This is a genomic window from Aromatoleum diolicum (genome assembly GCF_012910955.1).
Lineage (GTDB): Bacteria > Pseudomonadota > Gammaproteobacteria > Burkholderiales > Rhodocyclaceae > Aromatoleum > Aromatoleum diolicum.
The window spans coordinates 57,672-110,329 of the sequence record NZ_WTVQ01000015.1; the positions used below are offsets into that span (position 1 = coordinate 57,672).

The 52,658-nt window shown below is 65.8% G+C and carries 51 protein-coding genes and 1 riboswitch; of the genes, 32 read left to right on the top strand and 19 right to left on the bottom strand.

Features of this window, described 5'->3' with window-relative positions:
- Positions 1–85: 85 nt before the first annotated feature.
- Complete coding sequence (locus GPA25_RS10710) at positions 86–664, bottom strand: SRPBCC family protein (RefSeq protein ID WP_246265603.1); 579 nt, start codon at positions 662–664, stop codon at positions 86–88.
- A gap of 121 nt (positions 665–785) precedes the next feature.
- Here GPA25_RS10710 and GPA25_RS10715 point away from each other — a divergent pair, with 121 nt between their 5' ends.
- The 4 genes from GPA25_RS10715 (at position 786) to GPA25_RS10730 (ending at position 4,845) form a co-directional block, all read left to right on the top strand.
- On the top strand, positions 786–1,448 hold the full coding sequence (locus GPA25_RS10715; protein ID WP_169260371.1) for a response regulator: 663 nt from the start codon (positions 786–788) through the stop codon (positions 1,446–1,448).
- The gene (locus GPA25_RS10720; RefSeq protein WP_169260372.1) at positions 1,445–2,788 is read left to right on the top strand and encodes an ATP-binding protein; all 1,344 of its coding nucleotides are present in this window, start codon (positions 1,445–1,447) and stop codon (positions 2,786–2,788) included. The genes GPA25_RS10715 and GPA25_RS10720 overlap by 4 nt, the downstream gene beginning before the upstream one ends.
- 77 nt (positions 2,789–2,865) lie before the next feature.
- On the top strand, positions 2,866–4,347 hold the full coding sequence (locus tag GPA25_RS10725) for a DegQ family serine endoprotease (RefSeq protein WP_169260373.1): 1,482 nt from the start codon (positions 2,866–2,868) through the stop codon (positions 4,345–4,347).
- 57 nt (positions 4,348–4,404) lie between these two features.
- Entirely contained in the window at positions 4,405–4,845 is a 441-nt protein-coding gene (locus tag GPA25_RS10730) for a hypothetical protein (RefSeq protein WP_169260374.1), read from the top strand.
- 153 nt (positions 4,846–4,998) lie between these two features.
- Here the strand turns inward: GPA25_RS10730 and GPA25_RS10735 are convergent, their stop codons facing one another.
- Complete coding sequence (locus tag GPA25_RS10735; protein WP_246265604.1) at positions 4,999–5,907, bottom strand: S1 family peptidase; 909 nt, start codon at positions 5,905–5,907, stop codon at positions 4,999–5,001.
- Between the two features lie 98 nt (positions 5,908–6,005).
- Here GPA25_RS10735 and GPA25_RS10740 point away from each other — a divergent pair, with 98 nt between their 5' ends.
- A complete protein-coding gene (locus GPA25_RS10740) occupies positions 6,006–7,061 on the top strand; it encodes an RNA methyltransferase (protein WP_169260375.1) in 1,056 nt (351 codons plus the stop codon).
- A 27-nt stretch (positions 7,062–7,088) separates the two neighbouring features.
- On the opposite strand, the gene GPA25_RS10745 is transcribed toward GPA25_RS10740, so the two are convergent.
- On the bottom strand, positions 7,089–8,249 hold the full coding sequence (locus GPA25_RS10745; RefSeq protein WP_169260376.1) for an NnrS family protein: 1,161 nt from the start codon (positions 8,247–8,249) through the stop codon (positions 7,089–7,091).
- 197 nt (positions 8,250–8,446) lie between these two features.
- Here GPA25_RS10745 and GPA25_RS10750 point away from each other — a divergent pair, with 197 nt between their 5' ends.
- The 3 genes from GPA25_RS10750 (at position 8,447) to miaA (ending at position 13,220) form a co-directional block, all read left to right on the top strand.
- Positions 8,447–9,676, top strand: coding sequence for an MFS transporter (locus GPA25_RS10750; protein WP_169260377.1), 1,230 nt, complete (start codon positions 8,447–8,449; stop codon positions 9,674–9,676).
- A 149-nt stretch (positions 9,677–9,825) separates the two neighbouring features.
- Positions 9,826–9,912, top strand: a riboswitch (cyclic di-GMP riboswitch).
- Between the two features lie 56 nt (positions 9,913–9,968).
- The gene (locus GPA25_RS10755; RefSeq protein ID WP_169260378.1) at positions 9,969–12,146 is read left to right on the top strand and encodes a S8 family peptidase; all 2,178 of its coding nucleotides are present in this window, start codon (positions 9,969–9,971) and stop codon (positions 12,144–12,146) included.
- Between the two features lie 120 nt (positions 12,147–12,266).
- Entirely contained in the window at positions 12,267–13,220 is a 954-nt protein-coding gene (gene miaA, locus GPA25_RS10760) for a tRNA (adenosine(37)-N6)-dimethylallyltransferase MiaA (protein ID WP_169260379.1), read from the top strand.
- Here the strand turns inward: miaA and GPA25_RS10765 are convergent.
- The 5 genes from GPA25_RS10765 to purM all read right to left on the bottom strand — a co-directional run bounded on the left by GPA25_RS10765 (position 13,215) and on the right by purM (position 20,623).
- On the bottom strand, positions 13,215–14,543 hold the full coding sequence (locus GPA25_RS10765; protein WP_169260380.1) for a hypothetical protein: 1,329 nt from the start codon (positions 14,541–14,543) through the stop codon (positions 13,215–13,217). The two genes, miaA and GPA25_RS10765, sit on opposite strands and share 6 nt — an antisense overlap.
- 114 nt (positions 14,544–14,657) lie before the next feature.
- Positions 14,658–15,149, bottom strand: a complete 492-nt coding sequence (locus GPA25_RS10770) for a hypothetical protein (protein ID WP_169260381.1) — start codon at positions 15,147–15,149, stop codon at positions 14,658–14,660.
- A gap of 30 nt (positions 15,150–15,179) precedes the next feature.
- The gene (locus GPA25_RS10775) at positions 15,180–18,254 is read right to left on the bottom strand and encodes an efflux RND transporter permease subunit (protein WP_169260382.1); all 3,075 of its coding nucleotides are present in this window, start codon (positions 18,252–18,254) and stop codon (positions 15,180–15,182) included.
- Positions 18,255–18,267: 13 nt separating this feature from the next.
- Positions 18,268–19,410, bottom strand: a complete 1,143-nt coding sequence (locus GPA25_RS10780; protein ID WP_169260383.1) for an efflux RND transporter periplasmic adaptor subunit — start codon at positions 19,408–19,410, stop codon at positions 18,268–18,270.
- Positions 19,411–19,576: 166 nt separating this feature from the next.
- Positions 19,577–20,623 (bottom strand): phosphoribosylformylglycinamidine cyclo-ligase, encoded by a 1,047-nt coding sequence (gene purM, locus GPA25_RS10785; RefSeq protein WP_169260384.1) that lies wholly within the window; start codon positions 20,621–20,623, stop codon positions 19,577–19,579.
- 140 nt (positions 20,624–20,763) lie between these two features.
- On the opposite strand from purM, the gene GPA25_RS10790 reads away from it, so the two are divergent.
- The 10 genes from GPA25_RS10790 (at position 20,764) to GPA25_RS10835 (ending at position 28,552) form a co-directional block, all read left to right on the top strand.
- On the top strand, positions 20,764–21,855 hold the full coding sequence (locus GPA25_RS10790; protein ID WP_169260385.1) for an AI-2E family transporter: 1,092 nt from the start codon (positions 20,764–20,766) through the stop codon (positions 21,853–21,855).
- The gene (hda, locus tag GPA25_RS10795; protein WP_169260386.1) at positions 21,852–22,523 is read left to right on the top strand and encodes a DnaA regulatory inactivator Hda; all 672 of its coding nucleotides are present in this window, start codon (positions 21,852–21,854) and stop codon (positions 22,521–22,523) included. Before GPA25_RS10790 ends, hda begins: the two co-directional genes overlap by 4 nt.
- A gap of 40 nt (positions 22,524–22,563) precedes the next feature.
- Entirely contained in the window at positions 22,564–23,226 is a 663-nt protein-coding gene (locus GPA25_RS10800) for a histidinol-phosphatase (protein ID WP_169260387.1), read from the top strand.
- A 56-nt stretch (positions 23,227–23,282) separates the two neighbouring features.
- Positions 23,283–24,644 (top strand): polynucleotide adenylyltransferase PcnB, encoded by a 1,362-nt coding sequence (gene pcnB, locus GPA25_RS10805; protein WP_169260388.1) that lies wholly within the window; start codon positions 23,283–23,285, stop codon positions 24,642–24,644.
- Entirely contained in the window at positions 24,641–25,156 is a 516-nt protein-coding gene (gene folK, locus GPA25_RS10810; protein WP_169260389.1) for a 2-amino-4-hydroxy-6-hydroxymethyldihydropteridine diphosphokinase, read from the top strand. Before pcnB ends, folK begins: the two co-directional genes overlap by 4 nt.
- 18 nt (positions 25,157–25,174) lie before the next feature.
- Positions 25,175–25,537 carry a DMT family protein gene (locus GPA25_RS10815; protein WP_169260390.1) on the top strand — a complete coding sequence of 121 codons (363 nt, stop codon included), beginning with the start codon at positions 25,175–25,177 and terminating at the stop codon, positions 25,535–25,537.
- Positions 25,538–25,552: 15 nt separating this feature from the next.
- Positions 25,553–26,194 (top strand): deoxynucleoside kinase, encoded by a 642-nt coding sequence (locus tag GPA25_RS10820; RefSeq protein WP_169260391.1) that lies wholly within the window; start codon positions 25,553–25,555, stop codon positions 26,192–26,194.
- An 82-nt stretch (positions 26,195–26,276) separates the two neighbouring features.
- The gene (gene panB, locus GPA25_RS10825; RefSeq protein WP_169260392.1) at positions 26,277–27,092 is read left to right on the top strand and encodes a 3-methyl-2-oxobutanoate hydroxymethyltransferase; all 816 of its coding nucleotides are present in this window, start codon (positions 26,277–26,279) and stop codon (positions 27,090–27,092) included.
- A gap of 40 nt (positions 27,093–27,132) precedes the next feature.
- On the top strand, positions 27,133–27,960 hold the full coding sequence (gene panC / locus GPA25_RS10830) for a pantoate--beta-alanine ligase (RefSeq protein WP_169260393.1): 828 nt from the start codon (positions 27,133–27,135) through the stop codon (positions 27,958–27,960).
- 136 nt (positions 27,961–28,096) lie between these two features.
- Complete coding sequence (locus GPA25_RS10835) at positions 28,097–28,552, top strand: CBS domain-containing protein (protein ID WP_246265606.1); 456 nt, start codon at positions 28,097–28,099, stop codon at positions 28,550–28,552.
- A gap of 95 nt (positions 28,553–28,647) precedes the next feature.
- On the opposite strand, the gene pepN is transcribed toward GPA25_RS10835, so the two are convergent.
- The 5 genes from pepN to GPA25_RS10860 all read right to left on the bottom strand — a co-directional run bounded on the left by pepN (position 28,648) and on the right by GPA25_RS10860 (position 33,539).
- Positions 28,648–31,338 carry an aminopeptidase N gene (gene pepN, locus GPA25_RS10840; RefSeq protein ID WP_169260394.1) on the bottom strand — a complete coding sequence of 897 codons (2,691 nt, stop codon included), beginning with the start codon at positions 31,336–31,338 and terminating at the stop codon, positions 28,648–28,650.
- 107 nt (positions 31,339–31,445) lie between these two features.
- Complete coding sequence (locus tag GPA25_RS10845) at positions 31,446–31,928, bottom strand: RDD family protein (RefSeq protein ID WP_169260395.1); 483 nt, start codon at positions 31,926–31,928, stop codon at positions 31,446–31,448.
- Positions 31,925–32,377, bottom strand: coding sequence for a DUF3106 domain-containing protein (locus GPA25_RS10850; RefSeq protein ID WP_169260396.1), 453 nt, complete (start codon positions 32,375–32,377; stop codon positions 31,925–31,927). Before GPA25_RS10850 ends, GPA25_RS10845 begins: the two co-directional genes overlap by 4 nt.
- On the bottom strand, positions 32,350–32,721 hold the full coding sequence (locus GPA25_RS10855; RefSeq protein WP_169260397.1) for a DUF3619 family protein: 372 nt from the start codon (positions 32,719–32,721) through the stop codon (positions 32,350–32,352). The genes GPA25_RS10850 and GPA25_RS10855 overlap by 28 nt, the downstream gene beginning before the upstream one ends.
- Positions 32,718–33,539: an RNA polymerase sigma factor gene (locus tag GPA25_RS10860; protein ID WP_343034896.1), complete on the bottom strand. Its 822-nt coding sequence runs from the start codon at positions 33,537–33,539 to the stop codon at positions 32,718–32,720. Before GPA25_RS10860 ends, GPA25_RS10855 begins: the two co-directional genes overlap by 4 nt.
- On the opposite strand from GPA25_RS10860, the gene GPA25_RS10865 reads away from it, so the two are divergent.
- The 10 genes from GPA25_RS10865 to GPA25_RS10910 all read left to right on the top strand — a co-directional run bounded on the left by GPA25_RS10865 (position 33,444) and on the right by GPA25_RS10910 (position 43,902).
- Entirely contained in the window at positions 33,444–35,117 is a 1,674-nt protein-coding gene (locus GPA25_RS10865) for an acetolactate synthase 3 catalytic subunit (protein ID WP_343034900.1), read from the top strand. The two genes, GPA25_RS10860 and GPA25_RS10865, sit on opposite strands and share 96 nt — an antisense overlap.
- Before the next feature lie 20 nt (positions 35,118–35,137).
- The gene (gene ilvN, locus GPA25_RS10870) at positions 35,138–35,629 is read left to right on the top strand and encodes an acetolactate synthase small subunit (RefSeq protein WP_169260399.1); all 492 of its coding nucleotides are present in this window, start codon (positions 35,138–35,140) and stop codon (positions 35,627–35,629) included.
- A gap of 122 nt (positions 35,630–35,751) precedes the next feature.
- Positions 35,752–36,768 carry a ketol-acid reductoisomerase gene (gene ilvC / locus GPA25_RS10875; RefSeq protein ID WP_169260400.1) on the top strand — a complete coding sequence of 339 codons (1,017 nt, stop codon included), beginning with the start codon at positions 35,752–35,754 and terminating at the stop codon, positions 36,766–36,768.
- A gap of 69 nt (positions 36,769–36,837) precedes the next feature.
- Complete coding sequence (locus GPA25_RS10880) at positions 36,838–37,488, top strand: phosphatidylserine decarboxylase (protein WP_169260401.1); 651 nt, start codon at positions 36,838–36,840, stop codon at positions 37,486–37,488.
- A gap of 112 nt (positions 37,489–37,600) precedes the next feature.
- Entirely contained in the window at positions 37,601–38,377 is a 777-nt protein-coding gene (gene pssA, locus GPA25_RS10885; RefSeq protein WP_169260402.1) for a CDP-diacylglycerol--serine O-phosphatidyltransferase, read from the top strand.
- 215 nt (positions 38,378–38,592) lie between these two features.
- A complete protein-coding gene (locus GPA25_RS10890) occupies positions 38,593–40,473 on the top strand; it encodes a sulfatase-like hydrolase/transferase (RefSeq protein WP_169260403.1) in 1,881 nt (626 codons plus the stop codon).
- A 48-nt stretch (positions 40,474–40,521) separates the two neighbouring features.
- On the top strand, positions 40,522–41,193 hold the full coding sequence (locus GPA25_RS10895) for a response regulator transcription factor (protein WP_169260404.1): 672 nt from the start codon (positions 40,522–40,524) through the stop codon (positions 41,191–41,193).
- Positions 41,193–42,461: a sensor histidine kinase gene (locus GPA25_RS10900; protein ID WP_211163057.1), complete on the top strand. Its 1,269-nt coding sequence runs from the start codon at positions 41,193–41,195 to the stop codon at positions 42,459–42,461. The genes GPA25_RS10895 and GPA25_RS10900 overlap by 1 nt, the downstream gene beginning before the upstream one ends.
- Before the next feature lie 80 nt (positions 42,462–42,541).
- Positions 42,542–43,237, top strand: coding sequence for a class I SAM-dependent methyltransferase (locus tag GPA25_RS10905; RefSeq protein WP_169260406.1), 696 nt, complete (start codon positions 42,542–42,544; stop codon positions 43,235–43,237).
- Entirely contained in the window at positions 43,234–43,902 is a 669-nt protein-coding gene (locus GPA25_RS10910) for a lipopolysaccharide kinase InaA family protein (protein WP_169260407.1), read from the top strand. The genes GPA25_RS10905 and GPA25_RS10910 overlap by 4 nt, the downstream gene beginning before the upstream one ends.
- Positions 43,903–43,940: 38 nt before the next feature.
- Here GPA25_RS10910 and GPA25_RS10915 read toward each other — a convergent pair whose 3' ends face one another.
- The 4 genes from GPA25_RS10915 to GPA25_RS10930 are packed head-to-tail and all read right to left on the bottom strand — an operon-like array spanning position 43,941 to position 47,332.
- Positions 43,941–44,891, bottom strand: a complete 951-nt coding sequence (locus GPA25_RS10915; RefSeq protein ID WP_169260424.1) for a YcjF family protein — start codon at positions 44,889–44,891, stop codon at positions 43,941–43,943.
- Positions 44,892–44,946: 55 nt separating this feature from the next.
- Positions 44,947–46,338: an ATP-binding protein gene (locus GPA25_RS10920; RefSeq protein ID WP_246265608.1), complete on the bottom strand. Its 1,392-nt coding sequence runs from the start codon at positions 46,336–46,338 to the stop codon at positions 44,947–44,949.
- On the bottom strand, positions 46,326–46,988 hold the full coding sequence (locus tag GPA25_RS10925; RefSeq protein WP_169260408.1) for a response regulator transcription factor: 663 nt from the start codon (positions 46,986–46,988) through the stop codon (positions 46,326–46,328). Before GPA25_RS10925 ends, GPA25_RS10920 begins: the two co-directional genes overlap by 13 nt.
- The gene (locus GPA25_RS10930) at positions 46,988–47,332 is read right to left on the bottom strand and encodes a PepSY domain-containing protein (RefSeq protein WP_343034897.1); all 345 of its coding nucleotides are present in this window, start codon (positions 47,330–47,332) and stop codon (positions 46,988–46,990) included. The genes GPA25_RS10925 and GPA25_RS10930 overlap by 1 nt, the downstream gene beginning before the upstream one ends.
- 154 nt (positions 47,333–47,486) lie before the next feature.
- Between GPA25_RS10930 and GPA25_RS10935 the strand changes: the two genes are divergently transcribed.
- The 4 genes from GPA25_RS10935 (at position 47,487) to GPA25_RS10950 (ending at position 51,591) form a co-directional block, all read left to right on the top strand.
- The gene (locus GPA25_RS10935) at positions 47,487–47,903 is read left to right on the top strand and encodes a DUF1924 domain-containing protein (RefSeq protein WP_169260409.1); all 417 of its coding nucleotides are present in this window, start codon (positions 47,487–47,489) and stop codon (positions 47,901–47,903) included.
- Between the two features lie 50 nt (positions 47,904–47,953).
- A complete protein-coding gene (locus GPA25_RS10940) occupies positions 47,954–48,448 on the top strand; it encodes a diheme cytochrome c (protein ID WP_169260410.1) in 495 nt (164 codons plus the stop codon).
- A 22-nt stretch (positions 48,449–48,470) separates the two neighbouring features.
- Positions 48,471–49,778: a ferredoxin reductase family protein gene (locus tag GPA25_RS10945; RefSeq protein ID WP_169260411.1), complete on the top strand. Its 1,308-nt coding sequence runs from the start codon at positions 48,471–48,473 to the stop codon at positions 49,776–49,778.
- A gap of 277 nt (positions 49,779–50,055) precedes the next feature.
- The gene (locus GPA25_RS10950; protein WP_169260412.1) at positions 50,056–51,591 is read left to right on the top strand and encodes a 2-isopropylmalate synthase; all 1,536 of its coding nucleotides are present in this window, start codon (positions 50,056–50,058) and stop codon (positions 51,589–51,591) included.
- Between the two features lie 53 nt (positions 51,592–51,644).
- Here the strand turns inward: GPA25_RS10950 and GPA25_RS10955 are convergent, their stop codons facing one another.
- Both GPA25_RS10955 and wrbA read right to left on the bottom strand, forming a co-directional pair.
- A complete protein-coding gene (locus GPA25_RS10955; RefSeq protein WP_169260413.1) occupies positions 51,645–52,004 on the bottom strand; it encodes a DUF2069 domain-containing protein in 360 nt (119 codons plus the stop codon).
- A complete protein-coding gene (gene wrbA, locus GPA25_RS10960) occupies positions 52,001–52,600 on the bottom strand; it encodes an NAD(P)H:quinone oxidoreductase (protein WP_169260414.1) in 600 nt (199 codons plus the stop codon). The genes GPA25_RS10955 and wrbA overlap by 4 nt, the downstream gene beginning before the upstream one ends.
- Positions 52,601–52,658 lie beyond the last annotated feature (58 nt).

Consider the following 52,658-nt stretch of genomic DNA (forward strand, 5'->3'; position numbering starts at 1 on the left):
CTGCGCGCGGACCAATGAGCCCCCATAACGACGGGGTATCGATTCGACGGCCATCGAACGTGTCGCACGCGTCGAGACCCTCACCTCAGCGGCGCCGGACCATTTCCTGGATGATCGCGGCGAATTGCTCCGCTGTTTCATGCCGCACGAAGGAAGGCCCGAGCAGCGGCGGCAGCCAGAAATCCGGCTGCACTTCGGCGTGATACCGCAAAAGGGTTCCGCCCGTCTCGGGCTCCAGCCTCATCACGCTGTCCATGCGCCTGACGTTGCCGCCGACACCATGTGCGCGAATCTCATGCGGCGGAAACAACCGGACTTCGCGCACCGACTCGAAATCCGTCCAGAAAATGCCGTAGCGGGCGGTCCCGGACTGGCGCACGCGGACGAGCGTATCCGTGCGTTCAGTCACCACGCTGGTCCTGAGATTCGGCACGAAGTCCGCCATGTGCTCGAAATCCGTAAGCACCGCCCAGGCCTGCGCGGGACTCACCGGTGCATGCGCCAGCAGATCCACGGTGAAGCTACCCCCGGCGCGCTCGACCCGGACATCACCCTCCGACACCAGGGACGGGGCATCGACGGCGATCGTCGAATGCGACAGCGGCAGCAACGCGATCAACATGACGCACCAACGAATCGGGAAGTGGAACATGGCAGGGGTCATCCGGTCATTTACTCAATCGTATTCCAGAGCGATTAACGGCAGCGTATCCGAAGCCCGCGATGGGCGCTGGAGTGATGGATTAGAATCAGGTCCCCGGGTTCCTCGCCCCCCTTTCGCCACGATGAGACTCCTGCTAATCGAAGACGACCCGATGATCGGCGCCGGCGTGCAGCAGGCACTGCGCCAGGACGGCTACGCGGTGGACTGGGTGCGCGACGGCATCGCCGCCGAACTCGCCGTTCGCGACAATCCCTATGAGTTGCTGCTGCTCGACCTGGGCCTGCCGCGCCGCGACGGCATCGAATTGCTGCAACGCCTGCGCGCCGCTGGCAACACGCTGCCGGTGCTGGTGATGACCGCCCGCGACGCCGTCGCCGATCGCATCCGCGGGCTGGACGCCGGCGCGGACGACTATCTCGTCAAGCCTTTCGACCTCGACGAACTCGGCGCCCGCGTGCGTGCGCTGTTGCGCCGCCAGCGCGGCCAGGCCAGACCGGTGATCACGCTCGGCGCGCTGCAGCTCGACCCGGCAAGTCATGCAGTGACGCTGGACGGCGAACCGGTGCGCCTGTCGGTGCGCGAATTCGCGCTGCTGAGCGCCTTGCTCGAACAACCCGGCAAACCCCTGTCGCGCGCACAACTCGAAGAGCGCATCTACGGCTGGGGCGAAGAAGTGGAAAGCAACACGGTCGAGGTGCATATCCATTCGCTGCGCCGCAAACTGGGTGCCGACTGGATCCGCAACCTGCGCGGCGTCGGCTACTACGTGCCGGGCCAGACATGAGATCGCTGCGCCGCACACTGCTGCTATCGCTGCTGGGCGCGCTCGTCCTCGTGTTCGCGATCGGCGGGCTGGCGACCTACCGCACGGCGCGCAGCGAGATCGATGCGCTGATGGACTACCAGTTGCGCCAGTTCGCACTGTCGCTGCGCGACCAGCAGTTCGGCCAGCCGAGCACCCCGCCGCTTGCCCCGCCCGAGGAATCGCTGGATTTCGTCATCCAGATCTGGGACGACAGCGGCGTGCGGCTCTACCTGTCGCATCCGCACAGCGCGCTGCCCTCGCTCGCGCAGTTTGGCTACAACACGGTCAGGACCACCGAAGGCGAGTGGCGCGTATTCTCGATTCCACTGCTCGACCATGTGATCCAGATCGCGCAGCCGATGGCGGTGCGCAGCCGCATGGCGGCCAATGCCGCACTACATACGCTGATGCCGCTGCTGGTGCTGGTGCCGCTGCTCGGTGCGCTCGTCTGGTATCTGGTCGGGCGCGGGCTGCGGCCGCTCGAGCGCCTCGCCCGCGAGGTCGCCACCCGTCGCGCCGATTCGCTCGACGCGCTGCCGACCACCGACGTCCCGGAGGAAGCACAGCCGCTGGTGCGGGCGCTGAACCGGCTACTCGAGCGACTCGACCATGCGCTGAGCGCGCAGCGGGCCTTTGTCGCCGACGCCGCGCACGAACTGCGCACGCCGCTCGCGGCGCTGCAGATCCAGCTGCAGTTGAGCGAACGCGCCGACGACGAAACTGCCCGCCGCGCCGCGCTGGCGGAACTGCGGACCGGCCTGCAGCGCGCCACGCACCTGGTGCAGCAATTGCTGACACTCGCGCGCCAGGAACCGGGCGCGGCCACGAATGCGCCACGCAGCCGCATCGCACTTGCCGACGTCGCCCGCCAGAGTCTCGCCGACCACACCCCGCTTGCCGACGCCCGCCACATCGACCTCGGCGCCGACACGCTCGACGACACCGCCGTCGTCAGCGGTGACGCCGCCGCACTGCGCACGCTGGTCGGCAACCTGATCGACAACGCGATCCGCTACACGCCGGAAGGCGGTCGTGTCGATGTCGGGGTCTCCGTCAGCGACGCCGGCACCGCGGCGGCGACCTGCTGGCTGCGCGTCAGCGACAGCGGCCCGGGCATCCCGCCGGATGAACGCGAACGCGTGCTCGACCGCTTCTACCGCCGCGCCGGGCAAGAGCAGTCCGGCAGCGGGCTGGGACTCGCCATCGTGCACAGCATTGCCGACCGTCACGGTGCGCGCCTGGTGCTCGACAGCTCGCCGCATGGCGGCCTGCGCGTCGCCGTCGGTTTTCCGCCTGCGGAGCCTGTGCCGGAGTCTTAAGTTTGCGTTAAGTCGGGCCTCGCTAGATTGCAACTGTCGCGGGTACTGCATGCCCGTTCCAGTCACAGGAGCCCGACATGAAATCCCAGGCCATCAAGCTCTCCGCGATCGCCGCGGCGGTTGCGGCGATCTTTTTCGGCGGCTATGAAGCCGCCCGCTCCATCCAGTCCGCCCAGGCGGAAGCCGCGCCGTCAGCCACGGCCGCCGCGCTCGCCACGCCCAGCGCTACCCGCCCGGTGGCGACGGTCACGCTGCCGAACTTCAACAGCATCGTCGAGCAATTCGGGCCGGCGGTCGTCAATATCAGTGTCGAAGGCACGGTGAAGACCGCCGCGCGCGGACAATCGCCACTCGGCCAGCTGGACCCGGACGACCCGTTCTCCGAATTCTTCCGCCGCTTCGGCCCGCAGTTCCGGATGCCGCCGGGCGAACAGATCACCCACGGCCAGGGCTCCGGTTTCATCGTCAGCGCCGACGGCATCATCCTGACGAACGCGCACGTCGTCGCCGATGCCAAGCACGTCACGGTGAAGCTCACCGACAAACGCGAGTTCAGCGCCAAGGTCATCGGCTTCGACAAGCCGACCGACGTCGCCGTCCTGCGCATCGACGCGCACGACCTGCCCACGGTGCCCCTGGGCGATCCGGCCGAGACGCGCGTCGGCGACTGGGTACTCGCCATCGGCTCGCCGTTCGGATTCGAGAACAGCGTCACCGCCGGTATCGTTTCGGCGAAATCGCGCTCCCTGCCGGACGAAGGCTACGTGCCCTTCATCCAGACCGACGTCGCGATCAATCCCGGCAATTCCGGCGGCCCGCTGCTCAATCTCAAGGGCGAGGTCGTCGGCATCAACTCGCAGATCTACAGCCGCTCGGGCGGCTACCAGGGCGTGTCGTTCGCGATTCCGATCAACGTCGCCGCCCACGTGAAGGACCAGTTGATCACCCACGGCAAGGTGACGCGCGGCCGCCTCGGCGTGGCCATCCAGGACCTCAATCAGGGGCTCGCGGAGTCCTTCGGGCTCGATACGTCGCGGGGCGCACTCATCAGCCATGTCGAGAACGACAGTCCCGCCGCGAAAGCCGGCCTGGAGGCCGGCGACGTGATCCTGAAGATCGATGGCGAGCCGGTCGCCTCCTCCGCCGAACTGCCGCCCAAGGTGGCGGCAACAAGCCCCGGCAAACCGGTCACGCTCGAGGTGTGGCACAAGGGCAAGGCGCGCAGCGTGACCGTCACCGTCGGCGAGCAGAAGCCCGCCAAGGTCGCGAGCGACGACGACGTGCAGGCCGACCGCGGCCGCCTCGGCGTGGCGGTGCGCCCGCTCACGCAGGAGGAACAGCGGCAGGCCGAAACGGAAGGCGGCCTGCTGGTGCTCGACGCCGGCGGACCGGCCGCGCGTGCCGGCATCCAGCAGGGCGACGTGATCCTCGCGGTGAACGGCAAGCCGGTCAGCGGCGTGGACGAACTGCGCGAGCTGCTCGCCGGGGTCGGCAAACATGTCGCGCTCTTGATTCAACGCGAGGACGCCCACATCTTTGTACCGATCGAACTCAGCTGACCCACCAACCACGCAAGCACCGGCCGCCCCCATGCGGCCACCACCACGGAGACATGCATGAAAAACAGACAGCGGATTTCCCGACGTGTGCTGCGGCACTTCCTCCAACTCGCCGCGGCCAGCTTCGCGATCGGCGCGAACGTCGCGCCGGCCAGCGCCGACGGCAGGGAGTCGCGCCCTCCGGCCGGACAGTTCGAAACCAGCTCGCGCACGGATGAGTCAGGCGAAGACGCCGGACGCAGTGCGTACCAGCATGCGTTCCCGCTACCTGCCTCGGCTGCCCCGTTGCCCCATCCGGCGGCACGGGCGCGCATCCGCGTGCTCGACGCCAGCGGCCGCAATCTCGTACAACTGACGCTGCACGGCCCCGGCATGGTCGGCCCCTTCACCCACGGCGCCTATACCGTGCTCATCAAGGCCGACGGCCTGACGGAGGTGCACCGCATCCGCATCGGCCCCGACACGCTGCCCTATCTGCACTTCACCGAGTCTGTCTGAAGGCCGCAGCGGCATCTTCTCAACGATCAGCGCCGCTGGCGGAGACGCCCGAAATGCCGGCCACAGGGCCGGCATTTCATTTGCCCAGGCATCCTGGCCCGCAGCGTTCCGGTCGGAAACAAGCCGGCCTCGATGCCGACAATCAGCCGGGGCTTACCGCCCCGTCAGGATCATCAGGATGTCCGCGTACCAGGCACAGTTCAGCCCCAGCGCCTCGTCCAGAATCAGATCACGCGTCCCGACATCGAGCCGTGCCGAATGAACGCCCAGCAGCATCCACGGCAGATCGCCGAGCGCGTGACCGGGCGCCGTCACGCGCATGACCACTGGCGCTCCGCTCGTCCCCCGATGGGTGCGGGCATCGGTGAGGAAATAGCCTTCCCCCTGAAAGCGCAAACCGAAGGACGACGCGATGATCGCTTGGCGCACCACCGGCATGTGATGCAGCGTGTCGTGAAAACCAAGCGGAAAACCCACCACCAGCAATGACGTGCCGACCTCCAGGTGATCGAACCGGCCCAGCAAGTGCTGCGGCGTGAAGGCCCGGTAGACCGTCGTGGCGGGTAGCGCGGCGCGATTGATTTCGATGACCGCCACGTCGATTTCGCCCGCTGCGTCGACGCCCTGATGCCAGACCGCCTGGCCATCATCGTACAGCGGCATCGAGAAGCCGGTGGACGCGGCAACGTTGTCCGGATCGATGTGCAATTCAATCTCGATGCGGTTCGGAAAATGCTTGCTGGGCTCGTCGAAAATGACATGTCGGCTCGTGACCAGAAACAGCCGCTCATCGCGCGCGAAGAAGAATCCGCTGGCGTTCGTGAGGTGCTGCGTCCCATTGAACGTCGAAACGCGGGCGGCGGTAAGGAGAAGGGGTTCGATCATTTGTCGGCGGCTGTGTTGAGGGACCGTTCCTTTGACATGCAAGTGTCTCGCACGGAGACCGCGAAAGAAGTGGCGGCAAACCCCGGCTGTCGTCGTGCAGCATTGTTTCATCATGCACTTCCGACGCCTTTCGTACCACCATCCGCGCCCGCCTGTCGAGGCCCCGGCATGCTTCATGGCGTCATCGACTTGCGCCCTGAGTCCTGCGCATCCGCGACTTTCGCGCCCGCAGCGTCTATCCGCCCTGCCCCCGCGGTGCTAGCATCCGCCTTCCCATGCGTATCGAACATCTCCGCCAGCGCCTGCGCGCCGCGGGCGCCAAGCCCTGTCATGAACAACTGGTCCTCCGATCGTGGACGCAGGCACGACCGCTCGACAGCGGCCGCGACCGGCCCGAGGACTTTTTCCCCGCGCCGGTCCGCGCCGCCTTGCCCGCCCTGACGGACGAGCTGCACGCGCTCGCGCGGCTGCGCTCCGAACATCCGGGCGAGGACGGCTCCGCGCGCCTGCTGGTCGAGCTCGCCGATGGCCAGACGGTCGAAAGCGTGCTGCTGCCGCGCGACGGACTGTGCGTATCGACGCAGGTCGGCTGCGCGGTCGGTTGCGCCTTCTGCATGACGGGGCGCGACGGCCTGCTGCGCCAGCTCGGCAGCGCCGAGATCGTCGCACAGGTCGTACTCGCGCGTGCGCGGCGCTTTGTGAAGAAAGTGGTGTTCATGGGCATGGGCGAGCCGGCGCACAATATGGACAACGTGCTCGACGCGATCGAGCTGCTCGGCACCGAGGGCGGCATCGGCCACAAGAACCTGGTGTTCTCGACCGTCGGCGACCACCGCGTGTTCGAACGGTTGCCGCTCGGCATCGTCAAGCCCGCACTGGCATTGTCGCTGCACACGACGCGTGCCGATCTGCGCGCCGAATTGCTGCCGCGCGCACCGCGCATCGACCCGGCCGAGCTGGTCGAACTGAGCGAGCAGTACGCGCGCTCGACCGGCTACCCGATCCAGTACCAATGGACGCTGCTTGCCGGCGTCAATGACAGCGACGAGGAAGTCGACGGCATCGCCCGTTTGCTCGCCGGCAAATACGCGGTGATGAACCTCATTCCCTACAATGCCGTCAGCGGACTCGGTTTCACGCGCCCCACCCGGGAACACGCCGAAGCGATGGCGCTCAAGCTGCACCAACACGGCATCCTGACCAAGCTGCGCCAGTCCGCCGGGCAAGACGTCGACGCCGGCTGCGGCCAGTTGCGCGCACGCGCGATCGTACTCAAGTCACCCGCCCGATCGGCGCGCGCCGCCGCCAGCCCGGACCTGCGCCCGAACTGAATTGCCGAGCACAAAGCGGCCTGGCGATCAGTGCTCCTTGCCGTCCACGCGCGGCTGCAACAGGTACGGAATGTAGCGCCAACCGAGGATCGCGAAACACGCGAACCATGCGCCGGCGGCGAGATGGACCCAGGCGGTATAGGCGGCGGGAGCCAGCTGCGGCAACACGATGCGCAGCACGAACGCCGCCAGCATGATCCACAGCACCAGCCGGTCGCCGGCATCGAACATTACCTTGCGCCCGGTGTGACCCTTGGAAATGCGGACCAGCATCGCGGGGATGATCAGGCCCATGACGCCGAAGGTGAACACATGTACCGACACGCTGCCGACCCCTCTGGGCGACTCCATCTGCGCCGCGAACTCCAGTAGCAGCTGGATGACAATCGCCGCATAGCCGAGGTACATCACCGCGAGTTCGAGCCGGCGCATCGCCAGTTGCGGCTTCCACAAGACGAACCGCGCCGCCAGCAGAAAGGCGAGCACCAGCTGGATCGGCGCTACCATGACGGCTGGCAGCAGGCCGGCAAACACCAGCATCAGCGCCAGCAGCTTGATCGGATTGTCGAGCAGCGGATGGCGCAGGATCTCGGCCTGAAAGGCGCCTTTCATGAACTGGGTCAGGGTGCGTTCGAGCATCACCAGAAACGCGATGCGAAATAGCCCCACGGCCATCGCCACACCGGTCTGGAAATGACCGTCGCTGAGCATCAGCACTTTGGCGACGAGAAAAGCCGGCAGGATGAACAGGAAGAAGTAGTTGTCGCTGAAGCTGTCCTGCCGGTGATAACGCAGCAGTGTCCACAGCAGCATGGTCACGATCGAGCCAAGAAACACGGCGTTCGAAAACCAGAACAAGACCGGCGGCCAGCTACCGCCGAAACCCATGCCAACGCGCTCGAACAGCCACGCGGCGACCAGCCACATCAAGGCCACGCCGTGATAACCGCGGATCTGCACCCAGTTCTTCGTAGCCGTGAGCAGGAACCCCCCCAGCACGGCCCAGCCGAATCCGAAGAACATTTCGTGCGCGTGCCATTGCACCGGCGAAAACGCCGCCGCCGGCGCGCGCAACGCGCCACTGAACATCAGCGCCCAGAGGATCGGCAGGCTCAGGCCGGACAGGCAGGCGAGGCTGAAAAACGGACGGAATCCGACAAGCCAGAGTGGATGGGAGAGCAGTTTCATTACCGTTCGCGAGGGCTGGTTTGCAGTGCGGCACCGTTCGGACCGCCGACGGAGACAAATGCTAGGGCGCCGTCCGCGTCACGACCTTGATCTGGAACAGTCCGGATCGATCATCGCGTTGCAGAGCCCGCGCCGGGTTCATGACAGAATGATGGCCGGCCGACACTCGGGCACACGCCAACACCCGGACCTGGAACATGAACACCACCTCCCCTGGACCGAAGCCGCCCCCCGCCACCGCGACACGGCTCCCCGCAGCGATCTGGATGCTGGGTTTCGTCAGCCTGCTGATGGACGTGTCCTCGGAGATGATCCACAGCCTGCTGCCGGTATTCCTCGTCACCTCGCTCGGCGCCGGCGCGCTTGCCGTCGGACTGATCGAAGGCGCCGCGGAAGCGACGGCGCTGATCGTCAAGGTATTTTCCGGTGCCTTGTCGGATTACTGGGGCAAACGCAAGCCGCTGGCGGTGCTCGGTTACGGCCTCGGTGCGCTCTCGAAGCCGCTCTTCGCGCTGGCGACCAGCTCCGGCATGGTGCTCACGGCACGGCTCATCGACCGCATCGGCAAGGGCATCCGCGGTGCGCCCCGCGATGCGCTGATCGCCGACATCGCCCCGCCGCAGGCGCGCGGTGCGGCCTTCGGCCTGCGCCAGTCGCTCGACACCGTCGGCGCCTTCCTCGGCCCGCTGCTCGCCATCGGGCTGATGCTGCTGTGGGCGAACGATTTCCGCGCGGTATTCTGGGTCGCGATCATTCCCGGCCTCCTGTCGGTCGCGCTGCTGCTCTTCGGCGTGCGCGAACCGGAACGGGCGCCGGCAACGCCGGTACTCAATCCCATCCGCCGCGACAGCCTGCGCCTGCTGCCGCGTGCGTACTGGCGGGTCGTCGGGGTCGGCGCGATGTTCGCGCTGGCGCGCTTTTCCGAGGCCTTCCTGGTACTGCGCGCGCTCGACGGCGGCCTGCCCGTCGCCTACACGCCGCTGGTGCTGATCGGCATGAACGTCGTCTACGCGCTGACGGCCTACCCCTTCGGCCGCCTCGCCGACGGCATGAGCCACGCCCGCCTGCTGGCGCTTGGACTGGTGATCCTGATCGCCGCCGACCTCGCGCTGGCGTACAGCAGCGACTGGCCGTGGCTTGCCGCCGGCATCGCGTTGTGGGGTCTGCACATGGGCATCACCCAAGGCCTGCTGGCGACGATGATCGCCGACACCGCCCCCGCCGCGCTGCGCGGAACGGCCTACGGCTTCTTCAATCTGGTCAGCGGCATCGCGCTGCTGATCGCCAGCGCCCTCGCAGGACTGCTGTGGGAACGCTTCGGCGCGTCGTGGGCTTTTTTTGCGGGGGCGGCATTCGGCGCCGCGACGCTGGCGACCCTCGGCCAGCTGTCGCGAAGTTCCCGCTTGCCCCTTCGCCCGGATTCCTGAGTCCAAAAAGTAACAAAGGCCCCGCTCAGGCGGGGTACTGATACGACGTTGATCCGCATCAATCCCGATCGCCCGGCACGGGACTAAAGTCGGCTCCGATTCCGCCGTTAACGGTGGGGTCCGCACAATCCACCGTGCGAGACAACATTGCGCGTCAAGGGCACACCCGACGAAAGTCGGGGCCGCAAATCCTCCGGGCTAAACCTGTCGTCAGGCATGCTAGCGGGGTTGCCGTACCAGTAGTCTGTATCGTGCTCTTGGCGTTTTGCTGCAGGACCAGGAGACGCGCAAAATGAAATTTCGACTTGCAATCATCGCCGCCGCGATCACGGTGGCCTTCCCCCCTCTTGCGCATGGCCAGGACACTGACCTGCTCGGCGCCCCGCTCACTTCCCTCGAGAAGTCATACAACCGCGTCCAGAAGCAGGTGAAGGCCGACCTTGCTCACGCGCGTGGCTACACCGGCTTTGGCGCGGTCGTCGCGGTACTCGACACCGGCGTGATGGGCACCCATCTCGAACTGAAAACGCAGCTGGCCAGCACGCAGATGTTCGATTCGTCGATCGGCCGCTATGTCACCCCGACCGACCTGAATGGCCACGGCACCCATGTCGCCGGCATCGTCGCCGGATCGACCGGCACCGGCTACAGTTACGGCATCGCACCGGACGCGAAAATTCTGCCGATCAAGGTCTTCTCAAGCTCGACCTGGCTCGCGAGTAGCACCGCACTCGCCTCCGGCCTGCGATTGGCGGCAGGAAACAGCAGCGTGTCGGTGATCAACATGAGTCTGGGCGGCAGCACCAAGCTCGGCCTGACGTTCGAGGACGCACTGCGGGCCACCATCGCTGCCGACAAACTGGTCGTGGTCGCGGCCGGCAACAGCGGCGGCGCAGCACCGCAGTGGCCGGCCCGCTACGCCAAGGAAACCTGGGCCAAGGGCCAGATCATCGCCGTGGGCGCCGTCGACGCGAACAACAGGATCGCCAGTTTCTCCAACCGTGCCGGCGACACTGCCAACTGGTTCATGGTTGCGCCCGGCACCAGCGTGCTGTCGTCCTACAAGACGGGCGGCTATGTGTATATGAGCGGCACCTCGATGGCCGCACCGGTGGTTGCCGGTGCCGCGGCCGTGATCGAAGGGGCCTGGCCGCAGCTCAAGGCCGGGCAAGTGGCCTCGATCCTGTTCCAGACCGCCACCGATCTTGGCGCCGCCGGCGTCGACACGATCTATGGCTGGGGCTTGCTCAACGTCGACCGCGCGATGCAGCCGATCGGCACCCTGAGCGTGCCGCTGTCGGGCACGACAACGGTCAGCGGCACGACTGCCTCCGTGAGCACCTCGGTTGCCTCGTGGAGCGGCTTGCGCGCCGCAGGAAACAACGGCCAGTTCCGCGGCATTACGGTCGACGACTTCAATCGTGACTTCAAGACGGACTTCAGCGCCGGCATCCGTGCACCGGCACGTGAACGCATTGCCGACACGCTGGCCTCCGCCGGGCGCTCGCTGCAGGTGACGGAACAATTGCTCAGTGACGGCTCGCGCTTCCTCACCGCGGTCGAAGATCAGCGCCCGGCCGGCCTCTTTGCCACCGCCGGCACGCACCGGACACTGCTCGCCAGCAGCGCAGTGTTCAAACTCGCCGGCGATCGTGAGCTGGCGCTGGCGACGGGCGGCCTCGCCGGTAGCTACTTCGGCCTCGCCGACTCCGACCCGAGCCTGGCCAATCCGTATTTCGGCCTCACCCAGTCGGCCGCACAAATGGCCTTCGGCTTCAGCCGTGGCGGGCTGAAAATCAAGGCCGGCGTGCTCAACGGAGCGCTCAATGCGGCGATGGCGAGGCAGCATGCTTACGCCGATGTCAGCGGCGGCCGCGCAGCCATCGGCGAACTGAACTACGCGCTCGGCCGTGACGCGATGGTCGGCCTGCAGCTGGCTGAAGTCGCCGAGGGAGATTCCTACCTGGGCGCCGTGACCGGCCAGGCGATGGCCCTCGACCAGGCACGCACCCGCACCGTGACCGCCCACGCCACCTATCGCCTCACCGAGGACGCGGTTCTGGCCGCGCAGTACTCGGTCGGCCGAACCGCAGATTCGCGCGGCACCGGGCTGTTGGCCTCGACGCAGGGCGTGCATTCCGATACGTTCCTGATCGGACTGGTCGGGCACAAGGCCTTCACCCGCGACGATCGTCTCGCCGTCACGCTTTCCAGCCCCTTGCGCATCGCGAGCGGTACGATGCAGCTCAGGATGCCGGTGGCGATTACCGAAGCGGGCGACCCGGTGTTCGAATCGCGTCGCGTATCGCTCGCCGCCACGAGCCGTGAGATGAAGCTTGGCGTGGATTACGCGATGCCGCTGTCGCGGGCGTCGAGCCTCTCGTACATCGTCGCGCTACGCCACAACGCCAACCACGTGGAGGGAGAACGCGAGGCGCAGACGGGCCTGGTATTCCGCAGCACCTTCTAGGGGTGAATGACGGGCCGCTGCGTTTTCGCGCAGCGGCCCGGGCATCGCGCAAAGTCTCAAGCCAGCGGGACTTCATCGGTACAATCCCGCCTCGCTTCCAGATTCCGGCGCCGTTCCCCGATGCTCCCCCCCGCCCTCCTCCTGCTCGGCCCCACGGCCAGCGGCAAGACCGCCTCCGCGCTGGCACTCGCGCGCGTGCTGCCGATCGAGATCATCAGCGTCGATTCGGCGCTGGTGTATCGCGACATGGATATCGGCACCGCCAAGCCCACCGCCGAGGAGCAGGCGGCGTGCCCGCATCACCTGATCGACCTCATCACGCCGGAAGAAAGCTATTCCGCGGCGAGCTTCCGCATCGATGCACTGCAGCTGATGGACGAGATCACCGCACGCGGGCGCATTCCGCTGCTCGCCGGCGGCACGATGCTGTATTTCAAGGCGCTGCGCGACGGGCTCTCCGATCTGCCGACCGCCGACGCCGGGCTGCGCCAGCAGATCGATGACGACGCCGCGCGACTCGGCTGGCCGGCGCTGCACGCCGAACTCGCACACCTCGACCCGGACGCCGCCGCACGCCTCGAACCCGGTGACGCGCAGCGCATCCAGCGCGCACTCGAAATCGTCCGTCTCACCGGCCGCCCGCTGGCGCATAGCTATGCCCGCCGCGCCATGGCGCCGCCGCCCTTCCGCCTGTTGCCGATGGCGCTGGCACCGTCCGACCGCGCAGTGCTGCATGCGCGCATCGAACAACGCTTCGACCAGATGCTCGCGGCCGGGCTGATCGACGAAGTGCGCAGTCTGCGCGCGCGCTACACGCTCGACCTGACCATGCCATCGATGCGTTGCGTTGGCTACCGGCAAGCCTGGGAATACCTCGACGGCGTCGACGACTACGACACGATGCGCTTCAAAGGCATTGCGGCGACCCGCCAGCTCGCCAAGCGCCAGCTCACCTGGCAGCGCCAGTTTCGCGAAACCTGGCCGGAACTGGTGGAACTGGACTGTCTGCGCTCTGACCTTCCCGACGCAGTCGCCACCACTGCGCGCCGTCTGCTCGCCGGCGACGCCTCATAGCAGCCCGCGCCAGGCTCCCAGCACGAACAGCCACACCACCGCGAGCGCATAGCCCGTGAGGCAGTAACGCAGGTTCGCGCGCGCAAGCCCCACTGCCGACAGCCCGAAGCGCCCCTGCAGCGACAGATGCACACCCGCCATCGGGTTGAGCGCCAGGCCGATGCCCCAGGCCATCAGGAAGATCATCGCCAACAGCACGGGATCCGGCGCCAGCGGCAGCAGCCACGCCGACGCGATGACGATCGTCACGACGGTATGCACCCCGATCGCCGCGGCCGCAATCATCACCCCCAGCACCAGCGATGCCTGCACGGGACCGAAATGCGCGAACGGCATCCAGCCGGAATCGGCCTGCATCAGCGCCTGCAAACCGGTCGCGAACACCCCGGCCGCGAGGAACAGCATCAGCTCGCCGGACATCGCCGGCAGACGGCGCAGCGCATGCGCAGCGATGCGCTCCATGCCGTCGAGCGGCCCGCTCGCGACCATCACGGCGAGCGTGCTCAGCGTCAGCGCGGCCCCGCTAATGATCGCGAGCGACGACCAACCCGGCAGGCCGTACAGCCCCGCCGACACCATCGCGGTCAAGACCAGGGGCAGCCACAGGGAGGACGGACGCATCGGAAAGCCGACGAAACCCGATGCCTCGTCATCCCCCGCCGGCGGCGGCATACGCCCCGCCACCCACAGCAGGATCACCGCCAGCGGCGCCCCGGCGAGCGCCACGTCGGCGAGCCGCGCGCCCGGCGCGTAGGTCAGCGCCACCGCCATCGCGGCAAAGAATGGTGACCACAGCGCGGCGGCGAGAAAGCCGCGCGCCAGCACCGCCGCCTGGCGCGGACTCAGGCGCCCGCCCTGCGCAATGCGCTCGGCAACGATGAACACCACCGACATGTTGATCACCGCACCGAGGACATGCACGCTCGCCAGCGTCTGCCACAGGGCGCGCGGCCCGCGCGGCAGCTCCCCCGCGCCGTCCTTCCCGAGCCCGACCAGCTGCAGGAAGCTCACCGCCGCAAGCATCCCGAGCAGCGCCGTATTCTGCGTCAGCAATCCACCCCACGCCGGCGCGCTGCCGCGCCACACGGCCAGCACCAGCGCCAGCGCACCAAGCCCGCACAGCATCAGCGTGAAACGCCGCTGCTTGCGGTCCAGCCGCGGCCACAATGCAAAGCCGGCACCCCACGCCGCGAGCCCCGCCGGCCATGCCGGCAGCCCGGTGCGCGCACCGTGCGCGAGCGACAGCAGCACCAGCGCCGCCATCGACCACGCGGCAAGAACGGAACGGGGACGGGAAAGCGTGTGGGGATGCGTTTCGGACACGGGAGGAACATCCGGCGGCACCGGGACCGGTCCGCCTCTGGGCCATCAGGATTGGAAAATCAGTCGCACGCACCCCGCGCGTTCGGCACGCCGCCGGGTACGCGCAAGTGCAGGTCAGGCCGAAGCGCGGATCGGTGCGACAGCCGGCTGGTTGTTGGTACGCGACGCGTTTTCGAGATACAGCTGAACCGCCTGGCTGTTCGCCGCGCTGGCGGCATCCGGTTCGCGGGCCGGGGCACTCGATGCCTGAGCCGCGTCCGCAGCGGCCTGCTCCACCGCGCGACTGGTGTCACCCGGCTGCGTGGCGCTGCTGGAAACCGGCGCGTCGGCGCGCGCCGCGGACTCCGGTGCGCGTACTGCTTCGGTCTCATCCGGGGCGGTCGGCGCAGCCGCGGCAACAGCTTGTCGGGGCGCATCCGCGCGCCCTGTCGCCTCGGCGGCACGCGCCGCGGCGCTGATGCTGACGCGCACATCGGGCTGTGCAGCGGGGCGCGCCGCGGCATCGCTCACCGCCAGCCCCGCGCTGTCCTGTCCGGTCGTTTGCGGCGGCCGCGCAGACTGAAGCTGCGCGAGATCCACGCCGGGAAGCTTCGACGAAATTTCCATTTTTGTTCTCCCGATGCCACCCGAACCCGGCTACGCCGAAACCACTGCGGTTTCCTCGACGGCCAGCCGGTTGCGTTCGCGCCGCGCCAGCAGAGTATAAACCGTGGGCACCACGAACAACGTGAAGAAGGTCCCCAGCAGCAGGCCGCCGACGATCACCCAGCCGATCTGCTGGCGGCTCTCGGCGCCCGCGCCGGTCGCGAGCGCCAGCGGAATCGAGCCCAGTACCATCGCCCCGGTCGTCATCAGGATCGGCCGCAGCCGCAGCACCGAAGCCTCGATGACCGCGTCACGCAAGGCTTCCCCCCTGTCGCGCAACTGGTTCGCGAACTCGACGATCAGGATGCCATGCTTGGTGATCAGGCCGACCAGCGTGACGAGCCCGATCTGGCTATACACGTTGAGCGTGCCACCGGCAAAATACAGCGCCGCCAGCGCGCCCGTCATTGACAGTGGCACCGACAGCATGATGATGAAAGGATCACGGAAGCTTTCGAACTGCGCCGCCAGCACGAGGTAGATGAAGGCCAGCGCCAGCACGAAGGTCAGCGCGAGACTGGCCGAACTGGTCTTGAACTCGCGCGACTGGCCGTCGTAGTCGATCGCGTAGCCGGGCGGCAGCACGCGCGTGGCGGTTTCCTCAAGGTAAGCCAGTGCCTCGCCCATCGCGAAGTTGGGCGCAAGGTTCGCCGAAATGGTCACCGAACGACGCTGACCGAAGTGATTCAGCTCACGCGGACTCACCGTGTCGCGCACCTTCACGAGATTCGCCAGCGGCACCATCTCGCCGTTTTTGCCGCGCACGAAAATCTCGCGGATGTCGCGTGCGACGGCACGGCTCCCCGCCTCGACCTGTACGATCACGTCGTACTGTTCGGCGTCCTTCTTGTAACGTGTCACCTGCCGCCCGCCAAGCATCGTCTCGAGCGTGCGTCCGATCACATCGACGGGGATACCCAGATCAGCCGCCTTGTCGCGGTCGACATCCACCGCAAGTTCCGGTCTCGTCAATTTCAGGTCGGTATCCGGCGAGACGAAGCCGGGGTGCTTGCGGATCTCGTCGAGAATCAGATCGGTGTTGCGCGCGAGCTCGTCGTACGACTCCGAGGTCGTGACGACCAGGCTGATCGGGCGCGTGCGCGGACTCTGGCCGAAAGACGCCGGCAGCACCGGAAAGGCCTGCAGGCCCGGAATCGCAGCCAGCTTCGGGCGCACTTCGGCGGCTATATCGGAGGCGCTGCGCGTACGATCGTTCCAGTCGCTGAATCCGGCGAACGAGATCCCCTGCGATACCGTCGGATTGCCTGAAATCACCAGATAGCGGTCCACTTCGCCCACCTTCGCGAAGATCGCCTCGACCTGCGACGCATAGCGCCCCATGAAGTCGATCGTCGCGCCTTCCGGGCCGGAGAAGATGGCGACCACCCGGCCGCGATCCTCGACCGGCGCAAGTTCGGTCTTGAGCACCTTCAGCAGCACCACCGAAGTCCCGGCGACGACCACGAACGCCAGCATCACCGCCCAGCGCAACGTCAGCGCGACCGTCAGCGCATGCCGGTAACCAATCGTCAGCCCGCCGAGAAAGTTCTCGACGGCATTGTAGAAACGCCCGTGCTTCTTCTCGTGGCGCAGCAGCTTCGAGCACATCATCGGCGACAGCGTCAGCGCAACGAAGCCGGACACGATCACCGCGCCGGCCAGCGTCAGCGCGAACTCGGTGAACAGCTTGCCGGTACGCCCGGTCATGAACGCCACCGGCGCATACACCGCGGCAAGCGTGATCGTCATCGCCACCACCGCAAACCCGATCTCCTTCGCCCCGCGAAACGCCGCCTGCACGGGCTCCATTCCGTCCTCGACGTGGCGGTAGATGTTCTCCAGCACCACGATCGCGTCGTCGACGACGAGGCCGATCGCCAGCACCAGCGCAAGCAGCGTCAGCGTGTTGATCGAGAAGCCAAACACCAGCATCAGCGCGAACGCGCCGACCAGCGATACCGGAATCGTCACCAGCGGCACCAGCATCGCGCGCCAGTTGCGCAGGAAGAAGAAGCAGATCACCGCCACCAGCAGCACCGCCTCCCAGATCGTCGTGAACACCGATGCGATCGAACGGTCGATGAAGACCGTCGTGTCATTGGCGATGTTCATCGCCATGCCTTCGGGCAGTTCGGCTTCGAGCACCGGCAGCATCTCGACGAGGCCGCGCTTGAGGTCGAGCGGATTCGCGACCGACTGCTTGATCAACCCGAGTGACACCGCCGGCTTGCCCATGAAGCGCACCAGCGTGCGCTCGTTCTGCGCCGCCACCTCGACGCGGCCGACGTCGCGGATGCGCACCGGATAGCTGCCGGGCGTCGCCGGCTGGCGCACGACGATCGACTCGAACTGCTGCGGCTCGTCGAGATCGGTTTGCGCGACCACCGAAAACTCGCGCTCGCGGCTCTCGATGCGACCGGCCGGCAGTTCGACGTTCTGCCGCCGGATCGCGTCTTCGACGTCCTGCGGCGTAAGCTTGAACGCCGCCAGGCGGTCGCGATCGAGCCAGATGCGCATCGAATAGCGGCGCTCGCCGAACAGCCGCGCATCCGCCGCACCGGACAATGTCTGCAGCCGTGGCTTGACGATGCGGCTGGCGAAATCGCTCAGTTCCAGCGACGAATGCCGATCCGACGAAAACGCGATCCAGATGATCGGATTCGCATCGGCCTCGACCTTCGAAATCACCGGCTCCTCGATGTCGTCCGGCAGCCGCCGACGTACCCGTGAAACCCGGTCGCGCACGTCGGCTGCGGCACTGTCCGCGGACCGTTCGATGCGGAAGCGCACCGTGATCTGACTGCGCTCCTGGCGGCTGATCGACTGGATCACGTCGACGCCCTCGATCCCGGCGAGCGAATCCTCGAGCGGCTTCGTCACCTGCGACTCGACGATCTCCGCGCTCGCGCCGGTATAGGTCGTATCGACGGTGACGACCGGCTCGTCGATGTTCGGATACTCGCGCACCGTCAGCCGAGAATACGACATCAGTCCGATCAGCAGCACCAGCAACGACAGCACCGTCGCGAAAACGGGACGCTTGATGCAGATTTCCGAAAGAACCATTGCGCGCGCCTCCTCAGCTCGCCCGATCCGCCTTGCCCGCCGCCGGCGCATCACCGCCTGCACCCGGGCTCACCACCTCCACCGCCGCACCGTCGCGCAGCTTGAGCTGGCCCGCGGTCACGACAATATCCCCGGCCTGCAGGCCACTGACGATTTCGACCCGGGTTCCGCGCCGCACCCCGGTCCTCACTTCGACCCGCTGCGCCTTGCCGTCGACAACCCGGTAGACAAACTGCACGTTGCCGGGTGCCGGCACCAGCACCTCCTCCGGCACGACCGCGACGTTCGCGCGCTCCTGCAGGATCAGCCGCACGCGCGCAAACATGCCGGGCCGCAGTCGCAAACCCTCGTTCGGCAGCGTCGCGCGCATCAGCACCGAACGCCCCTGCTCATCGACGAGCGGATCGATCGCGCTCACGCGCGCGTTAAATTGCTGCCCAGGCATCGCGTCGGACGCCACTTCAAGGTTCTGTCCGGGACGAATCCGCTCCAGATAGATCTCCGGCAGGCGGAAATCGACCTTCAGCGTCGCAATGTCCTCCAGATTGACGAGCTCATCGCCTTCCTTGACGTAGTCGCCAACGCTCACATTGCGGATCCCGATGATGCCGACGAAGGGCGCGCGCAGGCGCATGCGCTCGAAGTGTGCCTCGGCCAGCGCCATGTTGGCACGGGCGACCTCCAGCCGCGACGCCGCCTCGTCGCGCGCACTCTGGCTGAGGAACTTGCGGTTGAAGAGATCTTCGGTGCGGCTGAAATTGGCCTGCGCCAGCGACAGGTTCGCCCGCGCCTGCTGCAGTTCAGCCTGCTGGACGGCGGCATCGAGCTCGACCAGCACATCGCCGCGCCGGACCGCGCCCCCCTCGCGAAAACGGATTGCCGCAATGCGCCCCGCCACCTCCGGCCGCAGCATCACCGACTCGTTCGAACGCAGCGTACCCACCGCCGTGACATCGTCCGCGATGGCCTCGGACACGACCGCCACCGTCTCGACGCTGACCGGCGCCTGCGCAGCGGGAGCCTGGCCCGCAGCCGGCTTCACGCCACCCGTGGCCTGCGGCACCGCCGTGCTGCGGTTGGCGTAGTAGGCGTAACCGGCGAGGGCTGCGATCCCGGCAAGGCTCAAGGCGGCAATCAGGCGACGACGTGCGTGCATGGGAAGGGCATTCTGGATGCGCATCGGCCCGCGCGCTGACAGAGGGGCCGGCGGGTGGAAAAAACGAGCGCACCGTCATGGGTGCGCTCCGCTTGTTCTCGTGACAAGCCGCCGTGCGACAAGTTGCACAGGGCGAAGGGGCCACCGCGGGCCCCGGCATCGGAACTCAGCCGACCGTGGTCTGCGCCGCGCCCTCGGCACGGGCTTCGATGCGCCCGAGCCGATACACCGTCTCGCCCGCCGCTTCGAGGTTCGCGACCGCCACGTCGGCCTGCTCGGCCGATACGATCACCACCATGCCGACGCCGCAGTTGAACACGCGGTACATCTCCTGGTCGGCCACGTTGCCTTCCTGCTTCAGCCACTGGAACAGCGGCGGCAGCGTCCAGGACGAAGCCTCCAGACGCGCGGTGAGACTCTCGCCCAGGATGCGCGGCACGTTCTCCAGCAGACCGCCGCCGGTGATGTGCGCCATGCCCTTGACCACGCCCGGAATCGCACGCATCAGGCCCAGCATCGACTTCACGTACAGCCGGGTCGGCTCCAGCACCACGTCGCGGAACGGACGGCCGTGGAAATCCGCATCCAGATCCGGCTTCGCGCGCTCGATGATCTTGCGGATCAGCGAATAGCCGTTCGAATGCGCCCCACTCGAGGCCAGGCCCAGCACTACGTCGCCCGGCACGATCTTCGAGCCGTCGATGATTTCCGACTTCTCGACCGCGCCGACCGCGAAACCCGCCAGGTCGTATTCGCCGTCCGGGTACATGCCCGGCATCTCGGCGGTTTCACCACCGATCAGTGCGCAGCCCGACAGCTCGCAACCGCGCGCGATGCCGCCGACGACGCTCGCAGCCGTATCGACGTCCAGCTTGCCGCAGGCGAAGTAGTCGAGGAAAAACAGCGGCTCGGCGCCCTGCACGAGGATGTCGTTCACACTCATCGCCACCAGATCCTGGCCGACGGTGTCATGCTTGTTCAGCTGGAACGCCAGCTTCAGCTTGGTGCCGACGCCGTCTGTGCCCGACACCAGCACCGGCTCGCGGTACTTCTTCGACAATTCGAACAGCGCGCCGAAGCCGCCGATGCCGCCCAGCACTTCGGGGCGCATGGTGCGTTTCGCGAGCGGCTTGATGCGGTCGACGAGGGCGTCGCCGGCGTCGATATCGACACCGGCATCACGGTAGGAAAGCGAAGGTTTCGGGGAGCTCAAGATCGTTCCTCTAGCTTGCGGAATGCGCGTTCGGGCCGACGGGGCGAGCGGGAAAACTTGAGGCCGCAACGCCAAGTGGCTACATTTACGGGTTCTGCGGGTCTCCATGCACCCGCGCCAAGTCCGCGATTTTACTCGAAATGAACCCTTCCCGCGCCGACCGTCTGCAAACCGCCGCCTGGGCCGGCGTTGCGCTGGCGCTGGCTGCCCTGTTCTACGCGCTGGGGCCGATTCTCGCGCCGTTCGCGATCGCTGCGGTGTTCGCCTACATCTGCGACCCCGCCGTCAACTGGCTCGTCGCGCGTCGCATCCCGCGCCCTGCGGCGGTGCTGCTGGTGATCCTCGGCACGGGCGCGGTGCTGCTCTTGCTGATGCTGATCCTCGCGCCGATGATCTATCGCGAGGCCGTCGGGCTGATCCGCCGCCTGCCCGACCTCATCGAGCTCGCCAACGCGCGCCTCGCGCCGCTGCTGATGACGCACTTCGACATCGACCTCCAGCTCGACGCCGCCTTCGTGCGCGGCTGGATTGCGGAGCACTGGGATACCGCCCAGGACCTGATCCCGGTGGTCCTCGGCCAGTTGCGCCAGGGCGGCCTCGCACTGCTGGGTGTCGCCGCCAGCGTCTTCCTCGTGCCGGTGGTGATGTTCTACCTGCTGCAGGACTGGCCGAAACTCCTCGATGGGCTGCAGACCGTCATACCGCGCCCGATGCTGGCGCGCACGATGCGCATCATCAACGACATCGACCGCGTACTCTCCGAATTCCTGCGCGGCCAGCTCTCGGTGATGCTGCTGCTCGCGGTCTTCTACAGCGCCGGCCTGTGGCTTGCCGGACTGCGCTTCGCGCTGCCGGTCGGCGTCATCACCGGCCTGCTGGTCTTCATCCCCTATGTCGGCTTCGGCGGCGGGCTGATTCTCGCGATCCTCACTGCCCTGCTGCAGGCCGAAGGCTGGCCGCCGCTGATCGGCGTCGCCATCGTGTTCGCCATCGGCCAACTGGTCGAAAGCTTTGTGCTCACCCCCTATCTCGTCGGCGAACGCATCGGCCTGCACCCGCTCGCGGTGATCTTCGCGCTGATGGCCTTCGGCCAGCTGTTCGGCTTCGTCGGCATCCTCGTCGCGTTGCCGGCCAGCGCGGCGATCCTCGTCGGCCTGCGCGAAGTCCGCACGGCCTGGCTCTCCAGCCGTCTCTATCTCGGTGATAAACCGCCTGACGGCCAGCAGCCATGAAACAACTCGTTCTCGACATCCGCCCGGATGCGCCGCCGACCCTCGACAACTTCGTCGTCGGCGGCAATGAGGAACTCGTCGCCACGCTCCGCGGCATCGCGGGCCTGCCCGGCCACCTGTACCTGTGGGGCCCGGCCGGCAGCGGCCGCAGCCACCTGCTGCGCGCGGCGCTCGCCGCGGCGCAAGCCGCGGGGCGCCCCGCCACGAACGTCGCCGCCGCCGACGTCGGCGACGAACTGCCGCAGACGCCCAGCCTGCTGCTCGCCGTCGACGACGTGCACGCCCTCGCCCCGGCCGCACAGATCGCGCTCTTCAACGCCTTCAACCGCTCGCGCCCGCTCGGCCAGACGCTCCTCCTCGCCGGCGCCGACGCGCCGCGCAATCTCGCGCTGCGCGAAGACCTGCGCACGCGCATCGGCCAGTGCCTGATCTTCGAAGTCCGCCCGCTCGACGACGAATCGCGCACGGCGATCCTCGCGACGCTCGCCGCACGCCGCGGCCTGCGCCTTGCCGACGAAGTCATCGACTTCCTGATGCGCCACGGCCGCCGCGACCTGCCCAGCCTGCTCGCCGTGCTCGACGCCCTCGACACCGCCTCGCTGGAACGCAAGCGCGCCGTCACGCTGCCGCTGCTGCGCGAAATGATGCAGGCCGGACTCGACATCTGAGGCACCTGCAGGCACCGCAACCGACCCCAAGGAAATCACCGTGGATCTCGTTCTCTTCGATCTCGACAACACCCTGCTCAACGGCGACTCCGATTTCGCCTGGGCGCAATTCCTCATCACCAAGGGCGTTCTCGACCGCGAAGTGCAGGAAGCGAAAAACGTCGCCTTTTACGAACAGTACAAGGCCGGCACGCTGGACATCTTTGAATTCCTCGACTTCCAGCTCGCCCCCCTCGCGCGGCACACGCGGGCGCAACTCGATGCCTGGCACCGCGAATTCATGGCGAATTCGGTCGCGCCGATGATCACCGACAAGTCACGCGCGCTGGTGCGCGAGCACATCGAACGTGGCGCCCTGGTCGCCGTCGTCACCGCCACGAACAGTTTCGTCACCGGCCCGATCGTGCGCGAATTCGGCATCCCGCACCTCGTCGCCACCATTCCCGCACAGGAAGACGGCGCCTTCACCGGCAAGCCGCGCGGCATGCCGTCATTCAAGGCGGGCAAGATCGAACGCGTCGACAACTGGCTCGAATCGCTGGGCCTGTATCTGGGCAGCTTTGAACGCTCGTGGTTCTACAGCGACTCGCACAACGACCTGCCGCTGATGTCGCGCGTCACCGATCCGGTGGCAGTCGACCCCGACGACACCCTGCGCGGACACGCGCTCGCCGCCGGCTGGCCGGTCATTTCCCTGCGCTGAGGGCCTGCCATCGGTTATGATTGACGGCTTATGTTGACCGTACAACCCTCTTTCCAATGATCCGCAAGTTGCTGCGCAAAGTCTTTCGCCGCACCGCGTCGCCCATCAACACCGAACCCGCGCTGGTCCCGGTGACGCAGCACGGCATCCGCCGCGAACAGCTCTCGCCGGCTGCGCGCAAGGTCTGCACGGTGCTGCAGGAAGGCGGCCACAAGGCCTTCGTCGTCGGCGGTGCCGTGCGCGACCTGCTGGTCGGCCACCCGCCCAAGGACTACGACGTCGCCACCAGCGCCACGCCCGAGGAAGTCCGCGCACTATTCCGCCGCTCGCGCATCATCGGGCGCCGCTTCAAGATCGTGCACGTGATGAGCGGCCCCGAGACCATCGAAGTCTCGACCTTCCGCGCCAGTCAGACGGCCGAGGACTCCGAAACCGACGAACACGGCCGCGTGCTGCGCGACAACGTATACGGCTCGCAAGCCGAAGACGCGACGCGGCGCGACTTCACCGTCAACGCCCTGTACTACGACCCGACCAGCGAGCAGATCCTCGACTACCACCACGGCGTCGCCGATCTCAAGCAAAAAACCCTGCGCATCATCGGCGACCCGCGTGCACGCTACCGCGAAGACCCGGTGCGCATGCTGCGCGGCGTGCGCCTGGGCGCCAAGCTCGGTCTCAGCCTCGATCCGGCCGCCCGCCATCCGATCCGCGAGATGGCCTCGCTGCTGGAAAACGTTCCCGCAGCACGCCTGTTCGACGAGATGCTCAAGCTGCTGTTCTCCGGCTACGCGGTCAAATGCCTGAAACAGTTGCGCGAGGAAGGCCTGCACCACGGCCTGCTGCCCCTGCTCGACGTCATCCTCGAGCAACCGATGGGCGAACGCTTTGTCTGGCTGTCGCTGGAGAACACCGACGATCGCGTGCGCGCCGACAAGCCGGTGTCGCCCGGCTTCCTGTTCGCCACCCTGCTCTGGCATCAGGTGCTCGCCAGCTGGGAAACGCGCAAGGGCGACGGCGAGCATACCCAGCCGGCGCTCTTCGCCGCGATGGACGAAGTCCTCGACGCCCAGGCCGGCAAGCTCGCGATCACCAAACGCATCGTCGGCGACATCAAGGAAATCTGGGCCCTGCAACCGCGCTTTGAAAAGTGCAACGGCAAGGCCCCGTTCCGCCTCATCGAACAGCCGCGTTACCGCGCCGCGTGGGATTTCCTGCGTCTGCGCGCGCAATCAGGCGAGCTCCCGATGGCGCTGCCCGACTGGTGGGACCGCTTCGCGCATGCCGGGCATGATGCTCGCGAGGCCCTGCTTGCCGATGCGCCCGCTGCCACCGAAGCCCCCGAGCGCAAACGCCGCCGTCGCCGCCGCAAGCCCGCAGAAGCGGGCGAACACAGCGCGGGCGCCGACGCATCATGAGCATCGCCAGCCCGCACCGGGCTCCCGGCCCGGTGCGCGCGCACATCGCCCTCGGCGCCAACCTCGGCGACGCGATCGCCACGCTCGAATCCGCCTTCGTTGCGCTGACCGAACTGCCGGACACGCGCCTGGTGGCGCGTTCCAGCCTGTACCGCACGGCCCCGGTTGGGGTCAGTGGCCAGCCCGATTACATCAACGCCGTCGCAGCCGTTGATACCACCCTGCCCGCGCGCGCGTTGCTCGACGCCCTGCTCGACATCGAGCGGCGGCAGGGTCGTACCCGCGACTACCATCAGGCGCCGCGCACCCTGGACCTTGACCTGTTGCTATACGGTGACGCGATCCTCGCCCTGCCCGGCCTCGAGATCCCGCACCCGCGCATGCACCTGCGCGCCTTCGTGCTCGTGCCGCTGGCAGAAATCGCCCCACGCACCATGATTCCCGGCCGCGGCGTCGTCACCGACCTGCTCGCAGGCGTTCGTGACCAGGCCACCGAACGCCTGAGCACCTGATTCCGCACGGCAAACCGCATGACCGCCTGGATGCAGACCCTGCCCGTATGGGTTCAGACCGCCTTGCTGCTCAGCGCGTCGAATGTCTTCATGACCTTCGCGTGGTACGGGCACCTCAAGAACATGCAGTCGAAGGCCTGGTTCGTGGCCGCCATCGTCAGCTGGGGCATCGCCCTGTTCGAATACCTGCTGCAGGTGCCTGCAAACCGCATCGGCGCGTCCGAACTCAGCCTCGCACAGCTCAAGATCATGCAGGAGGTCATCACCCTGCTGGTGTTCGTGCCCTTCGTCGTGCTGTATATGAAACAGCCGATGAAGCTTGACTACCTTTGGGCCGCCTTGTGTATGCTTGGCGCCGTATATTTCATTTTTCGCAACTAGAGGCAACTACCGGGCATGCTGGACAAGGCACGCTACATCGTGGTCGAAGGGCCCATCGGCGCAGGCAAGACCTCGCTCGCACGCCGGCTTGCAGAGCGGCTCGACGCGCAGCCGCTATTCGAGCAGCCCGAGTTGAACCCCTTCCTTGGCCGCTTCTACCAGGACCCCGAGCGCTGGGCGATGTCGACCCAGATGCACTTCCTGTTCCAGCGTATCGACCAGCTCGCCATCCTTGCCGAAAGCATCGATCAGCCGCAGCGCGTGGTTTCCGATTTCGTGCTCGACAAGGATCCGCTGTTCGCCGCGCTCAACCTTGCGAACGACGAACTCGCCCTGTACCAAAGGGTTTTCGACACCATGAAGCCGGCTTCGCCCCCCAAACCGGACCTGGTGGTGTATCTGCAGGCCAAGCCGGAGACTCTGATCGAACGCGTGCGCCGGCGTGGCATGGACGCCGAACGGCGCATCACCGAGCACTACCTTGCTCGCGTCGCCGAGCGCTACGCACGCTTCTTCTACGAGTACGAAGCCGCACCGCTGTTCATTGTCGACGCCGAAGTCCTCAACCCGGTCGACCAGGACGACGACTTCGAACTGCTGCTCGAGCGTCTGCGCAACATGCGCAGCTACCGCGAGTTCTTCGGCTACGCCGGCTGAACGCCCCCGCGGTCCCCGTTCCCTACTGGCTTGTGCCCCGGCGCATTTTGCGAAACACTCGCGCCCTTCCGAGGAGTACCCGATGAGCTACCTTCAGGACGATAAACCCGTCACCCTGTTCGAACTGGGCAAGATGCGCGCCGACGGGCGCAAGATCAGCATGCTCACTTGTTATGACGCAAGCTTCGCGGCACTGCTCGATCGCACCGGCGTCGACGTTGCCCTGGTCGGCGACTCGCTAGGCAACGTGCTGCAAGGCCAGAAATCGACCCTGCCGGTGACCATCGAGCACATGGTGTATCACACCGAATGCGTCGGCCGCGGCAGCAAGCGCACCTTCGTCGTCGCCGACATGCCCTTCGGCAGCTATCAGGAAAGCCCCGCCCAGGCGCTGCGCAACGCCGCCCGCTTGATGGCCGCCGGCGCCAACATGGTCAAGCTCGAAGGCGGCGCCTTCATGGCCGAAACCATTCATTTCCTCGTCGAACGCGGTGTACCCGTATGCGCCCATATCGGCCTCACCCCCCAGTCCGTGCACCAGCTCGGCGGCTATCGCGTGCAGGGCCGCAGTGAAGCGGGCGCAGCCCAGCTCAAGGCCGATGCGCTGGCGCTCGAGCAGGCCGGTGCCGCGCTGATGGTCATGGAGATGGTTCCCGCCAGTGTCGCCCGCGACGTCACCGCCAGCCTCACGTCGATGGCCACCATCGGCATCGGCGCCGGCCCCGATTGCGATGGTCAGGTGCTGGTCCTGCATGACATGATCGGTGTCTACCCGGGCAAAAAGGCGCGGTTCGTCAAGAACTTCATGATCGGCGCAACAAGCATCGATGAAGCCGTGGAAAACTACGTCCGCGCCGTCAAGGACGGCAGCTTCCCCGCCCCCGAACACTGTTACTGAGCCCTGTCACCCCCTCAAACAGCCGCCGAGATCACGCCTCATGCAGATCCACACCACCATCGCCAGCCTGCGTACCGCCCGCGCCAGCGCCGGGAAGGTTGCCTTCGTCCCCACCATGGGCAACCTGCACGACGGTCACATCACCCTGATGCGCCAAGCCGGCGAACGTGCCGACTGCGTCATCGCCAGCATCTTCGTGAACCGCCTGCAGTTCGGCCCGCGCGAAGACTTCAACAACTATCCCCGCACCCTCGCCGCGGACTGCGAAAGACTTGAAGCCGCCGGCGTCACGCACGTCTTCGCCCCCGACGAAAGCGTGATGTATCCGGAGCCGCAACACTATTACATTGACCCGGCGCCGGCGCAGATCAGCATCCTGGAAGGTGAATTCCGCCCCGACCACTTCCGGGGCGTCGCCACCGTGGTCCTCAAGCTGCTCAACATCGTGCAGCCCGACTTCGCCCTGTTCGGCAAGAAGGACTATCAGCAACTGATGGTGCTGAGCAACATGGTGCGCGAACTGGCCATCCCGGTCGAAGTCCTGCCCGGTGAAACCGTACGCGCGGCCGATGGCCTGGCGCTGTCATCACGCAACAGCTATCTGTCGCCCGAAGAGCGCGCCGAGGCGCCGCGCCTGCATCGTCAGCTGGCACGCATCCGCGATGCCGTGCGCGGCGGCGATCACGACTTCCTCAAGCTCGAAACCGAAGCAGTAGCAGAACTGGCCGCGCACGGCTGGCATCCCGACTACATCGCCGTACGCCGCCGCGCCGACCTTCAACCCCCGGTGCAGGCCGACAACCCGCTGGTGGTCCTCGCCGCAGCCAAACTGGGCCGCACCCGGCTGATCGACAACCTTGAAATCTGAGCCGCCAGGACGCCACGGGCGCCGCACTGGCTGCGCTCACACTTGCATCGGCGCTCACTTCGTTTCAAGCTATGCCAACATGCTCCGACATCGGGGAGCAGCTGCGCGACAGCCAACAACAACGGGAGGGATTTGAATGATGATTGCTACGACTGTTACGGTGCGACAGATTCTTGAACAGAAGGGCGCGGTAACGCACGCCGTATCACCCGACGTCAGCGTGCTCGACGCCCTGTCCGTGATGGCCCGGCACGATATCGGCTCCGTGCTGGTCACCCAGAACGATCGTCTTGCCGGCATATTCACCGAGCGCGACTACGCGCGCAAACTGGTACTCAAGGGCCTGAATTCCAAGGAGGCCACCGTCGGTGACGTGATGACGCCGAACGTGTGTACGATCACGCCCTCGCAGACGCTCGACGAGGTGATGAACATCATGACGGAAAACCGTTTCCGCCATCTGCCCGTCGTCGATCATGGAAAGATTGTCGGCATCGTCACTATCGGCGACGTCGTCAAGGCGGTGATCGACCAGCAGGAAAAGACGATCAACCATCTGTCGAGCTACATTGCCGGCGATCTGGCGACCTGACGGCAGGGGCGCCACACGACCCTGCGTCACGTTTGTCGCTGATTCATCCGCCGGCACGGGTCACGGCCACGCCGTGACCCGTGCCGCAGCGGCGCTCAGTCTGCGAGCGCCTTCTCGACGATTTCCGTCACATCCGGCGACAAACCAGTCGCCCCTGCAACGCGCTCGAGTTGCACGCGAATGAGCGCCTGCAAGGCTGGCGTGAAGCGCTGCCAGTTTTCCAGGGACCGCGCCATGCGCGCCGCCACCTGCGGGTTCCTCGCATCCAGCGCAATCACCTGATCCGCCCAGAACGCGTAACCGCTGCCATCGGCCGCATGGAACTCGGCCGGGTTGGCGCGGAAGAAACTTCCCAATAGCGCATATACCTTGTTCGGGTTGGCGAGGCTGAAGGCCGGATCGACCATCAGCGCACGCACCCGCTCGAGCACCGGTGCGGCCGTTGCGTCCCAGCGCCATGCCCCCGCCTGCAGCGCAAACCACTTGTCGAGCACTAGCGCATCGTCGCGATAGCGGGCATGGAACGCGCCCAGCGCCGCTTCGCGCGCCGGACTCGCGCTCTGCACCAGCGCGGCGAGCGCGCCGACGCCCTCGGTCATGTTGCCGAAGCGCGCGAACTGCGCCTGTGCCCACGCAAGTCCTTCGGGAACGCCCGCCGCGGCCAGGTATTTCAGTGCCAGATTGCCCAGCGCACGCCGGCCGGCATCCGTCGGGTGATAGCGATAGGGGCCGGTCACTTCCAGCGTACGGCACAAGGCCAGCCAGTCGTCCGCGAGGTGTGTCCCGAGGGCGCGCATCAGATGCATCAGCGCGACACGCAGGGGCGCCGGGTCGGCCGGCTGCATGCGCTCAATCAGATAGCCTTCCGACGGCAGGGTCATCGCCTGTGCGCGGAAGGCCGGGTCCAGCGCGGCGTCGTTCAACAGCGCCCGGAAGGCCGCGACAAAGTCAGCCGGAACCGCCAGCGTACGACCGGCTGCGGCATCCGCCGTCAGCACGAGAATCACGCGCTCGGCGAAACGCTGCGCGGCATCCCAACGGTTGAAGGCGTCGGTGTCGTGCGCCATGCGGAACGCGAGCCGCGCATCGTCCTCAGCCAGATCCAGGATCACCGGCGCGGAAAAACCGCGCAGCACCGAGGGAACCGGCTCGACCGCCACATCGAGGAAGCGGAAGGACTGCTCGACCTCGCTCAGTTCGAGTACCCGCGTCGTGACGCCCGCATGATTCTCGCCCTCCAGACGCAGCGGCAGGTCACGGCCATCGGGCCCGATCAGCCCGACCGCTACCGGGATCAGCAGCGGCTGCTTGTCCGTCTGCCCCGGTGTGGGCGGCGTATGCTGCGACAGCATCAGCGTGTAGCTGCGGCTTGCCGCGTCGTAGGCGCCGGCAGCCTTCACATGCGGCGTCCCCGCCTGGCTATACCAACGCATGAACTGGTCCAGATCGTGGCCGTTTGCTTCGGCCATGCAGTCGACGAAGTCATCGCAGGTCACCGCCTGACCGTCGTGATAGCTGAAATACAGGTCCATGCCGTTGCGGAAGCCCTCGGCGCCCAGCAGCGTATGCAGCATGCGGATGACTTCCGCCCCCTTCTCATACACCGTCGCGGTGTAGAAGTTGTTGATCTCCTGGTAGCTGTCCGGACGAATCGGATGCGCCATCGGCCCGGCATCCTCGGCAAACTGCACCGCGCGCAGCACGCGCACGTCGTCAATGCGCTTGACCGCGCGGGCGGATGCCGCACCGGCATCCCCGGCCGCCACGGCGAGCATGTCTGCGGAAAACTGCTGGTCGCGGAAGACCGTCAGGCCTTCCTTGAGCGTGAGCTGGAACCAGTCGCGGCAAGTCACGCGGTTGCCGGTCCAGTTGTGGAAATATTCGTGCGCGACCACGCTCTCGATGTGCTCGTAATCGACGTCCGTCGCGGTATCGGGCTTCGCCAGCACGTACTTGGCGTTGAAGATGTTGAGCCCCTTGTTCTCCATCGCCCCCATGTTGAAATCGCTCACCGCGACGATCATGAAGCGGTCGAGATCGAGCTCCAGTCCGAACACCTCCTCGTCCCAGCGCATCGAGTGGATCAGCGAATCCATCGCATGTTCGGTACGGTCGAGATTGCCTTCCTCGACCCACACCTGCAGCAGCACCTCGCGGCCCGATGCGGTCGTTACGCGACGCTCCAGCGCCACCAGCTTCGCCGCGACCAGCGCAAACAGATACGAAGGCTTCGGGAACGGATCCTCCCACCTGGCGTAGTGGCGCCCGCCCGCGAGCGGTCCCTGCTCGATCAGGTTGCCGTTCGACAGCAGCACCGGGCAGCTCGCAGCGTCGGCTTCGAGCGTGACGGTGAAGCGCGTCATCGCATCCGGCCGATCAGGGAACCAGGTAATGCGGCGAAAGCCCTCCGCTTCGCACTGGGTGAAGAAGCCGCCACGCGACACGTATAGGCCCGAAAGGCTCGTATTCGACTGCGGATTGATGCGGGTGACGATACCGACTTCAGCGCTGCGCCCTTCGAGCGCGATTTCAAGCCAGCCCTCGCCCTGCGTGACCAGTCCGGGCGCGGCTTCGACTCCGTCGACGGTCAGGCCCAGCACCTCGAGGTCCTCGCCAAGCAAGCGCAAGGGGGCCGGGGCAATTTGTGTGTTGCGTGAACACCGCAGGCGGCTCGTTACTACCGTCGCGGCGGGATCAAGTGCGAAATGCAGATCGACGCCATCGACATTCCATGCCAATGGTGTGTAATCGGAGCGTTGAATGCTTGGGGCGTGTTCGGTTTTCATTATCTCTCCGGCTGTCCAGCCGCTTCTGGGACAAGCCGGAAGTATACGCCGGGAGACCCGCCCGGCACGAAACGCACTACCCCCGCGCGTCGCCGGGTGGGCGTGCTTCAGGGAAGCAGCACGATCCGCGTGCCCGCCAGCCGGTCATGCAGGAACTGGCGGTCACGGTCAACCAGCGCCCACAACAGGCCGACGCCGAAGCACAGCACCGACGGCCATGCCAGCGTGTAGCGCAGGAAGCAACTCGTCAGGCTTGGGGCATGACCATCGGCCGTGACCAGCCGCAGGCGCCAGGTCTGCATCGCCAGCGTCTGCCCGCGCCCGCGCCAGTACCAGACGAAATACCCGCCCAGAACCACATAGAGGTGCAGCCACGCCACCGATCCGGCCGGGGCGATGTTGAAAAAATACCCCAGCAACAGGTAAGGCACCATGAAGGTCAGCGCAAGCACGCCGAGCAGCAGCAGCGACTCGTAAAGCAAGCTCGCCAGGCGACGGCGCAGGCCGGCGAGTTCGACAACTCTGGCCTGACTCGAACTTGTGCTGGATGCAGGGTTGTTTGTATTCCGGATTGCGGTGTGTTTCGTCATTCCTGGGTGCCGCGCGCAGGCGGTCGCTGGAGGGGGCGCGGTGCGCGAGGGCCGGACTTGAGCTGACGCTCTTCGGGGGGAATGCTGCGATAACGCTGCCACTGCTCCTGCAGGGATTCGCGCCGGTCGGACGGGATGTTGCGGAGCGCGCGATACTGGTCACGCGCGTGCTCGCGCTGATCGGGCCGGAGTGTCGCCCAGTCCCTCATGCGTGCGCGGATGCGCGCCTGCTCCTCCGGAGTCAGGCGGGGGTAGCGGTCGGCAATACCGATCCACTTCTGTCGGTGCGCCTCCTCCATTCCGTTCCAGTCGTCGGAAAGCGGCGCCAGCACCTCGCGCTGGGCGACACTCAAGCTCCTCCACTGCGGAGCACCGATCGGGGTGACCGCAGCGACCGGGCCGCACAGGGCGAGCACCAGAATCAGGAGTGCGAGTCTTGCTGCAACCATGCCTTGAAATTCGCATCGAGATAAGCGTCGATCGGCAAATCGTCGATCAGCAACGCGGTGTCCACGTCCTGCAACGTGCTGACCCGCGACCATGTCATCCAGTAATCCCCACTCAGCACCACGGCCAGAATCGCGACCGCCATTGCCGCCGAACGAATCACCGGCGGGAACAGCCGACGCAAGACACTTCCGGAAAACCTGCCGGCGATGCCGTGAGCCGGGCGATGGGCGGCGATCGCACGCTCGCGCGCCTGGCGCAAGCGTGCGGAAATATCATCATCGACATCCCGCGCCGCGGCCGACAGATGGGCCGTGACCCTGCGGGCGAATGCCTGCTCGTTCATAGCACAATCCCCTTCGCCTTGAGTGCCGCGGCCAGCGTCTGCGTCGCACGCGAGCAGTGGGTTTTCACGCTCCCTTCGGAGCACCCCATCGCGGCGGCCGTCTCGGCAATATCCATTTCCTCCCAATAACGCATGAGGAAGGCTTCGCGTTGACGGTTGGGCAGGCGTTCGATTTCGCGCTCGATCGCCGCCAGGGTCCGCGCACGCTCGTAATGCCCGTGCGGCGTGCTGGCATACGCCGCATCGGAGTCGGCCGCGAGGGTATCGAGGGGATCGTTGTCGCTGTCCTGCTCATCGTCGCCGACGAAAGACGACAGGAGCGTCGTCCACGTGTTGCGCACCTTCTGCCGCCGCAGCGCGTCGTAGACGACGTTCTGCAGAATGCGCTGGAACAGCATTGGAAACTCCTCAGCCGGCCGATCGCCGTAACTGACGGAGAGCTTGAGCATCGCATCCTGCACCGCATCCAGTGCCGCGTCGTCGTTCCGCAGGGTGTAAACAGCCTGCTTGAACGCACGCTTTTCGACGCTCTGGAGAAATGCGGAGAGTTCTGCCCGGAAAGCCAGCTGGAAGTCCTTGAGAAGCCGAGTCAATCGCCGCTTTGTGCAATGCGGCAGCAGCCTTGACCAAACGGCGAGTGCCCGGTAACGTTCCGCGTTTAGAACGTGAAAATAAGCGAGTTTGCGATGGTGCTGACTGGTGCGGAAATTGTAATCAGGTGTCTGCAGGAAGAAAAGGTCGAATACGTATTCGGCTACCCGGGCGGCGCGGTGCTGTACATTTACGACGCGCTGTTCAATCAGGACAAGGTCCGCCACGTGCTGGTACGTCATGAGCAGGCGGCAGTCCATGCGGCCGACGGCTTTGCACGCAGCACCGAACAGGTCGGCGTGGCGCTGGTGACCTCCGGCCCGGGCGCCACCAATGCGGTGACCGGCATTGCGACCGCGTATTGTGACTCGATTCCGATGGTAATCATCAGCGGACAGGTTCCGACCGCCGCGATCGGTCAGGACGCCTTCCAGGAAGTCGACACCGTCGGCATTACCCGCCCCTGCGTGAAGCACAATTTCCTCGTCAAGGACGTCAAGGACATCGCCTCGACGATCAAGAAGGCCTTTTACCTCGCGAAGACCGGACGCCCGGGCCCCGTGCTGGTCGACATCCCCAAGGATGTGAGCATGCACAAGTGCGAGTTCGAGTACCCGAAAGAGGTCTCGATGCGCTCCTACAACCCGGTCGTCAAGGGCCATCAGGGACAGATCCGCAAGGCCGTGCAACTGCTGCTCGAAGCCAAGCGCCCGATGATCTACACCGGCGGCGGCGTCGTGCTGGCGAACGCTTCGGAGCAGCTGACCAAGCTCACGCGCATGCTGGGCTACCCGATCACCAATACGCTGATGGGTCTGGGCGGCTATCCCGCCAGCGACCGCCAGTACCTCGGCATGCCGGGCATGCACGGCACCTACGAAGCCAACATGGCGATGCACTACAGCGACGTGCTGCTGGCCGTGGGTGCGCGCTTCGACGACCGCGTGATCGGCGACCCGGCGAATTTCGCCGAAGAACCACGCAAGATCATCCACGTCGACATCGACCCCTCGTCGATCTCCAAGCGCGTGAAGGTCGACGTGCCGATCGTCGGCGACCTCAAGGACGTGCTGGAAGAGATGATCCGCCAGCTCGAAGCCGCGCCGGCGCGCAACAATGCCGATGCGCTCGGCACCTGGTGGAAGCAGGTCGAGGAATGGCGCAGCCGCGAGTGCATGAAGTACAAGAACTCGGACGAGATCATCAAGCCGCAGTTCGTCGTGCAGAAGCTGTGGGAAGTGACCGGAGGCAATGCCATCATCACTTCCGACGTTGGCCAGCACCAGATGTGGGCGGCCCAGTACTACCGCTTCGACAAGCCGCGCCGCTGGCTGAACTCGGGCGGCCTCGGCACGATGGGCGTGGGCCTGCCGTACGCGATGGGCGCGCAGCTCGCCAATCCGGGCACCCAGGTGGCCTGCGTGACCGGCGAAGCGTCGATCCAGATGTGCATCCAGGAATTGTCGACCTGCAAGCAGTTCCGTCTGCCGCTCAAGATCTGCAACCTGAACAACCGTTACCTCGGCATGGTGCGCCAGTGGCAGCAGCTGTTCCACGGCGAGCGCTATTCCGAGTCCTACATGGATTCGCTGCCGGATTTCGCGAAACTCGCCGAGGCCTACGGCCACGTCGGCTTCAAGATCGAGAAACCGTCTGACGTCGAAGGCGCGCTGCGTGACGCCTTTGCGCGCAAGGACGACCTGGTGTTCCTGGACTTCCAGATCGACCAGACCGAAAACGTGTACCCCATGGTTCAAGGGGGCAAGGGTCTCACCGAGATGATCCTGTCCGCCGAAGACCTGTAAGCATCGACCAGAGACTATTCATGAGACACGTCATCTCCCTGCTGATCGAGAACGAATCGGGCGCCCTGTCGCGCGTGTCGGGCCTGTTCTCGGCTCGCGGCTACAACATCGAATCGCTGACCGTCGCGCCGACCGAGGATGCCTCGATGTCGCGCATGACCATCGTCACCACCGGCTCGGACGACATCATCGAGCAGATCACCAAGCAGCTGAACAAGCTCGTCGAGGTGGTCAAGGTCGTCGACATTTCTGAAGCCGCGCATATCGAGCGCGAGCTGATGCTCACCAAGGTCCGCGCAACCGGCAAGGACCGCGAGGAGATGAAACGCATGGCGGAGATCTTCCGCGCGCGCATCATCGACGTTACCGATGCGTCCTACGTCATCGAGCTGACCGGCAACCAGTCGAAGCTCGATGCCTTCATCAGCGCCCTCGACCCTGCGCTGATCCTGGAAACGGTGCGCTCCGGCGTCTGCGGCGTCGGCCGCGGCGACCGTATCCTGAAGGTCTGACTCCGGCCTGCAGGACACGCCGTTTCCCGGCACTCCCTAGTTACCCGTTTGCGACCGGCGCGACCGCCGTTATCATGGCGGCCGCCGGGTCTCATCCCCACTGAAAGCGAAAAAGGAAAACCATGAAAGTCTATTACGACAAGGACGCCGACCTCTCCCTGATCAAGGGCAAGAAGATCACCATCGTCGGCTACGGCTCGCAGGGCCATGCCCACGCGCAGAACCTGAAGGAGTCGGGCTGCAAGATCACCGTCGGCCTGCGCAAGGACGGCGCATCGTGGAAGAAGGCCGAAGCGGCCGGACTGAAGGTCGAAGAAGTCGCCAAGGCGGTCAAGGGCGCCGACATTGTCATGATCCTGCTGCCGGACGAGAACATCCCCGGCGTCTATTACAACGACATCGAGCCGAACATCAAGAAGGGCGCAACGCTGGCCTTCGCCCACGGCTTCAACGTGCATTACAACCAGGTCGTGCCGCGTGAGGATCTGGACGTGATCATGGTCGCGCCGAAGGGCCCGGGCCACACGGTGCGTTCCGAATACCTCAAGGGCGGCGGCGTGCCGTCGCTGATCGCGATTCACCAGGATCGCTCGGGCAAGGCCAAGGACATCGCGCTGTCGTACGCGGCGGCCAACGGCGGCACCAAGGGCGGCGTGATCGAGACCAACTTCCGCGAGGAGACCGAAACCGACCTGTTCGGCGAGCAGGCCGTGCTGTGCGGCGGCGCCGTGGAACTGGTGAAGATGGGCTTCGAGACACTGACCGAAGCCGGCTACGCGCCCGAGATGGCCTACTTCGAGTGCCTGCACGAACTGAAGCTGATCGTCGACCTGATGTACGAAGGCGGCATCGCCAACATGAACTACTCGATCTCGAACAACGCCGAGTATGGCGAGTACGTGACCGGCCCCGAAGTCATCAACGCACAGTCGCGCGAAGCGATGCGCGCCGCCCTGAAGCGCATCCAGACCGGCGAATACGCCAAGATGTTCATCCAGGAAGGCAAGACCAACTACCCGTCGATGACGGCGCGTCGTCGCCTCAACGCCGCCCACCCGATCGAGCAGGTCGGTGGACAGCTGCGCGACATGATGCCGTGGATCAAGAAGAACAAGCTGGTCGACCAGTCGAAGAACTAAGCCGGTTCGCCGCCACAGGCCGGGTTCCGCATTACGCCGGAGCCCGGCCTTTTTCATCTCGGGTACGTAATGTCCAACAACAATTATCCTCATCCCATTCTGGCGCGCGAAGGCTGGCCCTTCATTGCCATCGCGCTGGCTGTAGCCCTGGTGATCAACGGTTCGGCCGGCTTCGGCTGGGCGCTGCCGTTCTGGGTGCTGTTCGTGTTCGTGGTGCAGTTTTTCCGCGATCCACCGCGCCCGATTCCGCAGGGGGCAAAGGATGTGCTTGCGCCCGCCGACGGCCGCATCGTAGCCATCGAGCCGGTGCGCGACCCTTACCTGGACCGCGACTGCATCAAGATCAGCGTGTTCATGAACGTGTTCAACGTGCACTCGAACCGTATCCCGGTCGACGGTGACGTGATCGAACGCTGGTACAATGCCGGGCGTTTCGTGAACGCCGCGCTCGACAAGGCCTCAGTCGAGAACGAACGCAACGCCCTGCACCTGCGCACCAGCAATGGACAGGACGTCACCTGCGTGCAGGTGGCCGGTCTCGTGGCACGACGCATCCTGTGTTACGTCGAACCGGGCGCCAAGGTCTCGCGCGGCCAGCGTTACGGCTTCATCCGCTTCGGCTCGCGCGTCGACCTGTACCTGCCGACCGGCACGCGTGCGCGTGTGACGATCGGCGACAAGGTGTCGGCCTCCAGCACCATCCTCGCCGAACTGCCCTGAGCGGACTCGACGGCCTACGCATCGAGGCGGCCGTCATGGCCGCCCGGCGCTGCGGTAGAATCGGCACTTCAACAGCTCGCGCCCCCGGCCCGCAGAGGGAAAAGCCATCTCCATGCCCCTGATTTCAGTCGAAAAACGCCGTCGCGGCATCTATATCCTGCCCAACCTGTTCACGACCGCAGCGCTGTTCGCTGGCTTCTACGCGATCGTGCAGGCGATGAACCAGCGTTTCGAAGTCGCCGCCGTGGCGATCTTCGTCGCGATGGTGCTCGACGGGCTCGACGGGCGCGTGGCGCGCCTGACGCGCACCCAGAGCGCTTTCGGCGCCGAATACGATTCGCTGTCCGACATGGTGTCCTTCGGTGCGGCGCCTGCGCTGGTGGTGTATGAGTGGGCGCTCAAGGACACCGGCAAATTCGGCTGGATCGCGGCCTTCATCTACTGCGCCGGCGCCGCGCTGCGACTGGCACGCTTCAACACCAACATCGACGTCGTCGACAAGCGCTACTTCCAGGGGCTGCCCAGCCCGGCTGCGGCCGCGCTGATTGCCGGACTGGTGTGGGTGGTGATCGACAACGACATATCCGGGCAGGACGTGCGCTGGTTTGCCGGCGCACTGACGATCTTTGCCGGGGTGTCGATGGTCAGCAACGTGCTGTTCTGGAGCGGCAAGGACATCAACCTGCGCAAGAGCGTGCCCTTCATCGTCGTGATCGCGCTGGTGATGGCGTTTGCGCTGGTTTCGAGCTATCCGCCGGGCGTGCTGTTCGCGCTGTTCCTGGTGTATGCCGGTTCGGGCTACGTGACCTACGTCCTGCGCTGGATGCAGCGCCGCCGCGCCGCCGCTGCCCCCACGCCGACCGAGCCACCGCGCGACACCGACGAGTAAGCCGCAGCGGGTGCCGCTGCGGCCTTCTTCGGAGCGGCACTGGCGCCACGCTCGCAAGAGCACGGAGTTCAAGGCTGCGGATGTTGGCCCACGCGCCACGGCGGCTCGCCTAAATTGCTGAGCGAGCACGAGTTTCACGAATTCTTCACACTGTTTTGAGCGTCGCTTGACGCGAGGACTGCCAGGATGTGCCCCGCCCGCATCCGGAGTCCTGCATGTCTGCCCTACCCTCGTCCCGCAAGCTCAATACCTTTTTCGTGGTCACCTGGCTGTTGGCGCTCGCGCAGCTGCTCAGCCAGCAGGGTCCTCTGCAGTATGCAAGCCTGCCGGTCGCGGCCTGGACGCTGGTCGCCACGCTGACCTATGCGTTCATGTATGTCCTGCCGGCGCTGCTGATCGGGCATGTGCTGCGACGCGCGCTGGCCGCGCGTCCGACCTTCCGTTACGGCGCAGCGCTCCTCGGCGCCACGGTCGTGACGCTTGCCGGACTGACCCAGATCCTGCTGTTCGCGGACCGGGTCATCCACGAGATGTACGGTTTTCACATCAACGGCTTCGTTGTGAATCTGGTATTTACGCCCGGCGGCGTCGCCTCGCTGGGCGCGAGTCGCAGCACCGAGATAACCGCGAGCCTGATCGTGCTGGGGCTGTGCGCGCTGCAAGCCGCGGCATACGTGTGGACGATGCGTCGCGAGGCTGTCATCGGCGACCGGCGCGTACGCTGGGCTTGGGCACTGGCGGCATTCTTCATGCTGACCTCCGCGGAACGCATCGCCTACGGCTACAGCGAGATGTCGAACTATCAGCCGATTCTGTTCGCCAGCGAGCGTTTCCCGCTGTATCAGCCGCTGACCTTTCGCAACTTCGCCCAGCGTCTGGGCTTCAAGGTGGATGGGGCGAACGCGCAGAGCATGCAGGTGCAGCAAGGCGCGCTGAGCTATCCGCAGGCGCCGCTGCGCGTCGTGGCACCGCAGCGGCCCTTGAATGTGGTGTGGCTGGTGGCCGAATCGCTGCGCTTCGACATGCTCGACGCGACGATCATGCCCAGGCTGTGGACGTTCTCGAATGATGCGCTGCGTCTGGAGAAGCACTTCAGCGGCGGCAACATGACGCAGATGGGCGTGTTCTCGATGTTCTACGGACTGTACGGGAATTACTGGTTCCCGATGCTGGCGGCGCGGCGCTCGCCGGTGCTGATGGACGTGCTGCAGCAACAGAACTACCAGTTCAGCCTGAACACGAGCCAGCGTTTTACCTACCCGGCCTTCGACAAGACGGTGTTCGCCGGCATACGTCCCGAGGATTTGCATCCGCTCGAGAACGGCGCTCCGGCGTGGCAGCGCGACGTGCGGAACATCGACTCGCTGATTGATTTCATTGACCGGCGCGACCCCGCGCGGCCGTTCATGACTTATATGTTTTTCGAGTCGACGCACGCAAATTACGACTACCCCGAGGACGCGAAGATCGCCGGCCCGGTACTGGAGGACTTCAATTACCTGACCGCGGACTTCTCGTCGCAGATCCACCTGATCAAGAACCGCTACATCAATGCCGCCCACCACGTGGATCAGCAGATTGGGCGGCTGATCGACCATCTGCGCGAGCGCGATCTGCTGGAGAACACGGTGGTGATCGTGCTTGGGGATCACGGCGAGGAGTTCATGGAGCGCAGTCGCTGGGGCCACAGCGCCGAGTTCAACCGTTTCCAGACCAGCACCCCGGGTGTGATCCGCGTGCCAGGCCGTAGCCCTGCGGTCATCACCGGCATCACCAGCCATCTCGACCTTCCGGCCACGCTGATGCCCTTGCTGGGGGTACAGAATCGACCCGAAGATTATTCGCTCGGTCACGATCTGCTGGCAAAGGATTTCCATCGTGACTATGCCGTCGCGGCGGACTGGAACCGTATTGCGTATATCGGCGACGATTTCAAGGTGACGTTCCCGATCAATGCGGTGGGCGCGGCACGCAATGAGGTCACCGACGGCGATGACCGACCAATCACTGAGACGGGTAACGCCATCGCATCAATCCGCGCCGCAATGGTGGAGATCATGGCCAACCTGGCGCGTTTCAGCCGGCACCGCGGATAATGTCGCGCATGGCGCACGCGCGCCGGCAGCGACAGGAGAAAAGCCCGCATGCGGCTATTGGTGGTGGAAGACAATCGCGACATTCTTGCGAATCTCGCGGATTACCTCGGACTGAAAGGCTACGAGGTGGACTGCGCACAGGATGGCCTGACCGGCCTGCATCTGGTCGCGACGCAGCGCTACGATCTGATCGTGCTCGACGTGATGCTGCCGGGGATGGACGGCTATACGCTATGCCAGCGCCTGCGCGACAGCGAGCACGGTCACACGCCAGTGATCATGCTGACGGCGCGTGACGCGCTCGACGACCGCCTGCAGGGTTTCCGCATGGGGGCCGACGATTACCTGACAAAGCCGTTCGCGCTGTCCGAACTGGCGGCCCGCATCGAAGCCGTGTTGAAACGCAGCCGCGGCGGCGGGCGGCGGCAGTTGAACGTGGGCGACCTGCGCTACGACCTCGACACCCTCGAGGTCACGCGCGCGGGACAGACGCTGCACGTCGGGCCGATTGGACTCAAGCTGCTCGCACTGCTGATGCAGAAAAGCCCCGGCGTGGTGCCACGCGAGGCCCTCGAAAGCGCGCTGTGGGGCGACTCACCGCCCGACAGCGACAGCTTGCGCAGCCACATTCACACACTGCGCCAGCAGATCGACAAGCAGTTCGGCACGAATCTGCTGCATACGGTGCATGGCGTCGGCTACCGCCTGGCCGAACTGTGATGCTGCGCAAACAGAGTCTCGCCAGCCGCATCGTGGTGGCGTTCGTGCTGATGGCCGCAGTCGGGGCGGGAATGTTCTCGGTAATTATCATCAACATGGTCGAGAGCGTCGAAATACAGTTGATTTCCGAGTCGCTCAACCGCCATCTCGACTTCATCACCGACGAAGCCGATCAGGGGCTTCGCCCGCATCTCGCCCCGGGGCTGGAGCTCCATGTTGCTCCGGTCGGCGCAACCGGGTCGATCCCCGCGTGGCTCGCCACGTTTCCGCCCGGGCTTCACGAAACCGAGAGCGATGACGAGGCCTATCACGTGCTGGTACGCGACCAGGGCGGGCAACGTTACTTCCTGGTGCTCGACCAGCGGGATTTCGAGCATCGCGAGGCGATGCTCGAGCTTGCGGTATCGATCGGCTTCGTCCTTGCGGTCCTCGCCGCGTGGCTGCTCGGCACCGCCCTCGCACGAACGGTGATTGCACCGGTGGTGCGGCTATCGGGGCAAGTCCAGCATCGCGACCAGTTGCTGCCGCTGGCGCCGCCGCTGGCTGCGGAATACGCCGACGACGAAGTCGGCAAACTGGCCGCCGCATTCGACACCGCGCTGGGACAGCTGCGCCAGGCGCTGGAGCGCGAACAACTTTTCACCAGCGACGTCAGCCATGAACTGCGCACGCCGCTGATGGTGATTGCCAGCTCGTGCGAACTGCTGCAGGCGCAGGGCATCGCCGCGAACCAGCGCGCGCAGTTCGAACGCATCACGCGGGCGTGTGCCGAAATGCAGGAACTGGTGGAAACCTTTCTCGGCCTTGCGCGCGGCCCTCAGGCCAAGGGCAGCCAGCTCGCCGGCTGCTCGCTGGCGAAGGCGGCGGACGAACAGTTTCAGCGTTGGCTCCCCGAAGCGGCACAGCGCGAGCTGACGCTCGAGCTGGTGACCGAAGCAGGCGACAGCGGCAGCTATCCCGCGCCCCTGCTGCGCGCCGTACTGGCAAATCTGGTACGCAACGCGATCCATTACACCGACCGCGGCTTTGTCCGCCTGGTATTGCGCCACGGCGGTTTCAGCGTGGTCGATTCCGGCGCGGGCATCCCCGAAGCGGAACGTGCGCATGTCTTCCGCCCGTTCGCGCGGGGCGAGGCGAGCCGCGGTGACGGTATCGGCATCGGCCTGTCGCTGGTAAAGCGCATTTGCGACCGACAGGACTGGAAGATCGCGCTGACCGCACGCGAAGGCGGCGGTTGCGAATTTCGCGTCGATCTGCGGGCGTCTTGACGCTTTCTTGACATCGCCTGTACGAGCGCTTCACCGCGCCCCCCGTAGTCTGCGAGGCATCGCAAACCGCGGAGCCCGCAATGCCCGACACCGCCACACAGCCCGTCAAACTTCCGTTCTCCGACAAGTATGACCGGCAACACGCACACGCCTATTTCGAGAAACACCGCGACGGCCTCGCCCGGCGCCTGTCACACTGGCGTGACGAGCAGCTCGCCCGCAAAGCGCTGGCGCTGGCCGGACATCCCAGCCTGGTGCTCGACCTGCCCAGCGGTGCCGGGCGCTTCTGGCCGCTGCTCGCCGAGCAGCCCAACCGCGTCATCATCGGCGCCGACAACTCGGCCGACATGCTCGACGTGGCGCGCGCATCGCAGTCGCCTGCCGTGCTGGAACGGGTGCGCACACTGCAGACCTCGGCGTTCGACATCGATCTGCCGGATCGCTCCGTCGATTGCATCTTCTCGATGCGCCTGATGCACCACATCGGTGAGTCCGGTCACCGGCTGGCGATGCTGCGCGAGTTCCGCCGCGTTACCCGCGACACCGCAATCATCTCGCTGTGGGTCGATGGCAATTACAAGGCCTGGAAACGCCAGCGGCTCGAACAGGATCGCTCGCGACGCGCGCGGCGCGGTATCCAGAACCGCTTTGTGGTCCCGGCGCGCACGGTCGAACAGGAGTTTCGCGCCAGCGGTTTCCGGATCCTCGGCCATTACGACTTCCTGCCGCTGTATGCGATGTGGCGGGTGTACGTGCTGCGGAGGGCCGGCGCATGAGCGCCGCACTCCCGATCCACGCCCACGCCGGGAGCCGGCCGGACGAATTTGCGTACTGGTGGAATACCGCCGGTGAGTGGGTGGAACCGCCAAACGAACGACGCAGGGGTTGGAGCGGCATGTTGCGCGTGCGGCACCGTGGCGAACTGGTGTACGTGAAACGTCAGCGCAACCACCTTTGCCACACTTTGCTTCACCCGCTCGGTTGGCCGACGGCGAGCCGCGAATGGTTCTATCTCAAGCGCCTGAAGGATCTCGGGATCGGCACACCGACTCCGCTGTTCCATGGCACGGCACGCAGCCGCGACGGCGTCCAATCCCTGCTGGTCACCGAAGAACTGCGCGGATTCCAGCCGCTGAGCGCACAGACGGATCTGACCTGGGCACAGCGCGGCGTCCTCGCCCGCGAGCTCGGTCGCGTTCTCGGTACGCTGCACCGCGCGCGGCTTCAGCACAGCTGCCTGTACGACAAACACATCATGGTGCGCTGGCGCGGCAACGCACCCGAGGTGGCATTGATCGACCTCGAAAAGATGCGCAGCCGGCTGAGCCGTTATGCCGCAGCCCGGCATGATCTCGACCAGCTGGGCCGGCATCAGGACGTCTGGTCAAGCGACGAGTGGAGCCTGCTCGAATTGAGCCACGCCGCCAAACTCGCGGCATGAACCTCGTGCGAGGGGCGGCGCGGCCCCTTGCTGCCCCCTTAGCGCCCCAACTCAGCGGTGAGTTTCTTGAGATCGAGCGTGCGGGCGCGTTCTGCAATCTCTGGCGCGTAACGCTGTTGCAGGCCGCGGGCATTGTCGAGCAGTTGCGCAAAGCTCGCCTTGAGCGCCGCGGCGTCCAGCCTGCGGCCGTCAGCGTAGTAGCGCCTGGCGACATGGCCAAGCGCATAGGTCGTCGCGAACGAGAACGCGGAGCCGGTCGCCTCGCTGCCGATCGTCCGCCCCACCCGCCCCAGCACCTTGCCCAGCAGGCCACCGACGAGCTTGCGGCCGAATTGCTCGACGTACTGCGAGGTGAGGCCGACGCCAACGGTCGCAAGGAAGTCGGTGATGTGGCCGCGGTCCAGCTCGAAACCGTGCGCCTTGCCGACGCGATACACGAGCCGCGTCTGCAACGGGATGATCGCCATCGATGCGAGCGACTCGGGCAGCAGCTCCAGGGCACCGTTGAGGATCGCCGCATTCAGGATCATGCGATCGAGCTCGGTCTGGTCCGGGCCGGCCGGGATACTCGGCACTGCGACCGGTGGCGCCTCCGGCAGCGGGCGGTTGACCGGAGCGTCCGCCAGTGCGTCCGCATCGCGGATGATGGCGGCCGACTCCCTGCGTCCCAGCGCCAGCAATTCACTCAACCTGTCGAGAAAAGCCGTCTCGCCGGCATCATGCACGCCGTCGGCATCGCACACGCCCACCGCCATCTCGAACGCGAGCTGCTTCAGCTCGAGCGTATCCAGCCCCGTGACGGCCTGCTCGAGGGTCACGCGCTTGAGCAGCACGTCCTGATACAGCGCCATCACATCGAGGCCGGCCTGGGCCGACAAGGCCTCCGCCGTGCGGCGGACATGCTCGCGCTCGCGCGGATCATTGTGGCCGTCGGCAAACGCTGCCATCAGGCAGACGGTCAGGAGGGAACGCGTTTGTTCAGCTGTCATCATTGGTTCTCGCAAACAATAAACGTTGAATACATGGGGAGGTAGTGCAGCGAACTCAAGCTGCCGGCAGCGTCAACATCGCGCGCAGACCACCGGCCGGCGATTGCACAAGCGCGACATCGCCACCATATAGCTGCGCGAGATCCCGCACGATGCCCAGTCCCAGCCCGGAGCCCGGCATCTGCTCATCGGCACGCACGCCGCGCGCAAACATCGCTTCGCGTTCCACAGGAGGCAAACCGGGGCCATCGTCGTCGATCAGGATCACGACCCTGCCGTCGCCAGCCGACGCCGATACGAGCACGCGCGACTTCGCCCACTTGCAGGCGTTGTCGACCAGATTGCCGAGCATCTCCTGCAGGTCCTGCTCCTCGCCGCGAAATGCCACATCCGAGGCATCGCCAGCGAACGCTTCGATCCCGATCTGCAGATTGCGTTCCGCATGGACACGCCGCATCACGCGCAGCAACCCTTCAACCACCGGCCGCAGCGGCGTACGCAGGCCCGGCACCTGAATCGCCGCCGCCGCACGCGCACGTGCCAGGTGGTAATCGACCTGACGCTGCGCCGTCGCCACCTGCTCGGCCACCAGACGCGCCAGCACGCCCTGCTCGCGCGCCGCGGCATTGCCGAGCACGGCAAGCGGCGTCTTGATCGCATGCGCGAGATTGCCGGCCTGGGTCCGCGCACGGGCGACCACTTCGGCGTCGTGCAGCAGCACCGTGTTGAGCTCATCGACAAGCGGCTGGACCTCGCTCGGAAACGCCCCGTCGAGCCGCCGGCTGCGCCCCTCTCGTACCTCCACGAGTCCGCGGCGCAGTTGCCGCAAGGGTGCGAGGCCGAAAAACACCTGCAGCGCCACCGCAACGACCAGCCCTGCCGCCAGCATGCCAAGCGCAATCACCAGCAGACCAACGAACTCGCGCACCGGATCCGTCATGCCACGCTCGTCGGCCGCGACAATCAGGCGTAACGGCCGATCCGGACCTTCCGCTGGGGCAATCACGCGCTCCATCATCACCAGCGGCTCCTCGTCCGGGCCGCCAATCCGATGTACGTGAATCTCGCCATCCTTTGGGCTATCGCCCGGCACGCGCAGCGTCGCATCCCACAAGGAGCGCGAACGCAAGGTCGCGACCAAGGCCTCCGGGCCGGCCTGATCGACCTGCCAGTAGAGGCCCGAATAAGGTCTGTGCAGGCGCGGGTCGCTCAGCTCGGCGCGCAGACGCGGCACACCGTCGACGGCCATCTCGATGTTCGCGGTGAGCTGATCGAGATGAATGCGCAGTTCTGCCTCGAAACGCGCCGCAACGTGCTGGCGAAAAAGATCCGCCAGCACGCAGCCAGTCAGTGTCAGCGCACCCATTATCCAGACCAGGCTGCCGACCAGCAGCCGCACACGCAGCGATCGGCGCGGAGCAGGCGGCGACACGCTCATGCCGGGCATGCCAGCCGGTATCCCAGCCCTCGCACCGTCTCGATCAGTCCCGGCGGCAGCTTCTTGCGCAGGCGGCCGATGAAGACTTCAATCGTGTTCGAGTCGCGTTCGAAATCCTGCGCATAAATGTGTTCCGTCAGTTCGCTGCGCGAAACCACCTCGCCCTTGCGGTGCATCAGGTAGCTCAGCACGCGCAACTCGTGACTGGTCAGCGTCACCGCGCGCCCTTCGACGGTGACCCGCCCCGCGCGCGTATCGAGCAGTACCGGCCCGCACACGAGTTCGGCGCTCGCATGACCACCGGCGCGGCGGATCAGGGCGCGCAGACGCGCAAGCAGCTCCTCCATGTGAAACGGCTTGGTCAGGTAATCGTCCGCGCCCGCATCGATTCCCGCCACCTTCTCGTGCCAGTTGTCGCGCGCAGTCAGGATCAGCACCGGCACCGTGCGGCCCGCGGCACGCCACTGCTTCAGCACCGTCAGGCCATCCATCAGCGGCAAGCCCAGATCCAGCACCACGGCGTCGAGTGTCTCGACCTCGCCGATGAAATGCGCGTCACGACCGTTGTCCGCGCGATCGACCGCATACCCTGCTTCGCTCAGGGCATCGACCAGTTGTCGCGCCAGCGTCGGCTCGTCCTCCACGACCAGGATCCGCATCAACGTTTTCCTCCTTCCGAGCCCTCGCGTTTGCGGTCGCGCCCCTTGACACCTAGCACCGTCCCGTCACGCCCGTCGACCTCGAGCTTGCGCAATGCGCCGCCGCTCTGGAGCACCTTGATCTCATATATCCATCGCTCGTGCTCGCGCTCCAGCTCCACCTCCACCACCTTGCCGGGGTAATCGCGCTCGACCCTGTCGAGGATGGCGCGCAGCGGCATCACCTCGCCGCGCTCGAGTGCTGCACGCGCACGATCGTGATCGTACGCCTCGTCCGCCATCACGCCCGAGGCGGCAGATACGGCCAGCCAGGCCAATGCAACAGTCAGGACAGCAGCGCGCACCGGGATCTCCCATTCATGGTGATGTGTTACCGGTTTCTACCAGTTGGAGAGTGAACCGTACATGAACGCGGGCTTCAGCATCGGTTCAGTTGCCGCGCCGCACACTGCAAGCACGCTCAATGACAAAACGCACCCCTTGAGGACACATGAAATCATGACACTTTCACACTACGCAATCGCTTTCCTGTGCGCACTGGGGCTGGCCAACACGACCTTCGCCGGTCCGCGCGACGCGCTGCTCGAACGCTATGCCATGACCGCCAAGGCGGCGGAGCCCGCATTCGCCGGCTTTTCCGCCAACCGCGGCGAAGCACTCCACCGGACCGAGCACGCCAAAGGCAAGGCCGACACCCCCGCGTGCACCTCGTGCCATGGACCAAATGTCCGCGCGGCCGGTCGCACCCGCTCGGGCAAACCGATCGAGCCGATGGCCATTTCGGTGTCGCCGGAGCGCTACCTGGACACAGCGAAAGTGGAGAAATGGTTCAAGCGCAATTGCGACGAGGTACTCGGCCGTGAGTGCACACCGCGCGAAAAGGGTGATTGGCTCGCCTATATGACTAGCCAGTAGGCCGTGTGGAATCGTCGCTTCGCCCCCTTCCGACTCTCAGGAGAACACAAATGAACTTACCCGTTCGCTCCATCGCCGCCGCTCTGCTCGTCATCGGACTGACTGCCGCGGTGCTCGACAAGGCCCGCGCCGGCGGCGATGACTACTTCCCGCCGGTGACGCACAAGCTCACCACCGACGAGTGCGGCAGCTGTCACATGGCATTCCCGCCAGCGATGCTGCCAGCCGCATCCTGGCGCCGCATGATGAACGAACTCGACCAGCACTTCGGCGACAACGCCAGTGTCGACGCCGAGACTGCGGCGAGCATCACGCGCTACCTCGTGGCCAACGCCGCCGACACCGGCGGCCGCACGTACGGGCGCAAATTGATCCGCGGGGTCTCGAACGGTGCCGCGCCGCAACGCATCACCGAACTGCCGAAATGGGTGCATGAGCATGACGAAGTCTCGCCCCGCGAATGGAAGCAGAAGGACGTCGGCTCGAAGGCGAACTGCCCCGCCTGTCACGTCGACGCCCAGCTCGGTTATTTCGAGGACGACTGAGCGTACGCCGCCGATCCTCATCATGACGCCGATCCTCGTCAGCTTCCTTTCGCTCGTAACCGCTGTCTGGGTACTGACCCTACCGCCGGACAGCGCCGCCGGCGCCCTGCCGTGGGCGCTGCGCCAGGAGGCGCTTTACCTCACGGGTCTGTGGGCATTCTCATTCATGTCGCTGGCGATCCTGCTGGCCACACGGCCAGCCTGGCTGGAGCGCCCGCTCGGCGGCATGGACCGCGTCTACCGCCTGCACAGATGGGCCGGCATTCTTGCGATCGGCGCCGCGGCACTGCACTGGCTGGTCGAAATGTCCGACGACCTCATCAAGGCCTTCTTCGGCCGCGAGGGCCGGCTGCCGAAGGAGCATGAAGGCGGCTTTCTCGAGGTCATGCGCGACCTGGCCGAGGAGCTCGGCGAATGGGCCATCTACGCGCTGCTGGCGATGCTCGTACTGGCACTGTGGAAGCGATTCCCGTATCGACTGTGGCGCCCGATCCATCACGTGATGCCGGTACTGTATGCCATGCTCGCGATCCACGCCGCCTTCCTGGCGCCGCTTGCATACTGGACCAGCACCGCCGGCGCACTGCTCGCACTCCTGATCGGCAGCGGCATGTTCGCCGCCGTCCGATCGCTGTCGGGACGCGTCGGCCGCACGCGCCAGGTCAACGGCGTCATCGAGGTCGTGCGGCAGCCCGTACCGGACATCACCGAAGTCGTCTGCCGGCTCGATGCCGGCTGGCGCGGCCACCAGCCCGGTCAGTTTGCCTTCGCCACCTTCGACCGCATCGAAGGCGCCCACCCCTTCACGATCGCCAGCGCCAACCGCGGCGACCGCCGCATCAGTTTCCAGATCAAGGCGCTTGGCGATTACACCCGCGGGCTGGGCGCACGCCTGCAACCCGGCCAACCGGTGCGGGTCGAAGGTCCCTACGGTTGCTTCGACTTCCGTCGTGCGCGTAAGGGCGGCCAGATCTGGATCGCCGGCGGCATCGGCGTCACGCCCTTCCTCGCATGGCTCGAATCCCTGCAAAGCTCCCCACAGGACGCCCCCGACACCGATTTCTATTACTGCACCCGTCACCGTGACAAGGATCCCTTCGTACCGCGCCTCGAAGTCCTGTGCGCGTCCCTGCCGACAATCCGCCTGCACATCCGCAGCAGCGACCGCGACAGCCAACTCACCGCGCAGGCGCTGCACGGCCGCCATGGTGACGCCCCGACGGAAATCTGGTTCTGCGGCCCGCGCCCGTTCGCCGATACGCTGCGCAACGGCCTGCGGAAACTCGGCGCGCACATGCGCTTCCATCAGGAGGCGTTCGAACTGCGCTGAACCGGTGCGCAATCGCGTCGATCGCAAAAAACAATCGGCCGCGCGCTTGCGCAATTTCCGACGCCTGTTTTATAGTCGTACGCATGGCTTTCGAACGCGACCTCTCCCTCCTGTCGCTTCGCCTTCTCCCGGCGGGCCTGCTGCTGCTTGGCCCGCTGCTGCGCCCCGCGCGCTAAATACACCCTCCCCCTCGTGTTGTTCGTCTGCCGCCAGCGTGAAAGCGCAGGCCGTTTGTCATATCCGCTTTTTGATTTCCCCCTTCCAGCAGGAGCCGACGATGAAAGACCAGTTGATCGTATTCGATACCACCTTGCGCGACGGCGAACAAAGTCCGGGCGCCTCGATGACCCGTGAAGAGAAATTGCGCATCGCCCGCCAACTGGAACGGATGCGCGTCGACGTCATCGAAGCCGGCTTCCCCGCAGCGTCCAATGGTGACTTCGAATCGGTACGTGCAATTGCCGAGGTGATCAAGGAATCGACGGTCTGCGCGCTGGCACGGGCCAACGAAAACGACATCCGGCGCGCCGGCGAAGCCATCCGCCCGGCCGCACGCGGGCGCATCCACACCTTCATCGCCACCAGCCCGATCCACATGGAAAAGAAGCTGCGCATGACGCCGGACGAAGTCGTCCAGCAAGCCGTACGCGCGATCGGCTGGGCGAAGGAATACACGGACGACATCGAGTTCTCGGCTGAAGATGCCGGCCGCTCGGACATCGACTTCCTCTGCCGCATCTTTGAAGCCGTCATCGAAGCGGGCGCGAAGACGATCAACGTGCCCGACACCGTCGGCTACAACGTGCCGGAACAGTACGCCGCCACCATCCGCACCTTGATCGAGCGCGTCCCCGATTCCGGCAAGGTGATCTGGTCGGTGCATTGCCACAACGACCTCGGACTCGCCGTCGCCAACTCGCTCGCCGCGGTGATGGCGGGCGCGCGCCAGATCGAATGCACGATCAACGGCCTCGGCGAACGGGCCGGCAATGCCGCCCTCGAGGAACTCGTGATGGCCGTGCGTACGCGCCAGGACGTGTTCCCCTGCGACACCCGCATCGATGCCACGCAGATCGTGCCAGCGTCGAAACTCGTGTCCGGCGTGACCGGTTTCCCGGTACAGCCCAACAAGGCCATCGTCGGCGCCAATGCCTTCGCACACGAGTCCGGCATCCATCAGGACGGCGTGCTCAAGCATCGGGAAACCTACGAAATCATGCGTGCCGAGGAGGTCGGCTGGGGAGCCAACAAACTCGTGCTCGGCAAGCATTCCGGGCGCAATGCTTTCCGCAGTCGCTTGCAGGAAATCGGCATCGTCGTGGATTCCGAAGATCAGTTGAACCACGCTTTTGCGCGCTTCAAGGAACTCGCCGACAAGAAGCACGAGATCTTCGACGAGGATCTCCAGGCGCTGATGAGCGACGAGCAGGTGACACCCGATCACGAGTACTTCCGCCTGCTCGCATCACGCTTCCACTCGGAGACCGGTGAAACACCGCAGGCCGAACTCACGATCTCCGTGGGTGGCCAGGAAACCCGCACTCGCTCGGACGGTTCCGGTCCGGTCGACGCCGCCTTCAAGGCGATCGAAGCGGTGGCGAAGAGCGGCACCGAGCTGCTGCTCTATTCGGTGAACGCGATCACCACCGGCACCGACGCGCAGGGCGAAGTCACCGTGCGGCTCGCGCAGGAAGGCAAGGTCGTCAACGGTCAGGGCGCCGACACCGACATCATCGTCGCCTCGGCCAAGGCCTACCTCAACGCCTTGAACAAGTTGCACAACAAGTTCGAGAAACTGAATCCGCAGGTATAAGTCCCGCGACTCGGTCCGCGTGGCCGCAGGCAACTCCGCCTGCAGCCACGCTCTCAGGGATTTTCGCGTGCCTGCCGCGACGGCGCCGCGACGCGCGCATACAGCACCGCGCAGGCGAACAACAAACCCGCCAAAACTGCCTCAATGATCGCAAGCACACCTGCCAGACCGGGATCCGTCGCGCGCACCACGCCTTCGACGAGGTACAACAACACCAGCATCGTCAGCCACTGGTAGGTGTAACGCCGCCCCTTCAGCACGCCGAACAGCGCCCCCATCAAGGGCAGCGCCTTCAGGATCATCCACGAGCCCCCCGGGCGCAGCGGCGCAAGCCACGCTTCCCACATCACGCACAGCGCGATCAGCGCCACCAGCAGGACGCTCGATGCCAGATTCAAACTGCGCGCGTTCATGCCGCGTCCGCGAGCTTGAGTGCCACCTGCGCCAAGCGCCGCCCGTGCGCCACCGCCAGCTCCACTTCCTCCGCCGTCAGCTGCGGGTTGCCGTCACCCCCCGCGACGTGACTCGCGCCATAGGGGGTGCCGCCACTGTGCGTGCGATTGAGGGCCGTCTCGGTATACGGCAGGCCGACGATCAGCATGCCGTGGTGCAGCAGCGGCAGCATCATCGACAGCAATGTCGACTCCTGCCCGCCATGCTGGCTCGCCGTCGACGTGAATACCGCCGCCGGCTTGCCCACCAGCGTGCCGTTCACCCATTCGGCCGCCAGGCCATCAAGAAAATACTTCATCGGCGCCGCCATGTTGCCAAAGCGGGTCGGACTGCCCAGAGCCAGCCCGATGCACTCGTCCAGATCGCGTGTCTCGACATAAGGCGGCCCCGACAACGGAATGTCATCCTCAACGGCCTCGCACACTGTCGATACCCTCGGCACAGTCCGAACTCGCGCTGCAATCCCCGGCACCTGATGAATCCCGCGGGCGACATGTTCGGCAAGCGCTCTCACCGAACCACGATGGCTGTAATAAAGTACAAGGATCTCTTTCATCTGGGCAGGCGTGGCTAGAATTGCGGCATTATACCCGCCCCTCCAGGCACCCCTGGCC

Excerpts from the sequence above, each read along its gene's own strand:
- GPA25_RS10710 (WP_246265603.1), bottom strand. The coding sequence starts at position 664 with ATGACCCCTGCCATGTTCCACTTCCCGATTCGTTGGTGCGTCATGTTG.
- GPA25_RS10715 (WP_169260371.1), top strand. The coding sequence starts at position 786 with ATGAGACTCCTGCTAATCGAAGACGACCCGATGATCGGCGCCGGCGTG.
- GPA25_RS10720 (WP_169260372.1), top strand. The coding sequence starts at position 1,445 with ATGAGATCGCTGCGCCGCACACTGCTGCTATCGCTGCTGGGCGCGCTC.
- GPA25_RS10725 (WP_169260373.1), top strand. The coding sequence starts at position 2,866 with ATGAAATCCCAGGCCATCAAGCTCTCCGCGATCGCCGCGGCGGTTGCG.
- GPA25_RS10730 (WP_169260374.1), top strand. The coding sequence starts at position 4,405 with ATGAAAAACAGACAGCGGATTTCCCGACGTGTGCTGCGGCACTTCCTC.
- GPA25_RS10735 (WP_246265604.1), bottom strand. The coding sequence starts at position 5,907 with ATGAAGCATGCCGGGGCCTCGACAGGCGGGCGCGGATGGTGGTACGAA.
- GPA25_RS10740 (WP_169260375.1), top strand. The coding sequence starts at position 6,006 with ATGCGTATCGAACATCTCCGCCAGCGCCTGCGCGCCGCGGGCGCCAAG.
- GPA25_RS10745 (WP_169260376.1), bottom strand. The coding sequence starts at position 8,249 with ATGAAACTGCTCTCCCATCCACTCTGGCTTGTCGGATTCCGTCCGTTT.
- GPA25_RS10750 (WP_169260377.1), top strand. The coding sequence starts at position 8,447 with ATGAACACCACCTCCCCTGGACCGAAGCCGCCCCCCGCCACCGCGACA.
- GPA25_RS10755 (WP_169260378.1), top strand. The coding sequence starts at position 9,969 with ATGAAATTTCGACTTGCAATCATCGCCGCCGCGATCACGGTGGCCTTC.
- miaA (WP_169260379.1), top strand. The coding sequence starts at position 12,267 with ATGCTCCCCCCCGCCCTCCTCCTGCTCGGCCCCACGGCCAGCGGCAAG.
- GPA25_RS10770 (WP_169260381.1), bottom strand. The coding sequence starts at position 15,149 with ATGGAAATTTCGTCGAAGCTTCCCGGCGTGGATCTCGCGCAGCTTCAG.
- GPA25_RS10775 (WP_169260382.1), bottom strand. The coding sequence starts at position 18,254 with ATGGTTCTTTCGGAAATCTGCATCAAGCGTCCCGTTTTCGCGACGGTG.
- GPA25_RS10780 (WP_169260383.1), bottom strand. The coding sequence starts at position 19,410 with ATGCACGCACGTCGTCGCCTGATTGCCGCCTTGAGCCTTGCCGGGATC.
- GPA25_RS10790 (WP_169260385.1), top strand. The coding sequence starts at position 20,764 with ATGAACCCTTCCCGCGCCGACCGTCTGCAAACCGCCGCCTGGGCCGGC.
- hda (WP_169260386.1), top strand. The coding sequence starts at position 21,852 with ATGAAACAACTCGTTCTCGACATCCGCCCGGATGCGCCGCCGACCCTC.
- pcnB (WP_169260388.1), top strand. The coding sequence starts at position 23,283 with ATGATCCGCAAGTTGCTGCGCAAAGTCTTTCGCCGCACCGCGTCGCCC.
- folK (WP_169260389.1), top strand. The coding sequence starts at position 24,641 with ATGAGCATCGCCAGCCCGCACCGGGCTCCCGGCCCGGTGCGCGCGCAC.
- GPA25_RS10815 (WP_169260390.1), top strand. The coding sequence starts at position 25,175 with ATGACCGCCTGGATGCAGACCCTGCCCGTATGGGTTCAGACCGCCTTG.
- GPA25_RS10820 (WP_169260391.1), top strand. The coding sequence starts at position 25,553 with ATGCTGGACAAGGCACGCTACATCGTGGTCGAAGGGCCCATCGGCGCA.
- panB (WP_169260392.1), top strand. The coding sequence starts at position 26,277 with ATGAGCTACCTTCAGGACGATAAACCCGTCACCCTGTTCGAACTGGGC.
- panC (WP_169260393.1), top strand. The coding sequence starts at position 27,133 with ATGCAGATCCACACCACCATCGCCAGCCTGCGTACCGCCCGCGCCAGC.
- GPA25_RS10835 (WP_246265606.1), top strand. The coding sequence starts at position 28,097 with ATGATGATTGCTACGACTGTTACGGTGCGACAGATTCTTGAACAGAAG.
- pepN (WP_169260394.1), bottom strand. The coding sequence starts at position 31,338 with ATGAAAACCGAACACGCCCCAAGCATTCAACGCTCCGATTACACACCA.
- GPA25_RS10845 (WP_169260395.1), bottom strand. The coding sequence starts at position 31,928 with ATGACGAAACACACCGCAATCCGGAATACAAACAACCCTGCATCCAGC.
- GPA25_RS10850 (WP_169260396.1), bottom strand. The coding sequence starts at position 32,377 with ATGGTTGCAGCAAGACTCGCACTCCTGATTCTGGTGCTCGCCCTGTGC.
- GPA25_RS10855 (WP_169260397.1), bottom strand. The coding sequence starts at position 32,721 with ATGAACGAGCAGGCATTCGCCCGCAGGGTCACGGCCCATCTGTCGGCC.
- ilvN (WP_169260399.1), top strand. The coding sequence starts at position 35,138 with ATGAGACACGTCATCTCCCTGCTGATCGAGAACGAATCGGGCGCCCTG.
- ilvC (WP_169260400.1), top strand. The coding sequence starts at position 35,752 with ATGAAAGTCTATTACGACAAGGACGCCGACCTCTCCCTGATCAAGGGC.
- GPA25_RS10880 (WP_169260401.1), top strand. The coding sequence starts at position 36,838 with ATGTCCAACAACAATTATCCTCATCCCATTCTGGCGCGCGAAGGCTGG.
- pssA (WP_169260402.1), top strand. The coding sequence starts at position 37,601 with ATGCCCCTGATTTCAGTCGAAAAACGCCGTCGCGGCATCTATATCCTG.
- GPA25_RS10890 (WP_169260403.1), top strand. The coding sequence starts at position 38,593 with ATGTCTGCCCTACCCTCGTCCCGCAAGCTCAATACCTTTTTCGTGGTC.
- GPA25_RS10895 (WP_169260404.1), top strand. The coding sequence starts at position 40,522 with ATGCGGCTATTGGTGGTGGAAGACAATCGCGACATTCTTGCGAATCTC.
- GPA25_RS10900 (WP_211163057.1), top strand. The coding sequence starts at position 41,193 with ATGCTGCGCAAACAGAGTCTCGCCAGCCGCATCGTGGTGGCGTTCGTG.
- GPA25_RS10905 (WP_169260406.1), top strand. The coding sequence starts at position 42,542 with ATGCCCGACACCGCCACACAGCCCGTCAAACTTCCGTTCTCCGACAAG.
- GPA25_RS10910 (WP_169260407.1), top strand. The coding sequence starts at position 43,234 with ATGAGCGCCGCACTCCCGATCCACGCCCACGCCGGGAGCCGGCCGGAC.
- GPA25_RS10915 (WP_169260424.1), bottom strand. The coding sequence starts at position 44,891 with ATGACAGCTGAACAAACGCGTTCCCTCCTGACCGTCTGCCTGATGGCA.
- GPA25_RS10920 (WP_246265608.1), bottom strand. The coding sequence starts at position 46,338 with ATGCCCGGCATGAGCGTGTCGCCGCCTGCTCCGCGCCGATCGCTGCGT.
- GPA25_RS10925 (WP_169260408.1), bottom strand. The coding sequence starts at position 46,988 with ATGCGGATCCTGGTCGTGGAGGACGAGCCGACGCTGGCGCGACAACTG.
- GPA25_RS10935 (WP_169260409.1), top strand. The coding sequence starts at position 47,487 with ATGACACTTTCACACTACGCAATCGCTTTCCTGTGCGCACTGGGGCTG.
- GPA25_RS10940 (WP_169260410.1), top strand. The coding sequence starts at position 47,954 with ATGAACTTACCCGTTCGCTCCATCGCCGCCGCTCTGCTCGTCATCGGA.
- GPA25_RS10945 (WP_169260411.1), top strand. The coding sequence starts at position 48,471 with ATGACGCCGATCCTCGTCAGCTTCCTTTCGCTCGTAACCGCTGTCTGG.
- GPA25_RS10950 (WP_169260412.1), top strand. The coding sequence starts at position 50,056 with ATGAAAGACCAGTTGATCGTATTCGATACCACCTTGCGCGACGGCGAA.
- GPA25_RS10955 (WP_169260413.1), bottom strand. The coding sequence starts at position 52,004 with ATGAACGCGCGCAGTTTGAATCTGGCATCGAGCGTCCTGCTGGTGGCG.
- wrbA (WP_169260414.1), bottom strand. The coding sequence starts at position 52,600 with ATGAAAGAGATCCTTGTACTTTATTACAGCCATCGTGGTTCGGTGAGA.